Source organism: Paenibacillus sp. NPDC058174 (assembly GCF_042883865.1).
Taxonomy (GTDB): Bacteria; Bacillota; Bacilli; order Paenibacillales; family Paenibacillaceae; genus Pristimantibacillus.
Genome location: NZ_JBHVUY010000001.1, coordinates 457,423 through 515,093, shown reverse-complemented (window position 1 = coordinate 515,093; position 57,671 = coordinate 457,423). Strand labels below are relative to the sequence as shown.

Annotated in this window: 55 protein-coding genes (1 of these 55 running past the window's edge); 7 read left to right on the top strand and 48 right to left on the bottom strand. The window is 47.4% G+C overall.

The window, feature by feature from the left end; translation table 11 throughout:
- The 10 genes from ACFVVF_RS02350 to ACFVVF_RS02305 form a co-directional block, all read right to left on the bottom strand.
- A protein-coding gene (locus tag ACFVVF_RS02350; protein WP_387805024.1) for a phytoene desaturase family protein crosses the window boundary here: on the bottom strand, window positions 1-603 show its 5' portion. The gene continues 882 nt to the left of window position 1, outside the view; 603 of the gene's 1,485 nt are visible here — the first part of the coding sequence; the start codon lies at window positions 601-603; its stop codon lies off the left edge, out of view.
- A complete protein-coding gene (locus ACFVVF_RS02345; RefSeq protein ID WP_387805022.1) occupies window positions 604-1,800 on the bottom strand; it encodes a glycosyltransferase in 1,197 nt (398 codons plus the stop codon).
- A complete protein-coding gene (locus tag ACFVVF_RS02340; protein WP_387805021.1) occupies window positions 1,776-2,531 on the bottom strand; it encodes a lysophospholipid acyltransferase family protein in 756 nt (251 codons plus the stop codon). The genes ACFVVF_RS02345 and ACFVVF_RS02340 overlap by 25 nt, the downstream gene beginning before the upstream one ends.
- Window positions 2,500-3,222 carry a carotenoid biosynthesis protein gene (locus tag ACFVVF_RS02335; RefSeq protein ID WP_387805019.1) on the bottom strand — a complete coding sequence of 241 codons (723 nt, stop codon included), beginning with the start codon at window positions 3,220-3,222 and terminating at the stop codon, window positions 2,500-2,502. The genes ACFVVF_RS02340 and ACFVVF_RS02335 overlap by 32 nt, the downstream gene beginning before the upstream one ends.
- Complete coding sequence (locus ACFVVF_RS02330) at window positions 3,219-4,097, bottom strand: phytoene/squalene synthase family protein (protein WP_387805017.1); 879 nt, start codon at window positions 4,095-4,097, stop codon at window positions 3,219-3,221. Before ACFVVF_RS02330 ends, ACFVVF_RS02335 begins: the two co-directional genes overlap by 4 nt.
- Window positions 4,076-5,548: a phytoene desaturase family protein gene (locus tag ACFVVF_RS02325; protein ID WP_387805015.1), complete on the bottom strand. Its 1,473-nt coding sequence runs from the start codon at window positions 5,546-5,548 to the stop codon at window positions 4,076-4,078. The genes ACFVVF_RS02330 and ACFVVF_RS02325 overlap by 22 nt, the downstream gene beginning before the upstream one ends.
- On the bottom strand, window positions 5,536-7,122 hold the full coding sequence (locus tag ACFVVF_RS02320; RefSeq protein WP_387805013.1) for a phytoene desaturase family protein: 1,587 nt from the start codon (window positions 7,120-7,122) through the stop codon (window positions 5,536-5,538). Before ACFVVF_RS02320 ends, ACFVVF_RS02325 begins: the two co-directional genes overlap by 13 nt.
- A gap of 18 nt (window positions 7,123-7,140) precedes the next feature.
- Window positions 7,141-8,106: a MerR family transcriptional regulator gene (locus tag ACFVVF_RS02315; protein ID WP_483875022.1), complete on the bottom strand. Its 966-nt coding sequence runs from the start codon at window positions 8,104-8,106 to the stop codon at window positions 7,141-7,143.
- Between the two features lie 34 nt (window positions 8,107-8,140).
- On the bottom strand, window positions 8,141-8,512 hold the full coding sequence (locus ACFVVF_RS02310) for a glycosyl-4,4'-diaponeurosporenoate acyltransferase CrtO family protein (RefSeq protein ID WP_387808753.1): 372 nt from the start codon (window positions 8,510-8,512) through the stop codon (window positions 8,141-8,143).
- A gap of 116 nt (window positions 8,513-8,628) precedes the next feature.
- On the bottom strand, window positions 8,629-9,708 hold the full coding sequence (locus tag ACFVVF_RS02305) for a glycosyltransferase family 2 protein (protein ID WP_387805009.1): 1,080 nt from the start codon (window positions 9,706-9,708) through the stop codon (window positions 8,629-8,631).
- A gap of 337 nt (window positions 9,709-10,045) precedes the next feature.
- Here ACFVVF_RS02305 and ACFVVF_RS02300 point away from each other — a divergent pair, with 337 nt between their 5' ends.
- On the top strand, window positions 10,046-11,548 hold the full coding sequence (locus tag ACFVVF_RS02300; RefSeq protein ID WP_387805008.1) for a phytoene desaturase family protein: 1,503 nt from the start codon (window positions 10,046-10,048) through the stop codon (window positions 11,546-11,548).
- Between the two features lie 176 nt (window positions 11,549-11,724).
- On the opposite strand, the gene ACFVVF_RS02295 is transcribed toward ACFVVF_RS02300, so the two are convergent.
- Together ACFVVF_RS02295 and ACFVVF_RS02290 are read right to left on the bottom strand one after the other, a co-directional pair.
- Complete coding sequence (locus ACFVVF_RS02295; protein WP_387805006.1) at window positions 11,725-12,828, bottom strand: NADH:flavin oxidoreductase; 1,104 nt, start codon at window positions 12,826-12,828, stop codon at window positions 11,725-11,727.
- A gap of 45 nt (window positions 12,829-12,873) precedes the next feature.
- Complete coding sequence (locus ACFVVF_RS02290) at window positions 12,874-13,911, bottom strand: aldo/keto reductase (protein WP_387805004.1); 1,038 nt, start codon at window positions 13,909-13,911, stop codon at window positions 12,874-12,876.
- A gap of 343 nt (window positions 13,912-14,254) precedes the next feature.
- On the opposite strand from ACFVVF_RS02290, the gene ACFVVF_RS02285 reads away from it, so the two are divergent.
- Entirely contained in the window at window positions 14,255-14,842 is a 588-nt protein-coding gene (locus tag ACFVVF_RS02285; protein ID WP_387805002.1) for a TetR/AcrR family transcriptional regulator, read from the top strand.
- A 98-nt stretch (window positions 14,843-14,940) separates the two neighbouring features.
- On the opposite strand, the gene ACFVVF_RS02280 is transcribed toward ACFVVF_RS02285, so the two are convergent.
- The 6 genes from ACFVVF_RS02280 to ACFVVF_RS02255 form a co-directional block, all read right to left on the bottom strand.
- Window positions 14,941-16,023: a hypothetical protein gene (locus tag ACFVVF_RS02280; RefSeq protein WP_387805000.1), complete on the bottom strand. Its 1,083-nt coding sequence runs from the start codon at window positions 16,021-16,023 to the stop codon at window positions 14,941-14,943.
- Window positions 16,024-16,336: 313 nt separating this feature from the next.
- Window positions 16,337-16,669 carry a hypothetical protein gene (locus ACFVVF_RS02275; protein WP_387804999.1) on the bottom strand — a complete coding sequence of 111 codons (333 nt, stop codon included), beginning with the start codon at window positions 16,667-16,669 and terminating at the stop codon, window positions 16,337-16,339.
- 316 nt (window positions 16,670-16,985) lie between these two features.
- Window positions 16,986-18,209 carry an MFS transporter gene (locus tag ACFVVF_RS02270; RefSeq protein WP_387804997.1) on the bottom strand — a complete coding sequence of 408 codons (1,224 nt, stop codon included), beginning with the start codon at window positions 18,207-18,209 and terminating at the stop codon, window positions 16,986-16,988.
- Between the two features lie 22 nt (window positions 18,210-18,231).
- Window positions 18,232-19,263 (bottom strand): ROK family protein, encoded by a 1,032-nt coding sequence (locus tag ACFVVF_RS02265; protein ID WP_387804995.1) that lies wholly within the window; start codon window positions 19,261-19,263, stop codon window positions 18,232-18,234.
- Between the two features lie 14 nt (window positions 19,264-19,277).
- Window positions 19,278-19,844 (bottom strand): flavin reductase family protein, encoded by a 567-nt coding sequence (locus ACFVVF_RS02260; RefSeq protein ID WP_387804993.1) that lies wholly within the window; start codon window positions 19,842-19,844, stop codon window positions 19,278-19,280.
- Between the two features lie 2 nt (window positions 19,845-19,846).
- Window positions 19,847-20,458, bottom strand: a complete 612-nt coding sequence (locus ACFVVF_RS02255) for a DUF1349 domain-containing protein (RefSeq protein WP_387804992.1) — start codon at window positions 20,456-20,458, stop codon at window positions 19,847-19,849.
- A gap of 185 nt (window positions 20,459-20,643) precedes the next feature.
- On the opposite strand from ACFVVF_RS02255, the gene ACFVVF_RS02250 reads away from it, so the two are divergent.
- Window positions 20,644-21,231 (top strand): sugar O-acetyltransferase, encoded by a 588-nt coding sequence (locus ACFVVF_RS02250; RefSeq protein WP_387804990.1) that lies wholly within the window; start codon window positions 20,644-20,646, stop codon window positions 21,229-21,231.
- Window positions 21,232-21,365: 134 nt separating this feature from the next.
- Here ACFVVF_RS02250 and ACFVVF_RS02245 read toward each other — a convergent pair whose 3' ends face one another.
- The 10 genes from ACFVVF_RS02245 to ACFVVF_RS02200 form a co-directional block, all read right to left on the bottom strand.
- Window positions 21,366-22,094 carry a Stf0 family sulfotransferase gene (locus tag ACFVVF_RS02245; RefSeq protein ID WP_387804988.1) on the bottom strand — a complete coding sequence of 243 codons (729 nt, stop codon included), beginning with the start codon at window positions 22,092-22,094 and terminating at the stop codon, window positions 21,366-21,368.
- Window positions 22,095-22,116: 22 nt separating this feature from the next.
- On the bottom strand, window positions 22,117-22,674 hold the full coding sequence (gene cysC / locus ACFVVF_RS02240; RefSeq protein ID WP_387804986.1) for an adenylyl-sulfate kinase: 558 nt from the start codon (window positions 22,672-22,674) through the stop codon (window positions 22,117-22,119).
- Window positions 22,675-22,829: 155 nt separating this feature from the next.
- Entirely contained in the window at window positions 22,830-23,099 is a 270-nt protein-coding gene (locus tag ACFVVF_RS02235) for a CD3324 family protein (RefSeq protein ID WP_387804984.1), read from the bottom strand.
- Between the two features lie 262 nt (window positions 23,100-23,361).
- The gene (locus tag ACFVVF_RS02230) at window positions 23,362-24,708 is read right to left on the bottom strand and encodes an FAD-dependent oxidoreductase (protein WP_387804982.1); all 1,347 of its coding nucleotides are present in this window, start codon (window positions 24,706-24,708) and stop codon (window positions 23,362-23,364) included.
- A gap of 89 nt (window positions 24,709-24,797) precedes the next feature.
- Entirely contained in the window at window positions 24,798-25,250 is a 453-nt protein-coding gene (locus tag ACFVVF_RS02225) for a MarR family winged helix-turn-helix transcriptional regulator (RefSeq protein WP_387804980.1), read from the bottom strand.
- A 74-nt stretch (window positions 25,251-25,324) separates the two neighbouring features.
- The gene (locus tag ACFVVF_RS02220; protein ID WP_387804979.1) at window positions 25,325-25,888 is read right to left on the bottom strand and encodes a TetR/AcrR family transcriptional regulator; all 564 of its coding nucleotides are present in this window, start codon (window positions 25,886-25,888) and stop codon (window positions 25,325-25,327) included.
- Window positions 25,889-26,046: 158 nt separating this feature from the next.
- Window positions 26,047-27,162, bottom strand: coding sequence for a CynX/NimT family MFS transporter (locus ACFVVF_RS02215; protein ID WP_387808750.1), 1,116 nt, complete (start codon window positions 27,160-27,162; stop codon window positions 26,047-26,049).
- Between the two features lie 154 nt (window positions 27,163-27,316).
- The gene (locus ACFVVF_RS02210; protein WP_387808747.1) at window positions 27,317-28,003 is read right to left on the bottom strand and encodes a FadR/GntR family transcriptional regulator; all 687 of its coding nucleotides are present in this window, start codon (window positions 28,001-28,003) and stop codon (window positions 27,317-27,319) included.
- Between the two features lie 163 nt (window positions 28,004-28,166).
- Window positions 28,167-29,378 (bottom strand): GNAT family N-acetyltransferase, encoded by a 1,212-nt coding sequence (locus ACFVVF_RS02205; protein ID WP_387804978.1) that lies wholly within the window; start codon window positions 29,376-29,378, stop codon window positions 28,167-28,169.
- A 192-nt stretch (window positions 29,379-29,570) separates the two neighbouring features.
- On the bottom strand, window positions 29,571-30,440 hold the full coding sequence (locus ACFVVF_RS02200; protein WP_387804977.1) for an AraC family transcriptional regulator: 870 nt from the start codon (window positions 30,438-30,440) through the stop codon (window positions 29,571-29,573).
- A 198-nt stretch (window positions 30,441-30,638) separates the two neighbouring features.
- Between ACFVVF_RS02200 and ACFVVF_RS02195 the strand changes: the two genes are divergently transcribed.
- Window positions 30,639-33,032 carry a glycosyl hydrolase family 95 catalytic domain-containing protein gene (locus tag ACFVVF_RS02195; protein ID WP_387804975.1) on the top strand — a complete coding sequence of 798 codons (2,394 nt, stop codon included), beginning with the start codon at window positions 30,639-30,641 and terminating at the stop codon, window positions 33,030-33,032.
- A 123-nt stretch (window positions 33,033-33,155) separates the two neighbouring features.
- On the opposite strand, the gene ACFVVF_RS02190 is transcribed toward ACFVVF_RS02195, so the two are convergent.
- The 11 genes from ACFVVF_RS02190 to ACFVVF_RS02140 form a co-directional block, all read right to left on the bottom strand.
- A complete protein-coding gene (locus tag ACFVVF_RS02190) occupies window positions 33,156-33,410 on the bottom strand; it encodes a DUF3977 family protein (RefSeq protein WP_387804973.1) in 255 nt (84 codons plus the stop codon).
- 216 nt (window positions 33,411-33,626) lie between these two features.
- Window positions 33,627-34,421 carry a CPBP family intramembrane glutamic endopeptidase gene (locus ACFVVF_RS02185; RefSeq protein WP_387804972.1) on the bottom strand — a complete coding sequence of 265 codons (795 nt, stop codon included), beginning with the start codon at window positions 34,419-34,421 and terminating at the stop codon, window positions 33,627-33,629.
- A 154-nt stretch (window positions 34,422-34,575) separates the two neighbouring features.
- The gene (locus ACFVVF_RS02180) at window positions 34,576-35,316 is read right to left on the bottom strand and encodes a MerR family transcriptional regulator (protein WP_387808745.1); all 741 of its coding nucleotides are present in this window, start codon (window positions 35,314-35,316) and stop codon (window positions 34,576-34,578) included.
- 307 nt (window positions 35,317-35,623) lie between these two features.
- A complete protein-coding gene (locus ACFVVF_RS02175; protein WP_387804970.1) occupies window positions 35,624-36,514 on the bottom strand; it encodes a carbohydrate ABC transporter permease in 891 nt (296 codons plus the stop codon).
- A gap of 19 nt (window positions 36,515-36,533) precedes the next feature.
- A complete protein-coding gene (locus ACFVVF_RS02170) occupies window positions 36,534-37,388 on the bottom strand; it encodes an ABC transporter permease (protein WP_387808742.1) in 855 nt (284 codons plus the stop codon).
- A gap of 157 nt (window positions 37,389-37,545) precedes the next feature.
- Window positions 37,546-39,258, bottom strand: a complete 1,713-nt coding sequence (locus tag ACFVVF_RS02165; RefSeq protein ID WP_387804968.1) for a type 2 periplasmic-binding domain-containing protein — start codon at window positions 39,256-39,258, stop codon at window positions 37,546-37,548.
- A gap of 134 nt (window positions 39,259-39,392) precedes the next feature.
- Window positions 39,393-41,081, bottom strand: coding sequence for a response regulator transcription factor (locus ACFVVF_RS02160; protein ID WP_387804966.1), 1,689 nt, complete (start codon window positions 41,079-41,081; stop codon window positions 39,393-39,395).
- Between the two features lie 2 nt (window positions 41,082-41,083).
- Window positions 41,084-42,850, bottom strand: a complete 1,767-nt coding sequence (locus tag ACFVVF_RS02155) for a sensor histidine kinase (RefSeq protein WP_387804964.1) — start codon at window positions 42,848-42,850, stop codon at window positions 41,084-41,086.
- Window positions 42,851-43,135: 285 nt separating this feature from the next.
- Window positions 43,136-43,903, bottom strand: a complete 768-nt coding sequence (locus ACFVVF_RS02150; protein ID WP_387804962.1) for a (S)-benzoin forming benzil reductase — start codon at window positions 43,901-43,903, stop codon at window positions 43,136-43,138.
- 135 nt (window positions 43,904-44,038) lie between these two features.
- On the bottom strand, window positions 44,039-44,179 hold the full coding sequence (locus ACFVVF_RS02145) for a TetR/AcrR family transcriptional regulator (RefSeq protein WP_387804960.1): 141 nt from the start codon (window positions 44,177-44,179) through the stop codon (window positions 44,039-44,041).
- Between the two features lie 113 nt (window positions 44,180-44,292).
- On the bottom strand, window positions 44,293-45,258 hold the full coding sequence (locus tag ACFVVF_RS02140) for an SDR family NAD(P)-dependent oxidoreductase (protein ID WP_387804958.1): 966 nt from the start codon (window positions 45,256-45,258) through the stop codon (window positions 44,293-44,295).
- 286 nt (window positions 45,259-45,544) lie between these two features.
- Here ACFVVF_RS02140 and ACFVVF_RS02135 point away from each other — a divergent pair, with 286 nt between their 5' ends.
- A complete protein-coding gene (locus tag ACFVVF_RS02135; protein WP_387804956.1) occupies window positions 45,545-45,859 on the top strand; it encodes a hypothetical protein in 315 nt (104 codons plus the stop codon).
- 14 nt (window positions 45,860-45,873) lie between these two features.
- Here the strand turns inward: ACFVVF_RS02135 and ACFVVF_RS02130 are convergent, their stop codons facing one another.
- From ACFVVF_RS02130 to ACFVVF_RS02105, 6 genes are all read right to left on the bottom strand, one after another.
- Window positions 45,874-47,619, bottom strand: coding sequence for an ABC transporter ATP-binding protein (locus ACFVVF_RS02130; protein WP_387804954.1), 1,746 nt, complete (start codon window positions 47,617-47,619; stop codon window positions 45,874-45,876).
- A complete protein-coding gene (locus tag ACFVVF_RS02125; RefSeq protein ID WP_387804952.1) occupies window positions 47,616-49,376 on the bottom strand; it encodes an ABC transporter ATP-binding protein in 1,761 nt (586 codons plus the stop codon). Before ACFVVF_RS02125 ends, ACFVVF_RS02130 begins: the two co-directional genes overlap by 4 nt.
- Before the next feature lie 146 nt (window positions 49,377-49,522).
- Complete coding sequence (locus ACFVVF_RS02120; protein WP_387804950.1) at window positions 49,523-49,789, bottom strand: CD3324 family protein; 267 nt, start codon at window positions 49,787-49,789, stop codon at window positions 49,523-49,525.
- A 308-nt stretch (window positions 49,790-50,097) separates the two neighbouring features.
- Window positions 50,098-51,135: a Cfr family 23S rRNA (adenine(2503)-C(8))-methyltransferase gene (locus tag ACFVVF_RS02115; RefSeq protein WP_387804948.1), complete on the bottom strand. Its 1,038-nt coding sequence runs from the start codon at window positions 51,133-51,135 to the stop codon at window positions 50,098-50,100.
- Window positions 51,136-51,234: 99 nt separating this feature from the next.
- Window positions 51,235-51,378 carry a hypothetical protein gene (locus ACFVVF_RS02110; protein WP_387804946.1) on the bottom strand — a complete coding sequence of 48 codons (144 nt, stop codon included), beginning with the start codon at window positions 51,376-51,378 and terminating at the stop codon, window positions 51,235-51,237.
- A gap of 34 nt (window positions 51,379-51,412) precedes the next feature.
- Window positions 51,413-52,891 carry an Lsa family ABC-F type ribosomal protection protein gene (locus ACFVVF_RS02105; RefSeq protein WP_387804944.1) on the bottom strand — a complete coding sequence of 493 codons (1,479 nt, stop codon included), beginning with the start codon at window positions 52,889-52,891 and terminating at the stop codon, window positions 51,413-51,415.
- Between the two features lie 352 nt (window positions 52,892-53,243).
- Between ACFVVF_RS02105 and ACFVVF_RS02100 the strand changes: the two genes are divergently transcribed.
- Window positions 53,244-53,720, top strand: a complete 477-nt coding sequence (locus ACFVVF_RS02100) for a small multi-drug export protein (RefSeq protein ID WP_387804943.1) — start codon at window positions 53,244-53,246, stop codon at window positions 53,718-53,720.
- Window positions 53,721-53,788: 68 nt separating this feature from the next.
- On the opposite strand, the gene ACFVVF_RS02095 is transcribed toward ACFVVF_RS02100, so the two are convergent.
- The gene (locus ACFVVF_RS02095) at window positions 53,789-54,268 is read right to left on the bottom strand and encodes a GNAT family N-acetyltransferase (RefSeq protein ID WP_387804941.1); all 480 of its coding nucleotides are present in this window, start codon (window positions 54,266-54,268) and stop codon (window positions 53,789-53,791) included.
- A gap of 152 nt (window positions 54,269-54,420) precedes the next feature.
- Between ACFVVF_RS02095 and ACFVVF_RS02090 the strand changes: the two genes are divergently transcribed.
- On the top strand, window positions 54,421-55,344 hold the full coding sequence (locus ACFVVF_RS02090; protein WP_387804939.1) for a LysR family transcriptional regulator: 924 nt from the start codon (window positions 54,421-54,423) through the stop codon (window positions 55,342-55,344).
- 53 nt (window positions 55,345-55,397) lie between these two features.
- Here the strand turns inward: ACFVVF_RS02090 and ACFVVF_RS02085 are convergent, their stop codons facing one another.
- Together ACFVVF_RS02085 and ACFVVF_RS02080 are read right to left on the bottom strand one after the other, a co-directional pair.
- On the bottom strand, window positions 55,398-56,630 hold the full coding sequence (locus ACFVVF_RS02085; protein ID WP_387808739.1) for an MFS transporter: 1,233 nt from the start codon (window positions 56,628-56,630) through the stop codon (window positions 55,398-55,400).
- Between the two features lies 1 nt (window position 56,631).
- Entirely contained in the window at window positions 56,632-57,384 is a 753-nt protein-coding gene (locus ACFVVF_RS02080) for an MBL fold metallo-hydrolase (RefSeq protein ID WP_387804937.1), read from the bottom strand.
- Window positions 57,385-57,671: the final 287 nt, after the last annotated feature.

The following is a 57,671-nucleotide window of genomic DNA, read 5'->3' as shown; positions in this document are numbered from 1 at the left end:
CGGCTCCGAGCCTACATAGGTAGCATAGCGCCCAAATAGCGCAAGCGTGTTGGGATGCTTGAAATAACGCAGGAGCAAGCTGTTCAATGTGGTGAAAGGCCGGACACGCAGCAGCGCCTTCAGCAGTCTAGGGTCTGCTTTTACATTCCAGCCTAGCAGCAGCCGATTCATAAAATGTTTTTCCGCACATTCGTATAAAAGTGCCGACTCTTTCATAAATAAGCGGTATTGCCGCGCATCGGACGGGCTGTATGCCGCAATCTGACTCTCTACCTCTTCCCTATTGCTCGTAAGATCTACCGTATTTCCGTCAGCGAAAATATTACGAGTCCCTTCGTCCAACCGATAGAAGGTAACATAATCTTCCATCTGTTTACCTGCAGCGTTGAATACCCGCTCAAACGCATTCCGCATCGTAATCGTACTCGGTCCGCGATCAAAGCTATAATCCCCAAGCTTGATCCGCTGCAGCTTGCCGCCAACGCTATCCTGCTGCTCGATTACCGTAACCGAATAGCCTGCAGCTGCTAACCGGATGGCAGCCGATAAGCCTCCAAAGCCGGCACCGATGACAATAATTTGCTTTTTCGTCCTGGATCCCATTTAGGAGTATCGCCGTCCTTTCCACCAATAGCCCTTTCCGCTGAACGAGGCATGCCAAGAAGCTGTCGCGATCGCAATCAGCGCCATGATGCCCGCGGGCAGCAGCATAGCCATCCCAAGCGGCTGTCCGCTGCTGCGGTCAACCGCAAGCTTGATAGCCGTACCAATCAGTGTGCCTGCCAGCGACGGAAGCAGCAGTCCGGATACGGAAGCCGGGACAAAGCCAATCAAGAGCAAGACGAGAAGCAGCATCATCGGGGGCAAAATATACATCAAGCTATAAAACACCAAAACCGCCGCAAGCAGCAGGCTGTTTCTGCCCATGCCTGCAAAAATATTCTTTTTATAACCGTTCCATACTCCGGGTGCATCCTGATACATTCTCATCGATACATACGGATGAATATTAGCAAGCGTAACCGGCAATCCCGATTGTTTCACCGCCCGGGCCAGCTGCATGTCATCGACCATATGCGATTTGAACGACTCATGGCCGCCGGTTGCCAGATAACTATCGGCATGGATGAGCATAAACGCCCCATGAGCGGCGACAAACATCGGATTAGCCGAACGGCGAACCAGCCGGATCGGCAGATGGCATGCAATGGTGAACGTCATTAGCGGTACGATTAGACGCTCCAGCCAAGTTCCCGTTTCTTGATGCGGAAAGCCGGTAATTAAGCCTCGCTTCTGGGCTAAAGCCGTATCCATCGCAGCTTCCAGCGCGCCTGGTCCAAGTCTGGTATCTGCATCGAGAAACAGCCACCACTCACCCCTTGCTTCCTTGGCAAGCTGATGACAGGCATGAGACTTTCCCATCCACCCATTTGGAACCGATTCACTGCCTATGATTCGAAAGCGGGGATCACCAGCTGCCGCAGCCTGTGCAGCTTCCGTGGTACCATCCGTCGAATGATCGTCACATACGAGAATTTCGATATAGGGAGACGACTCTGCCAGCGCCGACCGCAGGCAAGGCCCAATATTGCCGGCTTCATCGCGAGCCGGAATGAGTATGGACAATCGTGGAGTGCTGCCCGGTTGATTCTCCGCATTGCCAGAGTCCTCGCCGTTCAGCCAGCGCCGGCCGCTTCCGCTTCTATCTCCGCCCAAACCGGGAAGCTGGGACAGGTTCCACAGCACGAACATGAACTGAAATGCAAGCGCGACAACTATTGCCCAGAGAAATTGAACCATCGTGCCGCCCTCCTCTTAAAGGTGTCAAACGCTTCGCTCGTCGAACGAGTACCGTTAATAAGTGTTCTAAAGCTCTCCAGCGGACGGTCAATCGCATCGATGGCTTGCAAGCGATGGTTATCGAGCTGCTGCTCCAGCAGTCCCTGCAGCTCACTCGCAATTTCTTTGCGTCCAATCGCCTGCCAATCGCGCTGCACCGGCTCCCCGAACCAGAGTGTAACGTCCGGCTTCTGGTTCGAGCCCATCGTATAATAAGCGGTTACCGGCTGCACAACGGCATTCGGGCAGCGTTCTAGTATGTAGCCGATCCCGCTCTGAAAAACAATTGGCCGCGTCTCCAGATGATAAATATCCCCTTGGGGATACACCCACACGCTATTTCCGCTCTTCAGCAATTCAATAGCATATCGTAATGATTGCAATATGCCTTGCAAGCTCTCCTTGTCTATTGAGAATGCGCCAGCTCTGCTGAAAAACCGGTATCGTGAGAGCTGCTTCTCATCCATCATGAAAAAATGCCCCTGCTGCCCGGCCATCCGCACAGCTTGATAAACGAGCAGTCCATCCCACCACGAGCTATGGTTCATTATAAAAATTACCGACCGTTCTAGATCGGGCGCTTCAATAGTTCCCCGTATCGCAAGCCGATGAAAGTGTCGCCGCAGCAAGTAATGCTCGTTATACCGGCTGAGCAGTTTTTCAAACCATTTGCTTTTTCGAGCTGGAATCATATCGGAGCACTCCTTCTGCCACAAGCGCCCCCGCCAATGCTACCTGCATGGGCACATACAAGCCTTCTTTCAGTCCCAGCAGCCCGAACATCAACAGCATGAGCTGTGTCAATCGCACCGCCTCCCGATAGACAGGCACAGGGACATCCCGAACCGGGAAGAACAAAGATAAGCTAGCGGAGATGAGAAACCAGCTGATAAAATTGCTTGCAGGTACGCCATAGTAACCGCCTTCCCCTTGCCAAATCCAAAATTGGCGCGCATACGCCACCGGGTCTAGCACCAAATCAAAGAAAACAGTCCACATTCCGGCCTGAAGCGCCCTGCCCCATTTCGAACGTCCACGCGCAAGCAATATCGCGGTCAGCAGCACGCCGACCCAAGCACAAGCAATCGTGAAGGGTACGCCTCCCACTTTAAAACCCAATACCGATGTATACGCATACTCGCCAAACGGCCATCCCGTCTGAACGCCTGCCCACTCTATGCCGAATGTCAGCAAGCCGACGAGCGCTATGCGCCTCCATCTTACAGTTGCCCGCTCACCAAGCTTCCCTTCAATACTAGCCGCATAGACAGCGAATAGGACGAGAAACATTCCGTTAGAGAAGGACAACGCCTTCGGCACCCCGATCGTCAGCATCAGGATCAGCCCCACTCCATACCAGAATAAAAAGAGAACCCGGATCATTGGGAGACCGCTGCGATTGCACCTGGATTGTTTAACCAAGAATGCTTACGCTTTACTTCCGCATAAATACGCATTTTCGCAATAGGTCCGACGAAGGTGCGCTGCGCATATACCTGATAGCGCTCCTTCTTAACCACATTCAAAATTTCCATGTAAAAGCGCGCGGCGAGCTCAACCGAGAATGCGCTCTCTTTAGCATACGAATTCAAATCTCTTAGCCCATAATTGAACCAGCGATTCGCCAGCTCATCCAATTCCTGAATCATGCCTTGAAAAGCGGCATCCACCTTCCCTTCCATAAATGCAGATTCGTTGTAGCCATGGCGTAACATCAGCTGTTCGGGCAAATATCGCCGGCCGCGGGCTTTATCCTCGCCGATGTCGCGGACAATATTGACAATTTGCATCGCTTTGCCCAAATAAATGCCCGATTCAATGACAGATGGCGCAGACGGATGGTCGTGCAGCACAGGCAGCAGCATTTCGCCAACCGTACCGGCAACCAAATAACAATATTCCTCCAACTGCTCCATGCTCGTGTAGTGGGTAACGACCAAATCGCGGCGCTGCCCTTCCATTTGCTTAAAGAACGGATCTTTGCTGAGCGGAAAATGGTCAAACAGCCACCGCAAGGAAGGCCAGATAAAGTGTCCAGCGGCTTCATCCAGCCCGATCAAATGCCGTTCCAGCTCATCGATTGTATAGTGGCTGCGCTCAGGCTCATCGACGGAATCGTCAATCATCCGGCAAAAGGCATAGATCACGAATACAGCTTCTTTACGCGGGCTCGGCAGTAAAGAGAATGCACTATGAAAGCTGGATGATCCTTTGCGAATCATCGCTTCACAGCTTGCTAGACAGGTTGAGAGGTCCACAGCGATTCCTCCTTGATTAGATGGTCAGCCAATAGCTTGGCTCCTTGCATGACGATCGGGATGCCGGCGCCGGGGTGAACCGATGCGCCTACGGCATACAAACGATTAATAGCATAAGGAACGATCTGGGGACGGAATACGGCCGATTGTCCCAATGTGGGTGCAATACCAAAGCTTCCGCCAAGATAAAGGCCGTCCGCTTGCGCATCCTGCGGAGTACGAATGCGCATCCACGCAATGGAATCCCGCAAACCTGGAAAACCTCGGCGCTCGGCTTCCGCCAGCACATGGTTCACTAAATCCTGCTGCTCTTCCTGCCAGTTTATCCTCCCGACTGGCGGGACAGGAATGAGAATATACATGACACTTTCCCCCTCCGGCGCCGCTGTTTCATCGATGGCAACGGGATTAAATAGATAGAACGAGGGATCGGAAGGAATGCGATCCTCGAGAAAAATTTGTTGCAGCCCTTTCTGCAACGATTCCGGCAGAAAAAACTGGTGAGCGGCCGTGTCAGGCCATCTCTGCTTCAAGCCGAGATAAACGAGCAGGCAGCCGGAGGATGGCTTGAATCGCTTGGAAGTCGGCCGTTTGTCCTCCGGCAGCAAGGGAGCCAAGCCTGGAAAGTCGCCATTATACACGACCGCATCATGATAGGTAATTCCATTGTCTGTTATTACGCCGCGGCAGCTCTTCCCTTCAAGGACGAGTTCATGAACCCGAGTATTCCGATGAATCGCAACGCCCCGCAACTTCAGCTCCTCCTCCATAATAGACACAAGCGAAGCATAGCCTCCCTTTACATACCACACGCCAAATGCATGCTCGGCATAGGGCAGCAAAGAATAAAGAGCCGGAGATTCGAAGGGTGCTCCTCCGATGTACAGCGTCTGCAGCGAGAAAGCATCGACCAGACGTTCATTTCGGAAATATTGGCGCGCAAGCTGGCGGACGCTTGTATATGCCTTCAATTTAGCGAGCAGGCTTAGGTTGCGGAAAGTATAAAACTCTTTTCTACGTAAAAAGGGACGGTCGAGAAAAGCTTTTTTTCCTTGCTTGAAGTTTCCCTCCATATTGCGAAGATAACGGCGGTATCCTTCCCCTTCCCCGGGAAACAGCCTCTCGATCTCTTCAACCTGCTTCTCTGTATCCCGCCACTTATGTAGAACGGTGCCATCTGCATAATGGATACGATACAAAGGATGGCATTCCACCAGCGGTATACGCGACCTCTCGATGCCCGCTTCCTCCATAATGTCCAAGATCATTTCCGGCAGAAGCACGATTGTAGGTCCTTGATCGATCTGATAACGGCCGTTCGTTTCAAAGGCCAACCGCCCGCCTAGCTTATCGCTTTTCTCGTAAATCGTGACCTTGCCGCCACGATGGCTCAGCTGCAGTGCTGTCGTCAGGGCACCCACGCCGCCGCCGACGAACGCTATTTCCTCCATAAGGCAGCGCCCCTTCCCTTTTGCTTATGAAAACCGACTGCAGCTCTTGAGCGCTTCCGATCAACTACGGAGCCCGCTACGCGAATCTTGTTACGATAGTCCTGCTCCATTAAGAGGCGGACGCTGATTCGCGCCGACTCAATGATCGTCGGCAATCCGCTGCCGGGATGCGTGCCTCCCCCAACGAGCCAGCAATTGTCAAATTCCTCGAAGCGGTTATGCGGCCGAAGAATCATCATTTGATCCAGCGTATGGGCAAGATTAAATGTTGCCCCTTGATAGATATCGTATTGATTTTGCCAGTCGAGCGGCGTGATCGACATCTCGGTTTCGATATGAGAGCTGATTCCGCGCATTTCCGGCTCTTGTTCCATACGGCGCAGCATCGTATCGCGAACCAGCTTCTCTTGCTCCTGCCAATCGACAGATCCGGTCAAGTTGGGAACGGGCATCAGTGCATACAGCGCACTGCTCCCTTTCGGAGCAAGAGTGGGGTCGACTGCGCTTGGATTATGAATATAGATAGAAGCATCCTTGGACAACACTTTATCTGTCATAATCTCTTTTACATTTTGACTATAGTCCCCTGAAAACATCACCGTATGATGCGGCATCTTTACTTCTTTATTAATACCTAAGTACAGCATGTAGGTGGAGCAGGAATATTTCTTTTTGGCCAGCCTATCCGGTGTGTACTTCTTCAATTCGCCGGGGGCAAATAGCCGGTTCATCGCAGCTGCGAAATCTGCGTTAATTATGACATGATCCGCGTCAAGCTCGTCTCCGCTCTCCAATTGAACGCCAACTGCTTTGCCTCCGCGGGTTAACACCCGCGAAACACCAGTGGACAACGCGATGGAGCCACCATATTCTTCAATTACCCTGCCCATAGCCTCACATATACGGTTCACGCCCCCAACTGGATGGAATAAACCGAATTTATGCTCCAGATAGGACAAAATCGTAAATGTCCCCGGGCATTCCCAAGGCGACATACCCAAATACTTGGCTTGAAAGGAAAAGGCAAACTTCAATCGTTCATCGTTGAAATATTTCGATAGCCGCCCATACACGCTATCTGTCAAATGCAGACGAGGCAGCGCAGCGAACAGATCACGCGCCATAAAATCTGCGGCTTTGCCGAATGGGCGTTTTAAGAGCGGTGAAACGACATTGAACTTCTTTTCTTCTTCTTTCATAAAGCGCAGGTAGCCGCTGCCGTTCCCGGGAAACCGTTCTTCAATCCGGTTTACCATCTCCTCTGTTTGCGTTGTCGGGGTAAAGCGGACATCTCCGAATTGCAACCGATACAAAGGATCGAGCTCAATAAGCTCCAAATAATCATCCATCGATCGTCCTGCTGCTCTAAACAACTCTTCCAACAAAGCCGGCATCATTAGAAAAGTCGGCCCGCGGTCAAACTTGTAATCGCCCATCTGCAATCGTGAAGTACGCCCTCCAAGGTAAGGCTGCTTCTCATAGATAGTTACTTTGTATCCTTGACTGCTTAGCAGCATCCCTGCCGCCAATCCCCCGGGTCCGGCGCCTATGATCGCTACGTTTCCTTCGTTCATCTCTCATCCTCCTCTTCTCTAGTTTCCGGCTGCCAAGCTTAACTTTGCATACGATTTCATCATGGAATCAAACCATGGCCCCCAGCCTTCGCTGACTCCCCCGGGCACAAGCCATTTGGTATAGTTGTCTCCTGCAGCCGAGAATCCTCTCCCCCCAAATGCATACATCAGGTGCGGAAACGACTGTCCCAGGCAATCGATAACTTTCAAAGCATCAGGCAATAGCTGCGGGTCTTGGATGGACATACAAACTAAATCGATTTCCCTTTCATCAATAATTTGGGCAATTCCGTCATCAGGCGTATTGGGACCCAGATAAATAACATCCAATCCCTTAGATCTTAAAAATAATGAAAACAATAACAGTCCTACATGATGCAACTCTCCTGAAGGGCAAAATGCCAACGCAATCGGCATCCGCTCATCGATCGGGAAGGATTGGAAAAAGCCGTAACAGCGTTGAGAAATAAATTCGGTAATAAAATGCTCCTGGGCAACTGTCAATATGCCAGTCTCCCAATCATGACCCACTTGCATCATCATCGGTACCAAAATCCGGCATATGGTCGTCTCATAACCGAACATTGAAAAACTCAAATCTAATTCGGCCTTTGAAGCTGCGGTCTGGTATGAACGAAGATTTGTATAAAGCCTCTCCATTGTGCTGTTGTGTATGTCCGTCGGATAGCTGTCAACTGAACGAAGGCCAGGCGAAATGTTATTCTGCACTCCAGAAGGAGCTTCGAGCTCTGATGGGGATATTGCAGCAGCTTCTACCCTCGAGCAATTATCACGGATTTGTTTTAATTGAAGCGCTGCCTGGCTGATGGTCATACCTTCTTCATATACTTTCGCTTTTAACCATCTTAAATCTTCAATGTTCTCATCGGAGAAAAGGCGGTAGCCGGCTTCCGTTCGCGTAGGAATTACGGCATGATAACGAGTTTCCCACGAACGAATCGTCACCGCCGGTATATCAAGCAATTGGGATATATAACTGATCGTATACACTGCTGCATCACTCTCTACTTTTATAATGAAATAAAATTCGCTCCAACCTTAAACGGTTATAGCGTTGAACCATTATAAACGGAAGGTTCGCAATCACTCCATAACCCACCATTAACCACCCGAATATCTGCTCGTTCCATAGGAAAAATAGCGGGGCGGGAACCATGGACAACCAATGCGTCCATTCTCCCCTACGGGCTTCCAGAGCAAATTTATCGTAATAGCTTGGATCACGGGAGCTTAGTCTCTTTTTGGAAAATCCTTTTTTGAAAAGTCCGCTGCCCTCCGGCAGTCTATCCTTCCACAATTGAATGCAAATTTTGCTATAAATCGTCAGTTCGAATGAAATACGAGGTTGTAAAGCTGAGTAAGGAAGCATTCTAGCGAAACATCGGTCTGGCAGCTTCAGACAGAAGTAGGATACGCCCAGATGAATGACCAGCCATGCGCTGGTGTTGATTATAATGGTCCATGCGGGTGTTGGCGTCCACAATCTCACAGTCGGCTGCGCTCCTTCTTCGTCGATAGCGTACGCCCTTTCCATTGCACCTGTCCGCCTAGAAATGTCTGTACCCATGACCAGACAAAAATATACAGGAAAATCAGCAGCGGAAGCGGAAAGAAAAACGCCGTTGTTAGTCCAAACGAGCCCGCCCTTCGAAGAAGGGGATATAGCTGAATTACATAGGCCAGGTATACGACTTCCCCGAGTATGGCATCGGAATAAACCGACACCTTGCACCAAAGCAGAATAGCAGAGACGTAGCCGCCAATCCAAAGCGCAATAACGATCAGGCGAAGCGGTGGTGTCGCTGCTGCACCTGAGGAGAAGCTTTTGCACCAGCCTGAAATGAGACTGCGAATGCCATCCGGATACATCCGGAAAGAAATCAACCCTTTGCCTCGATAATTATGTACAGGTTTGCCCATAGCTTGGAATAATTGTGCCAATGCATGGTTTTCGAGCACTTTGCCGCTCACTGCTTGATGGCCGCCCGATTGAAAATAAGCTTCCTTGCTGCACACGATACAGGGTCCAAAACCGCCTGCTCGGCCGTCATTGGCATGAATCGAAGCGAGAACAACCAGATTGCAAAAGGCCGATAGCTTCTCATAAAGCTTAATCATGCGGTGATAAGGCTGTACAGTGAGCAATCCTTCATCTGTAGCAATCTTATAAGCAACAGTCAGGCGCTCTAGAGCCTTGCTATGCAATACGGCATCTGCATCTATAAACACTAATAAATCGCCGTTTGCATAGTTGGCTCCGCTCCAGCAAGCCCAGCTTTTTCCAAACCAGCCTGAAGGAAGCTGTCCTGGCGTTATGACGCGAGCACCAGCCTGCAAGGCAATATCCGCTGTGCTGTCCTCAGAGCCATCGTCCACAACGATCACTTCAAACTGACCATAACCTTGTGCAGCAAGCGAGTTCAGCAAATGACCAAGATTAGACGCTTCATTACGCGCAGGAATAATAACGGATACGTAAGGAAGCATATTGGGTTTGCTTATTACCTCATAAGTGTTGTTGCTTACAACTAACTCGGCCATATTCAACTTTCCGGTTTGTTTCATAAACAACCAGCCACTCAACCAACCAACAGCAATAACTAACAAGGTTGTGATCATCTTATCAACCACACATAGCCTTTATGCATTTGCATTCCTACTTTTTCCCAAATTATGGTTAGTTCACGTTTTCAATTATTCCCCAATGGTTATAATTTTAAAGTAAAGCTTTTCTTGTCTCTTCATTAAAAATCGAACCAGCCTTTGTTTCGAATATGCTTGCATATAGATTGTACAACGTTTACCCAACGTTGTGCAATCTATATGCAAAACGAACGGAATTGTTAACACCACTAGCACCCCAATTGTAAAAAAATTTTTAATTGTAGAAAGGAAGAGTAAAATGGGCCAACAAATCGTCGTAATTGGCGGAGGGCTGGGTGGACTGTCCGCAGCAATCCGACTGGCATCAGACGGCAACCATGTGACGGTACTCGAGAAGAACGAACGGGCCGGAGGCAAGTTAAATATTCGAACCGGCAAAGGATACAGCTTCGATACAGGACCTTCGATCCTGACGATGCCGTGGGTATTGGAGAAGTTATTCGCCGATGCCGGCCGCAAGCTTGAGGATTATCTAACTTTGGTTCGCGTAGAACCGCAGTGGCGCACTTTTTTCGAGGACGGCGTATCACTGGATATTTCAGGGGACTTACCGACGATGCTGGAGCATTTGAACCGTATTTCTCCCAAGGATGCCGCCGGCTTCTTCAACTATTTGCATTACTGTCAGCAGATGTATGAGCTGAGTACGAAGAGCTTCTTCGATAAAAGCCTTTCCGGCTTGAACGACCTGCGCAACCTTCATAGCCTGAAGGAGCTGTTGGCGATGGACCCGCTGCGATCCATGCACAATAGCACGAGCAAGTTTTTTACCGACAAGCATTTGCGTCAATTGTTTGATTTCTTCATTATGTATATCGGTTCTTCGCCATACGCTGCCCCTGCTGTCCTCTCTCAATTGGTTCATGTGCAGCTGGGGCTCGGCATCTATTATGTGGAAGGCGGCATGCATCATATCGCTTCGGGCATGCTGAAGCTGTTGGACGAGCTGAACGTGGAGGTGCGAACCCAATCAGAGGTTGTGCAAATTAATATCAAAGGGGCGAAAGCTACGGGCGTCACACTGCAGGACGGCACCGTTATCCCTGCCGATCTGGTCGTCTCCAACATGGAAGCGATCCCTGTCCATCGCAAGCTGTTGAACCAGCATCCCAAAGCGGATACGACGTTGAAGAAACTGGACAAGTATGCGCCTAGCGTCTCAGGGCTTGTCCTGCTATTAGGCGTGGACAAGCAATATGAGCAGCTGCTGCACCATAATTTCTTCTTCTCGGAAAATCCTGACAAAGAATTTGACGATATCTTCGTGAAGGGCATCGCTTCAGACGATCCGACCATTTACATCGGCGTCTCCAGCAAATCAGATCCTACACAAGCGCCAGCTGGCAAAGAAAACTTGTTCGTGCTGACGCATGTCCCTCCGCTTCGTCCGGGCGAAAGCTTCCAGCACATGCAGGAACAGTACCGTGAGATTGTACTGAACAAGCTGGAGCGGATGGGCTTGCAGGACATACGGGCGCATATCGAGTTCGAGTACCGCTTTATTCCCGATGATTTAGAGCGCTTGTACGGCTCTAATGGCGGCTCGATCTACGGTGTCGTCACCGACCGCAAGCTGAACGGCGGTTTTAAGGTGCCTAGCCAAAGCGAGTTTCTCGACAACTTGTACTTTGTAGGCGGCTCGACACATCCTGGCGGCGGTGTGCCGATGGTCGTATTATCCGGCCAATTGACGGCCGATCTGATAAAGGACAGAGCGTCAACCGTGAAGGAAGCTCTGTAAAGCCAATTCCGTTAAAGTGAAATACCACTGCTTGAACGTAAAAAAAGAGACCGTATGCTGCTTTGTACAAGCGGCCGGCCTCATGAGGACAAGAAAAGCGGCTGTTCCCAGACTTAAAGGGAGACAGCCGCTTAATATAATATTCAGACATATGTCTGGTTCTTTCCTGTCAATTATTAATAAAGCTTGGCTGCCGACTCTCTGGTATAAGGAATAATCTCCTCATCCCGGCCAGTACGAATTTTCTCCGCCCATTCCGGATCAGCGAGCAATGAGCGGCCTACAGCTATAAGGTCAATTTCCTGGCTGTCCAGCTTTTCGATCAACGTCTCGATCTTAGAGTCTTCTGAATGCTGCCCAGTCATATCTACGTTAAGTCCGACAGAGCCTACGGTAATAACCGGCTTGCCGCTTAATTTCTTCACCCAGCCGGCGAGGCTCAAAGGCGAGCCCTCGAATTCCGGTTCCCAGAACCGGCGTGCCGAGCAGTCGAATATATCTACACCGGCCTTGACCAGCGGCGTCAGAAACTGCTCCAGTTCCTCCGGCGTGCGGGTAAGCTTGGCCGTATATGCATCTATTTTAAATTGCGAAAAGCGGAGCACGATTGGAAAGTCCGGTCCGACAGCCTTGCGGACCGCCTCAACAACCTCAACTGCAAACTGAGTCCGTCCTGCAATATCGCCGCCATAACGGTCCGTCCGTTTGTTGGTAGCTTCCCAGAAGAACTGGTCGATCAGATATCCATGCGCGCCATGCAGCTCCACCCCGTCAAATCCGATCCGCTTTGCATCGGCTGCTGCCTGTGCATATGCTTGTACGATATTCGCAATTTCCTCTTCTGACAAAGCTTCGCCTGTCAGGTTTCCAGATACATCCAGTCCAGATGGACCTACTGGCAGCACTTCCGGATTAAATACAGGATCCCCCTGCTTTCTGGAGGTTCCCACATGCCACAGCTGAGGAATAATTTTGCCGCCAGCCTCGTGAACTTCCTTCACAACTTGAGCCCATCCGTTCAAGGCAGCTTCACCGTGAAAGGTCGGGATATTATCATGATTAGAGGCAGCAGGATGGTTAATGGTCGTTCCTTCCGTAATAATCAGTCCCGTACCATTCGCTGCACGGCGGCGGTAATAGGCTGCCACATCGGCACCTGGCACTCCGCCAGGGGAAAAGAATCTCGTCATCGGAGCCATCACAATCCGATTTTTAACATTAATTTGCTCCGTTGAAAATGGCTTAAATAAGGAATGATGTGCTGTAACGTTAGTTGTCATTAGAATGCCTCCTGAATTAAAAATGTATTTGTTGTATATATCCGTTTAAATACGGCGTCTTTTATCCGCAGCAAGCCAATTTGGAATCCAGCCGCGCTCCAGATCATCAATCGTTTTGCCCGGAGGCACAACGGCATCGATCGCATCAAGAGTATCGGCCGTCAATTTGATCGTTGAGGCGTGAAGCGAATCATGCAGCTGCTCCAATGTGCGCGGACCAATAATCGTAGAGGTAACCGCCGAATGCGCTTGGGTAAAAGCCATCGCCATATGGTTCAGCGCCAGACCCGCATCATTGGCAATCAGCTGAAGTTGTTTGATCAATTCAAATTTGATCTGATTCTCTTCACGTGTCGGGTCGACAACTTTACCCAGCATATTCCCCTTGAACTTCTCGGCCCGCGAGCCCTCTGGAGCCTTCTGGCCTTGTGTATATCTGCCGGACAGCAGTCCTCCGGACATCGGGCTCCATACGAGAATCCCCTGTTCATACTTGCGGGCCGCTTCCAGCACATCCAGCTCAATTCCCCGGTTAATAATTGAATATGGCGGTTGTTCGCTGGAAAAGCGGAGCAGATTGCGGCGGTCGCTAATCCACTGTGCCTCTGTTATTTGCCAAGCCTGAAACGTGGATGAACCAAAATAGCGGATTTTCCCTTCCCGCACCAGATCCGTAAGTACATCGAGCGTTTCCTCCAGATCCGTATCCGGGTCAGGGCGGTGAATCTGATACAGATCGATATAATCGGTTCCAAGCCTGCGCAGACTATTCTCTACCGCGCGTTTAATCCAGAGCCGGGAGTTGCCTCTTTCATGAAGTCCTTTCCCCATCGGATTGCCCACTTTAGTTGCCAGTACAATTTGATCCCGGCGGCCCTTCAAGGCTTTGCCGACGATCTCTTCAGAACGGCCAGCTGAGTAGACATCCGCCGTATCGATAATGTTTACCCCTTTTTCCAGAGCGGCATCAACGATACGAATACACTCCTCAACATTCGTATTTCCCCATTCTCCGAAGTTGCCTGTACCTAGCGTATAGCTGCTAATCTTCAAGCCAGTACGCCCCAATACCCGATATTCCATTTGCAACACTCCTCAATATGTTTGATTGTCATGCAAAATGATGTCTCAATGGCGGATTGTTACCCTTCAAACGATCAGCAATCCCCATTAATAAACTCCATTAAAGAATGATCATTCTTAAATTGGTATGCGAAACGGCTTTACGCTTGCTAGGTAGACTATACTCCATTTAAGAACGATCAGTCAAATACTTTTTTTCTAAGCAAGCTTCCTCAAATAACGGCTTTAATTCGCTTTATATGAGTAATAGCTGCTATTTCTTGCACATCCAGATTTTTATTGTTCCAGATTGTTTACTGATCGTTCTTAAACAGGTATGATAAAAGGAAAAAAGGTGACGCAAATGGCAAGACCAAGAGAATTTGATCAGAATGAGGCGCTGGAAAAAGCAATGGAGCTGTTTTGGGCTAAAGGCTATGAACGCACTTCTATTGCTGATCTGGTATCACATACAAATGTCCATCGGGGCAGTCTATACGATACGTTTGGCGATAAGTATCAATTATTTACGGCGTGCTTAGACCGGTTTCAGCGGAATAGCTATGACACGGTATTAGGAATGCTAAGTGGTCCCGGTGATCCGAAGGATTTGCTGAGGGCGTTTTTCGAGAAGATGATTGACCGGGCAATGAATGAAGATGATCGAGGTCTCAAGGGATGCTTTCTAACCAATAGTGCCTTGGATATGGCGTCATTCGATTCTAATATCGCCGGCCGGGTAGCAGCCTTTAATTTGGAGATGGAATCGATATTTCAACGATTGCTGCTGCAGGCACAGCAAAATGGTACTCTCTCTAACAAGCATACGGTACCTGAACTCGCTAAATTTCTCGTTAACACCCGGTATGGTCTCTATGCAATGGCCAAAACAACAAATGACCGCGAAATGCTTCAAGGGGTATGTAGAGTAGCTCTCTCCATTCTAGACTAGATAAATCGGATAGTGCCCTGCTGGCAATGACTGAAAAAGGTGTCCCAAAGCCTGCGACTTATGGGACACCTTCTTTGCTAGCTGAGCATTGAAAATATTTATTGAATATCCGTTATGATCCATCGGTCTTGATCCGTAAGTACAAGCGTAAAGGTCAGCTTATATGATGTACCGTTATCAAGCGAGTATGTTAGAGCAATAACCGATTCTTTTTTCAACTCGTCCAGTTTAATTTCTGTCAGATAATCCTCTGCTCGGGTCGTTATCAATTGAGAAATATTTTGCTGCCAGTCTGCATTTACGAAGCTGGTCTGCTCATCGGTGCAATCAGGGCATATCTCCTTGAGACGGCCGGCAATTTCATTCGACAGCCCGTCATCAATTGTCCGGAGAACCGCGTATTGCTTGACGACTTTCATTCGCTCATCCGGATAATCGCCTACGTCCACCGTCGTTTTAGTCGGCTCAAAGCCGCCATTTTGCCATTTGAATTCTCGCGTTACCGGGTAATACAGAACATCGTAGTCCCATCTTTCACTGGTATAACCGTCATATTGGCCGTCCTGGTCCGCATCAACCAGCTTGTCTTCTCCGGCTCCTGTAACTGCCGTGCTGCTCGTCAGCATAACAAGCTCATTCCCGTCAAACTCAACAAGAGCAAAGCCGTTCATCTCAATTTCATTCGTCAAACTCAGCTCAAGCACAGGCTCTTGACGGTCCTGCAAGGCAATCTCTCGAACCTGTACGGCTTCATAACTTCCGCTGCCGTAAGGCTCACCGACCGTCGTAACCTTGCCGTTTACCTCTTGTAGCACATAGATGCTGTCGAGCTCCCGGCTGTCCCCTTCAGAACGTCCAAACGCCGCTACCGCTTCCTTCGTGCCGTCTCCATTCCAATCTTCATTGGAGAAAAACCATAATTGATCTTCCGCAAGCCATCCCTGCTGCTCCATAAAGCCTGCATACAATGCCGGCACTTCAAGGCCGTCTATCGTTTTTGAAGAAGCTGTAACTTCTGTTGGATTAGGCGTATCCGTATTTTTTATTTCGGTATGGGCAGGAGTCGAGTCAGGTGAAGGAATTGCCGTCGATACATCCTCTGGGCCCACCTCCGATTTGCCGCATCCCGCAACCATGATGCTTAGAACAATTAAAGCCGCAATAATGAAAACTCGTTTCATTTGACACCTCTTAGTAAGGATAGTAATAACATCAATTCCGGAAAGCATAAGAAATCGTAAGTACTCACATTTCCTGTTTTCAGACTGGAAATAATCTTGCCTCAAATTATTTCTATAAATATACGATTCTAATAGGAAATTCTACCATAATTCTTTATTGTAAAATAGCTCCATTACAACAAAATTGCTCCGCGTTCCCACTGGTGGCTCGCGCTAGCATATGAAATTGTGCGGATTCTCAGCACAAAAAGGGACAAGCACCCGGCATGTCCCTTTTCTCTGATGTTGTATGAGAGCTAACTAGTCAACGTCATTATTTAAGCTGGCCACAGCCAGCACATAACTTAGCATTCGGTGTTCTCAAGGGCTTCCCACAATGTCGGCAAGCTTCGCCATATAAAGAAATTCTGTGATGCATGATTGCATTGTGATGAACTCCAGATAGCCCAGTTATTTTTTCATATTCCTTTACGACAGGGATGAACTTTTCCTCCACAGATATAATTTGAAGATGTAACCCATGTTCTTGTCTAAACTCTTGAGATGCTGTCATGCAATCACCAAACAATTTATGAATTCGAAGATATTCCTCTTCATCTAACATTGGCATTTCACATTTACAACGCCAGCACCACATCATTTTCATAGTTTCATAACTCCGTTTTTTCAATATGAATTAAAGAAAACACTTAGGAGCACTATGCAATCCATTTAATATAAAATGTTTCAAATATAGATTAACACCATGATACATATTTTCGCAATAATCTACTCCGCGCCTGACGATATGAATCAGTGCATCACTTTATCCCCTGACGCAAGCGAATTGTTTCTACATCCATTTGGTTAATGTAGTATAAAAATCATAAATATCCATTAATTTATATGTACTTACAAACTAAACTACAAAAAGAAGGGGATTGAATGTCCCCTCTTTAATTATTCCCCCTTGAATTATAAAATCAACGCTCGCTCGCTTCCCCGCCCTGTTCTTCCCCAAGCGGTCTGGCCGCATGCGACAATAAGCCGGCAATCGCCACCCCTACAAGTACGACGAGCAAAGCGCGAAGCAGCCCCACCGATTCCCCGATAATGCCTAAAACAGGCGGTCCAACTAAGAATGCAAAATAAGCGAGCGTGGTCACTGCCCCTACTCGGGCGGCAATGCCGCGAGGATTATCTCCTGCCGCTGACAGTCCTACAGGGAATCCGAAGGCAGAGCCGAAGCCCCAGAGAAGAACGCCAACAGCGGCGAATCCGAAGCTTTTGCCGAAAATAACGATAAGCAGTCCTGCTACAGCAAGCAGCGCGGACGTCCGCAGGACGGCAACCCGGCCGAACCGGTCGAGCAGCTTGCCTCCAAGAGCACGGCCAATCGTCATTGCTGCGACGAACAAGCCGAACGCGAATGAACCAGTAGCCGGTGTAACGTTATACCCGTCAACAATGACAAGCGGGAGCCAATCATTTGCCGAGCCTTCCGCAAACGCCATGCCTAGTACGACGATACCGATTAGTATCGTACGCGGCTCCTTCCATACTGCCATGCGCTCTCTAGTCGTCATAGGCGGTTCGCCGGAACCGGTCTTGTTGTCCTGTGCCGTGCCGGCTGGAACCATACGATACAAATAAATAATAGAAAGCACAACGATAACTGCTGCGATTGCAAGATGCGTATGGACGGGAATACCAGCTTTGATCGCAGCGGCTCCCGCAATAGCGCCAATCAACGTACCCGCGCTAAAAGCAGCATGAAAGCCGGTCAGCAGCGATTTTTTGGCTGCATGCTCGACTTCCGTCCCCTCGACGTTCATCGCCACATCACATATGCCATTGCCGAAGCCGAATATGGCCAAGCCCAAGAAAACCATTACGCCTTGTGCCAGCCATGAGCCGCCTAAGCCTACTGTAATAAGACCAATTGAGCCGATAGCCAAACCGCTTACCATAACGAATCTCCCGCCAAAACGGGCTATAAAATGGCTGGCGCCTAGCAGTCCGATTATAGAGCCTGTAGCTAAACCAAATATAATCCATCCCATCTCATTCGTAGAAGCACCAAGCGCATCCCGAATCGTAGGCGTTCTAGATATCCATGTCGCCGTCGAGAATCCCGGAAGCGCAAAAAAGAAATAAATGGCGATACGCCATAAATGTATTTGTCTCGTGTTGAGCGAATGTGCCATTACGTTACGTTCTCCTTACGTCTTAACGCCGTTTCTCTACGAGCTGAAGGTTATAGCTCAAGCTTTCAAGAGTGACGGCAATTAATCCATTCATATAGTCATCATGCGGATGCTCCAATACGATCAATTGCGGCATATGCTCATCAGGAATTACTCCCTTACATAACTTGAGAATTCCTTCGATATACGTCTCGTTCACCAGTTCTCCCGTCATTCCGATGGTCTCCGGGTTGATAACGGCTATGATCGACATAATCGTCTTGGCTGCTAACGGAACGAAAGCCTCTGCATCGTGGAACTGCCTCCACTGTTCGTCTCGTGAAATGCCGAAGGGCAAGAAAGAAATCTCTCCCGCAAATTGAGTCGTTCCTTTATGAATATGACCGTTAATCATCATGCCTGCCCCCGGGAAGTTGTTTCTAGGGAACGTGACCACGGCAATCGTCTTGTCTTCATCATAGTTCTGCTGCTTGAAAAAACCGTATACGGTTAAATTCATATCGTTGTCGACAGTAACTTCAACCTCGAACAGCTCTCGCAGCCTCGCCTCAAGCGGAACATCAATAAGCTCGGCGATATCGCAAACGTTAATAACCCCTTGGTGAACGAGACCCGGAATGCCGATTCCGACTGCCTTTATTTCAGCATGCTTGGCGATTAGTTCTTCGACTTGCTGCTCAACCGCGTTCGCATCTGCGAGCTCCACCTCAATATATCCTGCATCTACTGCTTCGCCGTACAGATTAGCTACCGTGTAGGTCAAAGAATGCTGGCCGCCCTCGGAGCTGATGTAAATACAAGCGATATAGGCAAAATTGGCATTGTAAATAAAACGTTTGGCCGGCCGGCCTCCGTTCGGCTGCTCCATCTCCGTCTCGATGACTTCTCCGGTTTCGAGAAATTCATTAAGGATCGTGCCGCAAGTCGCTACACTTAAGCCGGTGGCGCTTGCAATCATCGATTTCGTGCCTTCCTTCATCAGCTTCAACGCCTGCTTGATCAATTCCTGATTAATTTTTTTGACACGGATCGAATTATTCGTAATTTGACTCATGACATTCCCTTCCCCTATTTATTGACATAGAGCGGGTGTGTCTTCACCTCGCTGCGCTGATCCAGCGTCCGATACGTAGAGCGCCCCAAGTAAAGCGGAATCTCCAGCTTCGCAAAGTCAGGCAGCCCGTCCTCCAGAAAACAATCCTTGTCCTGATAGCGCTGCAGAACTTCGCCCGCAATCCACTCATGATCGCCATAAGTCGTAATGTTCATCACCTTGCACTCATAGGCAAAATAAGCATCAGACAGCACAGGAACATCGACTTTGAGTCCTTCTTCATAGCGGATATTGAACTTGTCGAATTTATCGATATCCCTGCCGCTGAACGTTCCAACCGCTTGAATGACCTCTGAGCAGCTGGCCGGCAAAAAATGAACGCCAAATACACCGCTTTGTTCAATTAATGAATAGCTGTATGTTTCTTTGCGAAGCGATATTCCGTATATTGCAGGCGACGACCCGATGTACGTATGCCAACCAGAAGCCATAACGTTCTGCTTCCCGTTGAAGCGCGACGTAACGACCGCGACCATCCCCGGATACGTATGCATAATCTCATCATTTATCGGTTCTCTCATGCTTAAGCTCCCTTCACTGGAGGATCGGTATGCAGATCTTGATCGGGTTCTGTAAAGCTCCAACGGGTAAAAGCAACCTCGAATCCGTCCCGCTTTGGCGAACAGGTGTAAGGGCCGGCTTTATTCCCGCTATCATATGGAAAACGGGCGACACGAAGCGTACGCCAGCCGTGTTTCTCCGTACGGGCTCTAATAATAACGGCATCCTTCATAATAGAGGCTCGGAGCGTGACTTCTTCTCCCGCCCAATCCGGTACAGCACACAGCGACCAGTCTGAATAGCCGTCCGTCACGACTGCGGCAAGCTGGGGAATGCCGTCATTAAGCTCAATTCCTGTTTTGATCCATTGCTCAGGACCTTGATACATCAGAATGCCTGCCTGATCGTAGAGCTCACTAAAGCTATCCAGGCGGAAGGATACTTCTACTGCGAAGTTGGAGTCCCAATCTGCCAATAACGCGGGACCGTCCTCAAATTCGAAGCCGTACAGCGTTTTTTTCCAAAAGTCTTTGCCTTTCTCAGGTATGACCTTCAAATGACCGTCCTCGATTCGAGCCGACAAAGGCGGATTCATCCATGTCCCTTTATCCCAGTCTGTTCTTGTAATCGTCATCGCTATATCCTCCAAGCGTCATATTTTTCACTTGCGGTTTACGTTCGAATGCCGTTATGATAGTTATCGCAAACACTTATTAAAACCTTTTTAAAAACCATTAGGATAAGAGGAATATACGGATTGGCGAATAAATTGTCAAGCAATATTTTAAAGAGGAAGTACATACAACAGGAGGTCTCTTCATGAATGAGAAAGAGAAGGCAAGCAAAGGCATGCTCTATGACGCCAACTATGATGCTTCGCTGATTGCCGATCGAAACGAAGCAAAGGATATCTGTTACGATTACAATCAGCTGCGCCCCACCAATATGCCCGAACGCAAAGCACTTATTAAGAAGCTCATCGGAAAAACAAGCGACAGCTTCCTTATTGAACAGCCGTTCTGGTGTGATTATGGATACAACATTGAGATTGGCGACAATTTTTACGCCAACCATCACTGTACGATTTTGGATGGAGCTAAAGTGACATTCGGGAACAACGTCTTTATTGCCCCGAACTGCGGTTTTTACACGGCCGGACATCCCTTGGATGTCGAACAGCGAAATCAAGGGCTAGAGTACGCCTACCCGATTACTGTCGGAGACAATGTATGGATTGGCGGCAATGTCGTCGTATTGCCCGGCGTAACGATTGGTGAAAACACCGTCATCGGAGCAGGCAGCGTCGTGAACCGGGATATTCCTGCGGGCGTTATCGCAGCGGGCAATCCATGCCGCGTCATTCGGGCGATTACAGAGGAAGATAAGAAGAAATATTGGCGAGATTAATACAGCTACGTCTCCTATAATGAGAAAAAAGGCTTCCGATTACGATCGGCAGCCTCTTCCCAATAGCTATGCAGAATCATAAAATGCAACGCGAACATTCCAGCGGGCAGCAATATCCACACAGCGGCGATCCGTTACCATTTCACAAATTCCCAATCCTTCTGCCGCTCTTCTCGGAACCGCTGCACCCACTGCTCGGATACTTCGTCAGCCAGACGGTCGAAGGATGGCGGATCGACCTTTACGCCTTCCGTTGGAAGCCCCAAATACTCCAGAACACGCAGAACCGTTCCTTCGTAATCAAGAATAAAATCTTCATAGACAATCGTTAGGGGCACAATGCCCGACTCCGAGAAGAAATCTTCAATAGCAGCCTCGCACATCGAACCGTCAACGAGCAGATGATTGATGGCATCAAAATTATATTCATCGTCAAAGTTATATTCCATCGGCTTCTCTCCGAAGCCTCGGTGCCATTCCCCAGACACGATAGCGCGCCACCAGGATACGGCCATTCTCACCTTATTGCGGCGAGTCATATAAATGTGCTTCGTACAATTCGGAAAAGCAGTACTCCAAACTTCGGCGTTATGCGTTTCTGCCGGGAGCTCGAACATTGTGCGAAATGCGTCCACCCATCTCTGCTCATAATTGATTTTGATACCGAACACGCCGTTTGGCGTCGTTCCTTGCTGCCAGATGAGTTCCAGATCCTCGCGCTTCAATGTGGCCGAGTCCCGGTGCTGGAAATGCAGCCATTCACACGGATCGCCTGCAACTCCCGTTGACGCCAGCGCTTTATTCAGCAGCGTGCTTCCTGTTCGTTGCGAGAACCAGATCGTATAGCTTAACTCAGGTTTCATAGAGCATCCTCCTCTTTCACTTTCATTGCAGTCTACATTGAACAAATTGAACAAGCGTGTCGACGCATTGCTGTAATTCAACGCCTTCCGTATCGATCACAAAATCTGCATCAACCGGCGGTTCGTAAGGGGCGGATATCCCCGTAAAATCAGGCAATTTTCCCGCTAAGGCCTGACTATACATTCCCTTCGGATCTCGCCTTACACAAGAGTCCAATGCGCATTTCACATACAGCTCCGAGTAATCCTTTGGCTTAAAAAATGATCTCACCACTTCTCGGAAGGAGTCCATTGGCGTAATGAATGGAGCCAATACGAACATTCCTGCTTGTACGAACAACTGAGCGACCTGTGCTGCCCGGCGAAGATTTTCCAGCCGGTCCGCTTCAGAAAAACCAAGGTCGCGATTAAGTCCCTTCCTCAGCTCATCTCCATCCAATACAACGCACCGGACACCTGATTGCAGCAATCTTTCTTGAACCCCATTTGCAATCGTCGATTTACCGGAACCCGGCAAGCCGGTGAACCAGACAACCCCGCCCTTATGTCCATTCATAACCTCTAATCTCTCTCTAGACACCTTGCATACACCCCTCCTCCCTTTGGAACGTATGGATAATTGTAACAAGACGTACGAAGCAATCCTATGCCATAAACAAGTATGATAAGTTCTTTACCTAAAAAAAACCGCAATGGATTTGCATCCAATGCGGTTCTTTAGTTCCTGCTTCTCATTCAATTAGATTTACGGTACACAATTTTCTTAATGCTGTCACAGGACAGAAAAAACTGGTCTGCCAGTTGATCAATCGTAGCGCCTTCCGTAAAAATCCGGCGAATGGATTGATTTCTTTGCTGGATATATTGTCGACTGCCTGATTTCACGCCCCATCCCGTCTTCTTCCCCTCAGGTCTAGGCACGTAAATCGCGGCACCATGAATATACTTTTGGATTTCCTTCAGCAATGGTTCAGGCAAGATCATATCTGCATTTACATATTTCATGATTACTCTACTCCTTAAAAATAAAATGAATTTTAAGGCAGCAAAGTCTCCATATAAACCGGTTCCATCCTTCAGGATGTAATGGCGGTCTTTATTTCCTCAGCTCTATACAAACAACCGCCGTTGTTTATCGTGTAGACTTTGCATAGAGCTTGCTCTCTTTATCCTCAGACATTGAAATTTTCCTCCTCACCCATTTAGGATTAAAATGTATATTCGATTTACAGTCCCTCAATACCTTTCCAAAGTGAGGAAATTATTGTTAAGAAATACTGCATACACCCGTTTCCGGCAAGTCCAGCTCTACTTTCAAAGCCGCTTCCAGGTCACCTGCCAGATAGGCAACGACAGACCTGACCTGCTCATAGCCCGTTGCCATCAAAAATGTCGGGGCACGCCCGTAGCTTTTCATTCCTACTATATAAAAGCCTTTCTCAACATGCCGCAGCTCTTGCTCCCCGTGAGGCCTTACCGTACCGCAGCTATGAACATTCGGATCAATAAGCGGCGCAAGAGCAGCTATACTTTCCGTCGCCGGATCGATGCTTAGCCTCAGTTCACTTAAGAATGAAAAGTCCGGCCGGCTGCCCGCATTCACAATCACTTGATCCAGATCGGAGATGACAAGAGCCCCCTCCTTATGCACACCCGTTAGACTCATTTTTCCGTTTAACATCTTTGCTTTCTGAATTCGAAAAGGGGTAACGACCTCTACACGCTTGGCGTCCACCAGTTGATGAATACGGCTGCCTAGTTCGCCCCGTGCTGAAAGCTGGTCATTCGCTTCGCCGCCGTAAGCCTCTGCAACGCTGCTTTTCCGCATTATCCAGATGATTTCGGTCGCTGAATTCAACGTCTGCAAATCGGCGAGGTCCAGCAGCGTATTTAGAGCGGAATGCCCGCCTCCGACAACTGCAATCCGCTTGCCGATAAATTGATCACGTTCCGCTCCTTTCACATCCGGAATGCCGTAATAGACCTTATTAGATAATGACCGTTCTTCATTCGTCCATACACCGCTTGCATACAACGGGTTGGCATGCCCCCAAGTCCCCGTCGCATCTATGACTGCTTTCGCTTCATAACGGATCAGCTCGCCCCCCGCTTCCTCCGCATACACCTCAAAAGGCAGTTTCTCGCGATGAGCTGATTTCATCAGATCCGTATCTTTTTTGCTGACGGCAACGACTTTACTGTTCAGACGGAGCCGGGATTGAATGACAGGCAGCTGCGACAGCGGGTTTAAGTAGAGGTCCAGCAATTGCTGACCCGTTGGCAGCTCCTCTTCCGGCGGAGCCGTCCAGCCCTGCGCGGCCAGTAACTTGGCGGCTGCTTTATCAACGTTATACTGCCATGGGGAAAATAACCGGACATGTCCCCATTCGGTTACATGCTGGCCAATTTGAGCGCCTGCTTCCAGCAAAACAAAGTCCTCTCCGCGTTCGGCCAAATGGGCAGCTGCAGCCAATCCGATAGGCCCTGCGCCAATGACGATCACAGGCAGTGATTTAGAATCAGAATGACTTGCGGCCTCGTGCCTGGCCTGGTTCACCGGAGCAGTCGTGCAGCAAGAATTGGATTGCGTTTGAGTAATGTGAATGGATCTCATGGCAATAACCTCCAACTAGTAGATTTCACTTGCAGTTGCATTTAACTTGCAATTTGCAACTATTAATTCAAAATCATGAGGTGAATTTCTCACCCCATCGGTGTACAGCACATTTTGGATTTGAGCATACTTTCATTCAGCAGCTTTAGCGACCGGATAACCGTCTCTTTCTCGAAGTCATTCATGAAGGAGAATACTTCATCGAGATACTCATCCATCATATGATCAATTGATCCGGCGACAAATTTGCCTTCTGCCGTTAAATGAAGAATGTAAACTCTCCGGTCTTCCGGCAGCGCCGTTTTTTTGACTAAATTTTTTTTGATCAAAGTCTGAACCTGACGGCTGAAAGTTGTAATATCCATTCCAAGCGATTCCGCAACTTGCTGCATCGAGGGCTCATGCTGCCGGTCGATTTCATATAAAATATGGCTTTGTATTAACGAAACCTCGTTGCTGCCAATTGTACAGCAGTTTTTGTTCAGTAAGCCGAAGCGTCTGGCAGTAAGCTGAAGCAGTTCTCTGGGATTACTATTTTCCACCGCCTTCACCTCCTGTTATGGTTATACAATTTTTATTTGCAAATTACAAGTTATTTTCAAAAGAAACAGTAAAACTATTTCTTCAACAGCACCGGGATGAAAGCAGCCGCATTACGTAAAGCATCCCCATTTTTATAAGTAAGTGAATGTGTAATCGAGCCTTCAATCAGCGAATTAATGAGAACCGATAATTGAACAGCTCTCTCTTTCCCATAGCCAGCTTCGATCAATTTTTGCTCATAAATGGAGATCCATAGATCAAAAGCATTCTTGGATGCCTGCCTTAACGGTTCACTCTTCAATGCCGTCTCTGCCGCAATTAGACCAATATGAATGCCTTCAAGATGCTCAATATCGTCAAAGCCTTCTCCGATCTTTCGAATATGAATCTGAATGGCTTCCACGACGTTGCCATATTCAGCAAAATCGCTTGTAATTTGGCCAGCGACAAAATCAGCCATTTTGTTAACCGATTCGATAGCCAGCTGCTCTTTCCCGCCAGGAAAATGATAATACAAGGAGCCTTTCGGAGCATTGCTTTCCTTAATAATCTGATTAAGCCCTGTAGCGCTATAGCCCTGAAGTTGAAATAAACGGGTGGCTGTCGCTAGAATCGTATCCCTCGAATCTTTTTTCATCGTATCATATCACCTCGCTATTATATAGACTGGTCTATTTAATAGTATATGTTAATGTTGTAAACGTCAACATCAATCATTTTAACAAAGGCAGGGAGATGAATCAATGAAGCCAGTGATTCATCTCCCTGCCTGAAATAGCCAGTATGTGCGTTTCTTTATTGTTGAATCGTACGATTTTTAGCAGCTATAAGTCCAAAGCTTAATATAAGCACAATAACAACAATTAGAGTATACAGCGGGGTGATCCAAGAATGTGTAATATCATGCAGCACCCCAAACGCAATGGGTCCTAGTGCTGCCAGCATATAGCCGACAGACTGCGCCATTCCTGACAGCTCCGCTGCTTCCTGCACATGAGTGGAGCGAAGCGTGAAGAACATCATAGCCAGACTGAATGCGGCTCCGCTGCCTATGCCAAGTATAATCGTACTGAATGAGGCAATCGTATTACTGCCATAGATCAATCCGATAAGCCCTGCAAGCAGCAGGACAAAAATGATCCCGACAATCCATCTCTGATCCTTGAGCTTGCCTGCAATAATCGGCACAACAAAGGTGACTGGCATTATGGCAAATTGCATAAACGACAGCATCCACCCCGCCTGCTCTGCGCCGATTCCGCGTTCCTGCAAAATTTCAGGAAGCCAAGCAGCAATGACGTAAAAAACCATCGATTGCAGGCCCATATACAGCGTAATGCTCCAAGCAAGCTTATTGCGCCAAAGCGACTTTCCTTTTTTCATCGCTGAGATTGAGACTTGTGCACTTGCAGCTTCCTTCGATCTTATCAGCCATAGTATAGTTGCTGTACCGGCTAGTACGGCCCATATCATGAGGGAGCCGCGCCAGCCCAGGCCAATGGAATGAGCAAGAGGAACGCTGATCCCGGAAGCAAGTGCACCGCATAGGTTCATTGCGACTGTATAAAAACCAGTAACTAGGCCAAGCTGACTCGGAAATGCCGTCTTCACCAAGCTTGGCAGCAATACATTACATACGGCGATCGCCATACCGAACATTATCGTTCCCAGCATCAATAGGAAGACTCCGCCTAAAGAGCGGACAATAATACCAACCGTAATCGTTAAAGCAGACAGTGCCAGCACCCGCTCTAATCCAAACCGTTGAGACAGCTTAGGAGCAAAAGGCGACAGCAGCGCAAAAGCAATGAGCGGCATAGCGGTGATAACGCCCGCCAATCCGTTAGAAATGCTCAAATCACCCTTAATGTCGCCAATCAGCGAGCCGACACCTGTAATCGGCGCGCGCATATTAGCTGCTAATATAATTAAGCTGATAAGCAAAGGCCAATTCAGCCAGCTTGCTTTTTGCTCTTCAAGCTTTTGATGTGCGACGGCTTGTTGTGCAGTTGTACTCATAACTCCTCCAATACCGGCATTGGACGGCCGGGTTTATCTATATTTTTTATATTTCTTCATATCCCAGTGAAGACTTAGACACATCAATGTACTGTGTGACAGCCTCACCAGCAGCGCTGATGTTCCCTTCAATAATGGCTTGGACTGTCTTTTTATGCGAAAGCAGAAAATCCTCATTGTGATCCGGATAGCACCCTGATTTCTGTATCGTAAGGGTAACCGCATCAATGACATGCATGTATAATTCATTCAGCAGTTCATTATGTGCTGCTGCTACGATCGAGATATGCAGCTTAATATCAGCAGCAACAAAAGCTTCATGATCGCCGCCTGCTGCCTCACGCTCATAATCCTGAATACACTGCTTCAGGTTTTCAATATCCTCATCATCGCGGCGTAATGCAGCCAGCCTGGCGGCTTCCCGCTCCAATGCATACCTGACCTCTAACGTCTTGAGCAGCTCCGTCTGTTCTATCCGCTGCTGCAGGACGACGCCCAGCTTGCTGGAGGATACCACGTAGGTCCCATCTCCCTGCCTTGTTTTCAAGAGCCCGGCATGGACAAGCGCACGCACGGCCTCCCGCAACGTATTCCGGCTGATTTGCAGCTGCTCCATCAGCTCCTGCTCTGCAGCGATTTTTTGCCCCACAGGCCATGTGCCTGATTCAATTAGCTTCTCCATCTGCTCGGCGGCCTGCTCGACCAAGGTCATGCGATTGGTCTGTTTTAACAATAATCTCACCTTCTTAAACGTAGGATGTTTGGTTTATTGGTACAATATCATAGAATTCAGCATTTGTAAACTAACATCTGCAATTGGGCAGTATTACATAAGTGTGGAACAAAAAAAGAACCTCCTCTACGATAACAGCCCGTAAAGGAGGTTCTTCATTTTATTAAAAATAATCCGAGAAATAGGGAGTCTGCTGCTCGATAGCATCCTCCAGCATATCTACCGTCTCAGGAGAGCAGGAAATACGCCCGATTTTGTGAAGATAGTCTGGTCTTTTGTAACCCATAAGCATCGTAGTCAAAGTTTGAATATCAATTCGGTCACTGCATTTCTCTGATGTTCGAACGACTTCCCCTTTCCCCTCTGCAGTAATGCTGAGCTTGAAAACCCCTTGATTCCATGACAGCATAGGATCATCAAGCATAAACGTCCATTCACGGTCCGTCGTATCGGTCTTGAATGGATATTGCACAATGAACTGCTCCAAATCAACGATGCGGGCCATGTAATAAGGCGAGATCGTTTCCTTAATGTCAGCATCCTCTAATAGAAATGCTAATGGTTCATCCGTATAGGTATTACCGATGACTTTAGAGATCATGGAAAAGTGAGCACTAATGAAATTCCATAAACCGCTGCGCGCTTCTTCACTGACGAAAATCATATCCTTTATATGAAATACCTCATCCGCTATCCGATAAAGCACATAGCCGTCCGGCTCATCTTCTTCATTGTAATAAATGGCAGCCATAATATCATCCGACTCCCATAGCCAATACTCATTCCACAGTACGTCGTTTCGGAGCAAGGCGCCATGTGTACGAGTCGCAAAGCGCTCATACGCCTTTTTCACCTGGTCACTCTCTACCGTAACACGCACGATTTCCCCGGCAACCTGCTTGTTTTTAGGAAGCTGATAGTCATTGATCTCATACGTAATTTTATCGGAAATGATCTCCCAGCCCTTACGGCGATAATAAGGAATGGAGTATGGGAAAAGGAAGGATATTGACTGTCCCCGGTTTTTCATATTTTCCAAAGCCTGATACAGCAATTTATGCATCAATCCTTGGTTTGCATATTCCGGATATGTACCAACGCCTGTTAGTCCGCCCATTTCGTAGGTTTGATTAAAAATACGCACCTGCAGCGGATAAACGGCCGCTTGAGAAATCAGCTTGTCTTCGTCAAACCAGCCGAGCACATCGGCTTGCTCCAATGCCGGCGATTTCGCCCGGATAATTTCATCCTCTTCCCAGCCGATTTGATGCAAGTCACGATAAGTCACTTGAAATACATAACGCAGCAACTGATTATATTGCTTGAGATGCTCAATGCCGACTTTCTTGATCTTTAATTGTTTTTTCCTGCTCATATTGTATCCCTTTCTATAGTATCGCTATTTGGCTTAAGTTCAAAAATTATTGCCATATCTCAAACAAGACCTTAGTTCCAATTTATTCCTAGCTCCTATTATAGGCGGCATTTATTAAGACAAAATTAATTCCGTCACCTAAATCAATTGTAACCGATTATAATGCGGCAAATCCAATTGGGCGGCTGACACCTAGTTCTCTGTATGTTGCGATCGGTAACGAGCCGGAGATTGGCCTGTTACCTTATGGAAAAGTCGCGAAAAATAATGGACGGAGCTAAAATGATATTTCTCTGCAATTTCCGTAACGGTTAGCGTGGTATGCAACAAATCCTCCTTTGCCCTCCCGATTCGAAAACGTTGCATATATTGAACAGGGGAGCAGCCTGTCGATTGACGGAACAGTTCAAAGAAATGTGCGCGGCTCATCCTCAAACTCTTGTAATATACTTCAATTTTTTTAGGGATGTCGTGCAAAAGATCATGCTCCAAAATTTCTACTATATGAGTAATTCTTCGGTCTGGAATCTGTTGTTCTTTCAACTGGCTGTTCAGAAAATAATCAATAAAGGTTTGAAAGTTCCGCTGAATCGTCAGGCTGCGCATGAAGGTCTGCTCATTGGTAAAGTTCGCATTTTTATAAAAGTCCTGGAACAGGTCTTCCCAGACTCGCAATGATTCCACCATAGTGACTTCGGGGATCGGGTACGGGAACGACGGTCCAATCAGCTTCTCTACTAGCGGCTGGGGCGGATAGCATACGGGACAAGCAGTATCAAATTGATGCTCCCGATTCATATAGTGCCAGTCAAAGTAACAACATATATGCACCATCGGCTCCTGCGAATCAGCCAGCCATTCATGCAATTGACCGGCCGGCATATATACGAGCGCTCCTGGGCCTAATCTCTTGCTTTCTCCGCGGCTGACCAATGTCCCATACCCTTCGCTGATTAAATAAATGGAGCTGGTGTAGCATATCCGCGGTGAGCTGGACTGTCCCTTGTAAAACGGATATCGAGTCGCTAGATATACATAGGGATGTAAAGAAGTAAAGTTCATGCGGGAGCTCCCCTTCTGGCTGTTACAGTTTCTTTTATATTAAACCTTTGTCTTGAAAATTTGCAAAGCAGTGCTGAGACGGAAGCAAATTTGTCCGACAATCGTGCAACTTATAGACGACCTGCTAAATACTAATGCTATCTCTCTCTGATACATTTGGAACAAGAATTTAGTCTAAATGAAGGAGAAGAAAGGATAATGCTGAAGACAAATGTGCAACACATCGATTTATATAACAACAACGTTGGATATGAACGAGCAGGACAACATTTCATTTATTTTAACGGTCCGGCAACGGATTTTTTTGAAGGCGCTCTATTAGGCAATGGAGGCTTAGGAGTTGTCGTTACGACACGCCCCGATGCGGTATTGCTGCATTTTGGCCATAATAATGTCTGGGATATTCGCATCGCCGAGGAGCACCGGGACGAAATCATGACTTTTCAAGAAGTGTATGAACGGTTGTCTGCTTTGCCTGCTGACCTGCCTCACTTGACAGACAATCCATGGTATAAGGAATATTGCGAGATGGCTGGGAAGAATTATAGCAAAGCCTATCCAAAGCCAATGCCTTGCGGCACTTTGCTTCTCCGATATGACCGCCGGACAGCTGAAGTGCTGGGACATACCGTGCATATTGTGAATGGAAGATGTACAATTGATTTTCTGATCAATAATAAGCGCGCTGTCTTAGAATTATTTGTTGAGGGGAGCTATGACCGGGTTTGGATGAAGGTTACCGATACAATTAGCGGCGCTGCGGTTCCATTATTTACAGAAATCAAATTGCTTCCCGATCCAGAAACACCATTGGAATTCCCTCAAGCAGAAATTACTAAAGATGCAGCAGGAGTTATATCATTCACACAAATACTCCCTTCTGTGGAACTGCATGCTGCTCCATATACACCCCATGAGAAAGACAAAGCCTTTCGACTGGCAGTAAGAACATCTGATCTTGCTGCGGTAAGTCAGACTGCAACAGAGGCTGGCGTTTTCGCTTGTGCTGAATTATGGGAAGGACTTTATACGGATGTTCGAGCTGTACCGGAGACAGTACCACCTAGTCTTGATGGCTACAAAGCGGCTCAGATTGAGACGGCTGAATGGTGGTGCGACTACTGGAATAAATCAGCAGTTATTCTAAGCGACAATTTTTTGGAAGAAATTTGGTACCGGAATTCATACTTCTTCAATTGCTCTGTAAAAGAAGGCGTAACCTGCCCAGGCCTCTTTGCCAACTGGAGCTATCGTACTATCGGTGCGGATTGGCATGGCGACTACCACATGAACTATAACACGCAGCAGCCGTTCTGGCTGGCATTTTCCAGTAATCATCTGGATAAGCACCTTCCCTATGTCGATATGGTCGATCATGTGCTGCCCGTTAGCCGCAGCTGGGCTCAGCAGTACTATGGGCTGCGCGGTGCTTATTTCCCTCACTCCGCCTATCCGGTGGAAATGACGATGATGCCTTATCCTGTGCCTCATTGGGGCTGGGAAATTTGTGAAACCCCTTGGACGGTGCAAAGCCTCTGGTGGCACTATCTCTACTCCATGGATAAAGACTTCCTTCGGGATCGGGCTTTTCAACCCATCAAAGAGGCTGTTCTGTTCATGGCGGATTACATGAAACGCTTGGAAGCCCGTGGAGAACGATGGAGTGACGATAACTATCACATCTTCCCTACTGTTGTCCCGGAGCTCTACGAGATTACACCAGGATTCGCTAAGAACAGCGATTGTCTGATCGATCTAGCACTCACCCGTTTTCTTTTCCGTGCTTTTTCGGAAGCATGTGTGGTGCTGAATGTGGAAAATTCTGAACAGCAATTGCTGATTACAATCAGAGAAATCTTGGACCACTTCCCGGAGTATCCTACAGCAGAATCTAAGCGCGGGCGGGTGTTCGTATCGGTTGAAGGTGAAGATCCAGAAGTTGTCTATAATGTGCCTATTCCCGTGACAACCGTTTTTTCGGGAGAGCACCATGGCCTGCACTCACCTGAAGAAGAATACCAGACTGCAGTGAATTCCTATTTGAATCACCGGAACGAAGGCGGTAATGAATTGGTATTCTACAATCTTGCAGGCGCGCGGCTCGGAGTTCTAGATCTGGAACGCTTTAAGAGGCAGGTTCAATACTGCCTGCTCCCCAACGGTACTTGTACGGATCGTGTTTTGATGAGTGGAGGACGTTACTCGGATACCGAAAATTTCGACTTTATGTCAAGGATGGGAATCTGGTTTGAAAACTTCGCACTGCCTGCAGTTATTAACGAGTGCCTGCTGCAAAGCTATAACGGACATCTTCGTTTCTTTCCCAATTGGAATGGACAACAAGCAGTGTTTCACACGCTTCGGGCGGTGGGCGGTTTCCTTGTAAGTGCGGAATTCAAGGAAGGCGAGACGACGTGGATTGAAATCGTCAGCGAGGCGGGATCCGCTTTATCCTTCTATATTCCTTGGGTTGATGGTGCATTATGCACCTCATCTTCCGGTGAACAGCACATCGCTACCGGCGCAATGGGGACAATTCCAACAACACCCGGCGAAAGAATTACAATTGTTAGGAATCATACTACAGAATAGATATTTACTAGAAAATGGACATAGACCAAGAAGAATCTAAACCCGCGAAAAGCTTTGTAAAATCAAGGTTTTTCGCGGGTTTTAATGGTTTATCTTTATCTCTATATTAAAGGGGTGATAGATTCAGTCATGATGACGGGAATGATGGCTAGTAATTCTAAAAATAAATTTAAACGCACTCCGCTTTTTTTTCATTCTTTTTAAACCCTCTTTGGAATCCCAGATAAATACTTTCTTTCCTAACCAAATTCTAAAATAAACAGAATGAAAAACAATTGGCTTAACTATTCCCTTTTGCTCAAATTCTGTCCCGTCAGCAAGTTCTATTTCTGTTCGAACTAACCAAGTGTTTCCTATGCCAACCTCGATATATTTCAAGCCGGACGACCTCTTTCATCACAAGGTATCAATTGGTTTTATAATACCATATATTGCAACTATACTAGGCGTTAGCTCAACAGCTGTTCTCTTTTTCTGTCCAAAAGATAGGAATGTCCACGTAAAAAAGCAATGAGCCTAATGTGGGCTCATTGCTTCATCGTATTCACTATTCACCGGCTCTGGTTTCAATCTACCGGATTCAATATTTGTTAGTTACACGCTCTGATCGCCAGTGCGTCGCTTTTCACGGCGAAGAATGATCGGAACCGTAATTGCTGCAGCGATCGCCAATAATGGAGCTGATATACCAGCAATGGGAAACGACGACACACCATGCGAGATGACGCTAAAGTCCCAGAGTCCGTGCAAGAACATGGCGAACACGATCGATCCGGTAGACCGCCGGGCAAGGTAGAAGATCGAACCGAGACCGAAAGACATCATTACCTGAAAAGGGGCATGCGACGCTCCGACACCTAGGAACATGTCCGGCAGGTGGAATAATCCGAACATCGCTGATGAAAGCAACCAGACCCCTGTTTCACCGAATCGACTGCGCAGTGCGACTATCAATTGACCTCGGTGGATAATCTCCTCATTGAAGCCGACTAGGATGCTGCCGACGATTAGATACAGCCACATGAGGGATGTTACATGGGAGAAATCCCCAATCAGCATGTTCACGATCGCGATGACCATCATGATAATCGGGAGAGTCATCGTCCATCTTGAAAGACTCCGCCTTTCAACTAGGCTGGGACGCCACCATCTGTAGATCGTGACTACTGCGAAGGCCAGTACGGCTCCGCCGGACATTGGTGCTACGTACCAGAGAAGAAGGGTCTGTTCACTCTCGCCTAATCGCCTGTAGTCAACACCGTTGAGCACGAAGATCGCGTAGAAGACTGCGATGTAGAGGAAATATCCGAGAACACCCCAACTTACACGGGGACGAACTCGAAGGGCGGGATTCAAAGATTTTTGCAGCATATCCTTATTGTTTGACATTATAAACACTCCCACTATAAATTAATCTTTTCTTTCGTCTTGTTTTCTATAGATGTGATGACTTGTTTTGAAGAAAAAGCGCAGGGGAAAACAAAGTTTGGAAGTTGAATCCAATCTTTCTGTATGTTGCTATGACTACACCTTGGAAATCCCTTTACCTCCCTTCGCCCTCTATTAGAATCAGATGACGCAACGCTTCAAACAAATAGTTGATAAGCTCCGCCTGAATGTGACTTGGAGACTCCATTGCTATCAAAGTTTTTCCCGTTTCGCTCATCCCCAGCTCCTCCAGCGGTTGTCCGAGCAATTGATCGATTAACCGCTTCAGACTTCGTGCACATTCCTGCACAAGAGGGTCTTCCGGGTGCAACCCTTGTTTAGACATCAGGAGCAGATCATTAAACTTAATCATGATCTCAGGTTCCATGCTTGCTCCCCTCTTAAACATCGATTGTACAAGTGCATCCGGCAGCCGCTCGGAGAATCGTTGCTTGACCTCTCCTTCATGTTGGATGGAATGAATCGTCATCATGATGAGTTCGGGATCCAGTGTATGATTTTCCTTAACGATTGCGCTTACCCGTTCTATCGTTGCCACAACGTGTTGGATGTGCTGCTGCTTCTGCAGGAGCAGCTCATGCTGCCTCTCCAGAGAAGCTTTAAAATCGCTGCCCTCCCCCTCCAAATATTCTTTAATTTCATCCAGGGAGTAATCTAAATATTTCAAGGCCAATATTTGCTGAAGACGCAGCAAATCCTCATCGGTATATGTCCGGTATCCCTGTTCATTGTAGCTTGGCTTAAGCAGTCCCTTGTGATCATAAAAGTGCAGCGTACGTTTCGTCGTTGAGGTTAATTTAGCGAAAGCTCCTGCCGTATAATACCTTTTGCTGATCCTTCTCAGCTCCTTTCTAGCGTCAGTATACGGGGTAACGTTACGTTATAGGCAAGCTTTTTTAAAAATTTGCTGTTAGCTTCGTCATCAGAGCAGCAATTTTTTTTCAATTTATTTAAGCGAATACCGCTCTGCTTATTGTGCTTTTTTTCAACGGTTGTTCCAAAAAGCAAACGGCACAGGGATTTCCCCTATGCCGTTTCAGATTCTATTTTATTCTTGCTCTTTTTGAGCTGAACTTAAACTTAATGATATTGGCCAAGTGACACGCCTTTTATAGTAACATATCATCGTGACCTGCACAGGGTCAGCCCTTGACACTTCCTAGCACGAGCCCTGAAGTGAAGTACTTTTGCAGGAAAGGATATACGAGGAGTATCGGCAGTGTGCCCACGAACAGCTGGGCTGCGCGGGACGTTCTGGCATTTACGAAGTTGAGCAAATCGGAGTATTCTCCTCTAGCCATACTGATAAAATTCTCAGGATTGATAATGATCGTCTGCAAATAGCTTTGCAGCGGATAATTTTCCGTACGGTTCATTAAGATAAGACCTTCAAACCAGGAATTCCAATGATTGACGATACAGAACAGCGCTAATGTGGCTAATGCCGGCTTCGATAGAGGTGTAAAAATTCGCCAAAGCACCGTCCAATGGGTTGCGCCATCCATAAAAGCCGCTTCCTCCAGCTCTTTAGGCAAACCCCGGAAAAAGTTGAGCAGCACGATGACGTTAAACACAGGCAGGGCGCCAGGCAAAATCAATGCCCAGATGGAGTCGATCAAGCCGGTTTTGCTGATGACCACATACCACGGGATCAAGCCCCCGCTGAACAAGATCGTCACGAAAAAGAACCAAGCGTACATGCCGCGCCACTTGAAGTTTCTTCTCTCCTTGGACAAGGAATAGGCGGCAAGAATCGTAAGGAACATATTGACGCTAACACCGAGTACGACCCTTTCCACAGAAACCCAAAGCGCACGAGAAAACTGTTCGGACTTCATGACAAACTCATAAGATTTCAAATTAAAATCAATAGGCAAAAATTTCACATCCCCGGCTGCAACAGCGGTGCTTCCGCTTAATGAGGTTGCCAGAAGATTAATGAACGGCAGCAGGCAGAGTAACGCTGTAAGCGCCAGAAAAATGTAATTGCCTGCAACAAACAGTCTTCTTCCGAAAGTGTCGTAGCGATTCATGGGGAATTCATTCCTTCTATTAGAATATGCGATAATCCGCAAACCTTGAAGCCAAATAGTAAGAGATCGAGATTAAGGTGAATGAGACAACAGATTTAAACAATCCGATCGCCGTAGCCGGCGAATACTGCGTCTGTTCGATGCCTAGCCGGTACACGAACGTGTCGATGATGTCGCCCGTCTCATACACGGAAGCACTGTATAAATTGAAGATTTGATCAAAACCCGCATTCAGTACGTTTCCGAGACTCAATACGGACATTAGGATGATGATGGGCATCATTCCTGGTAATGTGATGTAGATCATCTGCTTCCATCGGTTAGCCCCATCGACGCGGGCTGATTCATACAGCGACGGATCAATGCTGGTCAGTGCAGCCAGGTAGATGACCGTTCCGAATCCGAACCCTTTCCATATATCAGATACAATCATCGTGATCGGAAACCAGAAAGGATCTCCTAGAAAGTAAATGGGCTCGATACCGATCAAACCGAGTCCTTGGTTAACGATTCCGTCCGAAGGAGACAGAATATCGATCAGTACGCCTCCCATAATGATCCAAGACAGAAAATTAGGGAGATAGATGAGCGTCTGGAATGACTTCTTGAACAGTGATTTCCCTACTTCGTTCAATAGTAAGGCGAAAGTGACCGGCACGACGATCATGCCTACGATTTTGAACAATGCGATCGTCAGCGTATTCCATAAGATTTGCATCGAGCCGGGCATATAATAGACGTATTTGAAGTTGTCAAAACCGACCCACGGCGAGCTGAATAAATGTGCCGGATTAAACTTCTGAAAGGCTATGACGAGTCCAACCATGGGAAGATAACTATAAATGAGTACAACAATGACCGAGGGAAGCAGCATCAAGTGCAGCGGTGTGGTCCGGCTTCTTCCGATTCTTAGCAACGCCTTGTCTCCTTCCTAGATAAGCACAGGCGGACGAGCATAAACGGCTGACGCCGTCCGTTCACGGCGTTCAGCGTTTATGTCGAGGGAGTTCAGAACTTTCCGCCCTATTTTCTTATTTGTTGTATTTATCGTTCATTTCTTGCGTAATGGCTTCGCCGCCGAGCTTATACCAATTGCTGACCATCTTGTCGAATTCGTCCAATGACGCGCCCATAATGATCTTCGTGATTGCTTCTTTTTCGAGCTTCTCCAAAGTCGCTTTCTTCTCGGCCATCGTAGGCGTATCCACACCGCGATATTCCGTCGGCAGCACGTTGCCGTTGTCGAACAGCTTCTGCAAAATCGAGAATGAGCCTACCGAAGAGTTTTGCAGCCAAGCGCCGGCGGAATCGGGATCTTGCGATTCCACCCATTTAAGTGCTGCGCTATATTTGCCGACAGACGAACCAGACAGCTTGGAAATGTCTTTCGTTTCTAAAGCCTCCGAGATTTGCGTATATTCCCGCGTGCTCTGATCCGGATCGCTGACACCGATCGGAGCATTCCACATTCTGCCGCCCGCCGTGTAGTTGATGTACTCGTCAGCGTCGTTTGTTAAGTTAATTTTTACATACAGGTTGATGAGCTTGATCGCGGCTTCCGGATTCGCGAACTTCTTGTTGACAACAATATAGCTGCCTACCGGCCAATTGCCCGGCTGCTTCACGGGTTGACCGTCCCCGGTAGGGATCGCGTAAGGCATCAGAATCGCGCCGCTGCCGTTTTTCTTAATAATATCCGGCCCTGGATAATAGCCGTTCCAGTTCGAGCCGATCTCGATGCCGACTTTGCCGTTCGTCAGATCTTCGGCGATTTTAGCCGTATCCTTCAGGCCGAACTCCTTGCTGATCAAGCCTTTTTTGAACATATCCTGAAGAACCGCCAAGCCCGCTTTCATTTCCGGCTGTACCGAGCCGTAAACGATTTTGCCAGATGCATCCTTGATCCATGCAGCCGGGTAAGCATGATAAGCATTGAAAATGCCATCGGCGAGCGCGACTCCAGTTGCCGAAATGGAGGTGTCATAAAGATTTTTATTGATCGCAATGCCGTAAGTGTCGTTCTTTTTGTTGCCGTCCGGATTTTCCGTCATAAACACTTCCGCGATGTGAAGAAGCTCATCCATCGTCTTTGGAGGAGAGAGATTGAATTTCTTCATCCAATCATCGCGAATCCAAACGACGCTTGGAATGCTGATCATTCCGAAATGCTGGGTGGAAATTCCCATCAGCTTCCCGTCGACGATACCGGATTCAAAACCGGCTTTGTCAGCCTCCATAATCTTTCTCAGCTCCGGGGAAGCGAACTTCTCGTAAGCTTCCGTCAAATCCAAGTTGAGACCGGATGCGGTGACCTGAGCAAATTGAACATTGTCCACTGTATACACGTCAGGCAGATTGCCGGATGCAATGCTGACGTTCAGTTTCGTTGTATACTGCGTCGCATCCGCTGTCCACAGGTTTTTCATCTTAATGTTAAACGTGCTCTCAATCGCCCTCGTCCAGAGGTTGTCGTCGTACGTATCATTGCCGAGTTGGGTAATGCCCGTATTGGTCTTAAGCGCCGTCGTTACGGTAAGCGGCTTCTCATATTTCGACCATGGTCCATCTTCGGTTGCCGAGCTTGACGCAGGCGAAGCAGTGGATGTTTCATTAGCAGGAATACCGTTGTTCTCACTTGGCTGGCCTGCATTTTCTTTTTGGCTGCAAGCCGTTGTAACCAGAGCGAGAACCAGCATAAAAATTACAATTGCAGTTGCGCGAGTTTTCTTCGTTTGACTCAACATAAACCCTCCTTGAATACGGTTCGTCATCATCTTTCCGGGAGGGGCCCCTATGAATAATTGTAAGCGCCACCATCAACGATTTATAGTTCAATCTGTTTACTTTCGTTTGATCCGTTGACCAGCTGAGACGATATTCAGATAACCTGGTTACGGTATTCGTTCGGCGTCTTGCCCGTCATTTTTTTGAACGCCGTCGCGAAATACTGCGGGGATTCAAACCCGACAGCTCTGGCAATGTCTTGTACTGGACGCGTGCCGTCTTCAAGCAGCTCTTTGGCTTTGGCGATTCTTGCTTTATTGATAAAGTCGAATAAATTCGTTCCCGTTGCCTGCTTGAATAATCTCGAAACGTAGGAAGGATTGTAGTTCACCTTCTCCGAGATGCGGACAAGCGTCAATTCACCGTGCAGGTTGCTTCTGACGAAAGTAATAATCCGCTCGATCAATTCGTCCTCCCTGCTGGTCCGCTCATCTTCCTTCAGAGCAAAAACAGCGTGCCCCAGCTCGCGCAAATAGTCGAACGACTTCCGCCAGGAATCGAAGCCGTGCGCAGGGATGAGCCTGCTTAAAGCGATGCGGTCGCTGAGCTTGTCTGCAAGACGGTTTTTGTTGATGTAGGTCAGAAACAGCAGCGATATCGTGCCGTATACTTGGGCTGCAGAAAGATCACGCATGCGGGAAACGGCGCTCAGGCCCTTATCCACCTCGTCCAGCTTTTCGAAAAATTCCTTGCGCAGTCCTTGCTCCAAGCAATCCTGTAAAGCCTCTGTTTTTCTAGCGTAGGTGCTTCCGTCCAGTGAAGCCTTGTTGGCTGCATTGAACGTAGACACCTCTTCAGCGTCTATCGAACAAACGACGGGCATACCCCTCGGAGAATCAAATCGAATGTCAGCCATTGCTTTCAATAAGTCCCAGCTTTCTTGTACCGATGACCAAGAAACAGGCTGATCATACATCAGGAATGATATCTTCATCTGCAACGCCTCTTCGCTTGCGGCTTGCAGCGTTTCCAGATTGCCTTTGACGAATAGCACGGTTTTTCTCCAGCGCTGTTCATCGTTTTCGGATATGGAATCAGCATCGGTATCGGCTTCAATTCGTTTTACGGGCTGTATAAGCCATAAAAGATCATATTTTTCACTGTCAATCAGCGCATGGGATGCGAATGGAGATACATATTGCCCTGTCAGAGAGGAAAGCACCCTCAAGCTCAGGAATCTCTCCGAGTAATCCTGGCTGGCGATTCCGCTATGCACCCGACCGTACAGCAGCAGTACCGGCCGGTTCTCGTCAAAAGGGATAGCCAGCTTGTTCAGCCAGCCCCGATCCGCGTCCGCCAAACGCACCTTGCCGCCTATGACGTCCAGCAGCAATTCCTTGCGCAGCAGATGGGTGACAAGCTCTTCTCTTTCCAGCACGCGGCTCCGCAATTGCCGGTTGCCTAACTCCTGCTCCAGTGCGGAGATTGCTTGCTTGACCGCATCGACGATCGCATCGTCGTCTTCCGTTTTCAACAGATAGCTTACTCCGTTTTGCTTCACCGCGCTGTAGATATATTCGAAATCGTTGAAGCCCGTCAGGAAAACAATTTTGCAACCCGGCCAGCTGTCTTTTATTTTCCCCATTAACTCAAGCCCGCTCATCCCAGGCATACGAATGTCCGAGAGCACAATATCGATTTTGGCCTCTTCCAGCCTTTGTAAAGCTTCTTTACCCGAATAAGCCTTGACGATGTCTAATTCCATATCTGATGTATCCATAAACAGTTCGTAAAGCCAATCTACAATGTGCCTTTCATCATCCACAATCATCAATCTATGCATGGCTATGCTCCCCCCGCTTCTTCCGTCATAATCGTAAGACGGACTTGCAGCCCGCCGAAATCCGACCGTGCAACCGTCAATCCGCTTCCCTCTTTACAGAACAGCTTGACGCGCCGATGAATATTCGCAAGACCGGTTACTTCCGTATAATCATTGTCCTGATGCCAGCTCAGCGCCAGCTTCTCCAAATCCGCATCCGTCAGCTCTTCCCCGTTGTCTTCGACGGTGATGACGAGCCCGCCCGGAACCCGAGCGAAACAGACAACGAGCTGGCCCTGATCCTGCTTATTCTCGAGTCCATGCTCAAAAGCATTCTCAATAATGGGCTGCAGGATCAGCCGCGGCACCATCAGCTGTCCGAAATCCGTAGGAAAATCAGCGAAATCGACGGAGATTCTCCCCGCGAAGCGCATTGCCTGAATTTCCGTATAAATTCGGGCATGCTCAACTTCCTTATCGAGCGTGACCGTCTCTGCGCCGTTTCTCGTAATAAATTGAAAATACCGGCCAATCTCCTTCGAGAATCGCAGCGCATTCTCGTAATCTTCTTTTTTGATAATACGGTGCAGCAGGAAGTAACTGTTATATAAAAAATGCGGATTGATTTGCGTTTGAAGCTGCTTCAACTCGGCTTTCTGGCTTAATATTTTTTGTTGGTACACTTGCTCAATCAGATTTTGCAAATTTTCCACCATGGCGTTATAACGCCTGTACAAATAACCGAATTCGTCGCGGCTGGCATAATCGATTCGGATCTGAAGATTGCCGCTCTCCACCATTCTGAACGATCGGATCAGCTTAACGAGCGGCTTCTTGATTAACATGTACAAGGAGTAGGAATATGCCGCTGTAATCAAGATAGCAATCAGGAAGAAACTCCAGTTCCACGTAACCAGCTTTTTCAACGACGTCAGAATGCCTTCCTTCGGTAACGCGTAAGAGAGCATAATACCGGTAAAGTCTGACATCTTGTAAACAAGCAAATACGGCTTGCCATTCAGATCAACGGGGATCGAACCGCTGCTGCTGTTTTGCAATGCGGCATCCAGACGTTCGGTGAGCCTAGTTAACGAGTCTGCATCGTTTACGTTTTCTATCATGAACTGCTGCGAAGGCTTTCTTATAATGAATCTGCTGTCCTTGTAGCCTTCCAATTGCAGTTGTGCCGATTCCAGGGCCGTCTTGGACAGCTCGATCTCAATGATGAATAGCGGCGGCTTTCCGCCTTGCGCATAATTCGGGAAGCCAGCCAGCATCAGCAGACGATTCTGCCAATGAACGATTTGCGAGGCGGAATCGCTTTCAAGTGCCTTCAAACCATCGAATTCCTCCTGCTTTAACTCGTTGTATAAGCCGCTGGGATAGCCATCCGCGTTAATCGACCATTTTAAAGAAGGAATAAGCACTCTTACTCCCTGAATATAACCGCTGCTGCTTTTAATGGAAGACAGCCGTTGATGGATTCTAAGAATCGCTTTCGTTTTCTCGAAATTATCCAAATACTGCGAGGAGTTGGCGATTTGGTTCAAGTCCTCGTCTTGCGTCATATCGAGCTGCAGCTTCTGAATACGTTGGATGTCGTGGTCAAGGTTGTCCATATAGTAAGAGACCTGCAGCTTCATCGAATTGAAGATTTCTTCGGACAGCTGCTGACTGCTCCACTTGTAGCTCCATATCCCAAGCACGAAAATAGGTATCATGCTGACCAGAAACGTTACAATCAGCCTCGTGAAAATAGATTGCTTCCAAAATACCCCTGTATCATTCATACCATGTCTCCTCATCTTGAAACCGTTTACTTTTGTTTCTGAGTGTAACATGAATGACGAGTGTGTGAATATCCTGGTTTAGCAAAATAGCCTGCACAAACTGGCATCTTAGTTGTCACAATAACTAGTTTGGCTAGGCGCGCCATGCAAGAAGACCGTCAGGGAACCTGACGGTCTTCTTGCATGGTCGAGAACGTCTCGACAGTCTTCTTTATGTCCAATTAAGTTATACTGAGCACCCGTACGAAACGGATTTATCCGCAGCGTACGGGTAATGACTCGTTGCTATTCAGATTGCTCAAGCGTCTCTACAACAGCTGTGTGCCCGAAGTTTTCGCTAAATAATAAATCAAGCAGCTTTCTTGCCGTGTATTGAGGCGTCTGCAGCTTCCCCTCTTCGGCAATTTGAGCAAATTGATCGACAAAGGGAAAATTCTCCTTACTGACAGAACGAATTTGCGCCTGCATTTCCGTATCGATCATACCTGGATACACGGACACTACCCTGACCGGATATTCTTTTCCCTGCTGTTCAATACTGACGCTTTTCGAAAAAGTATCTAAGCCTGATTTCGCTGCACTATAACAGCTTTGTGAGGGCATTAAGTATTTGGCGGAGGCGGAGGATATGTTCAAAATCCGTTTATCCAATTTCATCTTATCTGTTCGTTTAATAAAATTTGAAGTCATAATCATCGGAGCTAATAAATTTATATGGACATTCTCTATCATTTGTTCGGCAGGACTCCGTTCAATTGGAGCGACTGGTGCAAGCATACCTGCATTGTTAATTAAATAGATCCCCTCGCCCTGTGACTGCTCCTTAAAATTAATGACTTCAAAGACAGCCTCAATAAGTGCTTCAATGTCATTTACATGGTTTAAATCATATGCGAAGTAATTTAACCGGCAGTTTTTTGCAGAAGCATGATCTATTAAATCCTGATTTGCTGTTCTGGAGATGCAAAGTAGATGATGCTGTTCATCGACCAGTTGTTCTGCTATAGCCTCCCCAATTCCTCTAGAAGCACCTGTTATAATAAAATATTTCATCTACTAATCCTCCTTTCTAAGAACACTATCAACGGTTTCTCTCCATATGCCTGAGTAATCCATCGTAAAATTCATCATCTTGCATCGGGATAGAAGTCATGCTGAATCCGGAGTAACGGCGCTCTGAATTGATCCTCACGTTCGGCTTATTAATTGTTCTTTCGAATCAAAATGATAGTAGATGGAAGGTTTGGTCATTCCCGCTTTTTTAGCAATCATCCCTAAGCTCGTTTTTTCAATTCCGTATTCTGCAAACAGCTCAAATGAAGCCTGCATTAACTGTGTTGATGTTAATTCTTTTTTTGTAATAAAAACCCACTCCTTTGCTGTCCATTATAAAGGTCGGGTTTCCTTTCAGCCAATAATTTAACGACCGTCAGTTAAAAATATCACCCATTCCGCTTTCTCCGCTGCAATTCATGAACCGTGGACCGAATACCTTCCTCGAATGGTGTTGCCTGCAGCTCGCCAATTTGCCGCTTCAGCTTTTCTCCGCTAAGTACAACAGGTTCTGTGGTCAAATAAAGCATTTCAACGATTTCCTTCATAACTGGAACCCCCATGCCGATCAGGGACAAGCCTATCTTTCCGAGAGAAATAACGGGTTTGGCGCTGCCGCTTACTTTCTGAGCCAGCCGTACAATTTCTTTGCCGGAGATTAGCCCAGTGCCGGGAATGTTCCAGTTCTGTCCATAAGCCTCTTCGCAATCAGCCAGGCTCACGATCATCTTTGCGGCGTCTGGCAAGTAAATGTACTCCCGTGGGACACGCATATTGCCAACGAAAAAGGCCATACTTCCAGCCGCAATTGCTTCTAAAGTAGAACCCAAATATGAAGCATCGTTGGCTGTCGGGCCGTAATAATCGGGGAGCCGGACGATGCTCACTTTCGCATCCTTCCATCTGTCAGCAAACAGCATTTGTTCAAAAGCGAGTCTCGTCTTTCCCTTTCTTGTATGCGGCTGCTTCGGATGATCTTCGCTAACCCGCTCCGTCTGTGCTCTGCCGTACGGATAGATACCGTCAATCGCAACCACTTTGATGCGGAGCCGGCTTGCTGCCCCCATAATCGACTCGCCCAATGGAATCAACTTGCTTTCCATTTCATGGTACAGAACATTCGCTGCATGAAATAGTACTTCTGTATCTTTCGCTGCCTCTGCTATGTCATCCGGCCGAAAGGCATCCCCTACAGCGATTGACAAATGTCTAGGGTTTCCCAGCTTTGCCGCTAGCTTCTCCAGCTTCTGATGTGAGCGTCCAAAAGCTATTACAGGAATGCCTCTCTTTACTAGTTCTTCCGTAATTGCCGCCCCTGTTCCTCCTGTTGCTCCAACAACGATTGCGTTTTTCATAGCCATCAGCCTCCGATTAGTGATTGATCAATAACTAAACTATAACCGCATGTTATTGATTGGTCAATAACTAATTTAGTGATTAATCAATTACACTTATTCTTATTAAGTTAACTAGCAATTAAAGTTTGCAACATTCATACGGGTCCTCTCGTCTAATATCGAAATGTAAAAATTTGAGAGATGGAGGTGTGTTGAGATTAAACCGATTATTGTTGGTTTAACATTATGTTGTTTTATTTTGCTGGCTGGTTGCAGCAAAGGGCCAAGTGATAGCGGTCAGAACTTGGTTAATCATGTTGAATACCTTCAATCATTAGGCTGGCATATTGAGGAGAAATTCAACGAAAGAAAGCAAGAAACAAAAAATTTTCTGCCTGCAGTAAACGCAGGGATTGATCTAAAACCGTATAAAGAAATTGATATTACAACCTACTTGCTGAAAGAAAAACAAAAAAAAGGGAAGAAAATATACGCCTCCATTTATGAATATAATGGCCGTATAATTGGAGGAAACGGACAATTAGAGGAATGGGAGCCTGGCGTTTTTCCTTTGAATGATAAAGAGAGGCTAATCGACGAGGGAACAATAGCTAAATAACGTGTTTTCCTGTATTACGCGATCCCTTCTTCCATTCTGCTGCCCGCCATGTTCATCCTCCAGTACAGACCGTTTAGCAGCAATAATTCTTCATGTGTACCCTCTTCTACGATTCTGCCTTGATCCATGACAACAATACGATGGGCCAGCAGACTGGCAAGCTCCAATCGATGCGTAATAATTATCGCGGTTTTATGACTGAGCCATTGCATCATTTCTAGTATGACACTCCCTTCAGTGCTTTCATCAAGTGCTGAGGTTGGTTCATCCATGACGATAAAATCAGGTTCGGCTGCATATAGGCGCGACAAGCTTATACGCTGCTTTTGGCCGCCTGATAATAATCCTCCACGCTCGCCGATTTCGGTCTCATACTGATGCTCCAACTGCACAATTTCATCGTGAATCCATGCTCTTTGCGCTGCTGATACAATGCTGTCATCCGTTGCTTCCTTACAGGAAAGGCGGATATTCTCTTTCACGCTGCCGGTAAACAGATAGGGATTCTGTGTCAGATACAGGATATCTTGTCGATCCAGCCCCGCTACACTGCGATTAATCCCCATGCTCCCTTCTGACGGCCCAAGCAGACCGCAGCAAAGCTCTGCAAACGTTGATTTGCCGGAGCCGCTGGCTCCAACGACCGCTACAACTTCTCCATGCTGCAAGGTGAAATTCAAATTACGGATAATAGGCTCTGAGTCCGGGGATGGCTGATAGGAAACTCCCTTCATTTCAATTGCCGGCGCTTCCTTGATTCCCCTGCTTTCTGCCACTGTTTTCTCTTGCTTAAAAGTCATCAGCTCATGAATCCGCTGGAACGCCCCTCCCCCTTCATACAGCCGGTTCCACTGCTCCGACAACCCGATTATTGGCCAGATCACGAGCTCAAAGAGCAAGCTGAACGTCGCGATCGTCCCCGGAGTCATCGTCCCTTTAATAGCAGCAAGACTGATGAGCAGCAATGCGCCGATGTGAAGCAGTTCAAATACGCCCTCCGTTAGATGATGACTTAAGCTTCGGGTTGTATCCAACCGTTTACGGCTGTGAATAAGCTGCTCTCGCTTGGCCGATATGCCATTCATCAATTGATCGCCGATTCCATAGATCCGAACGATGGACATTCCTTGCAGCATTTCTTGCGTCATTCCGCGAATATCGCTCTCGAGCACTTGAATGTCTGACGACAGGCGCTGAATGCGGCGGTCAAACCACCTTCCGACGACCAGCAGTAATGGAGCGCCTAACAACGCGAAGAGTGCCAGTGACAGATCAATCGTGAGCAGATAGACAAAGGATGCCGCAATAATGACGACAACTGTAACGAATTCGATGGAGGCATCTACGATATCGGCGCCATATTCCGTATCCTCTTTAATGCGGGTCACTAAATCGCCGCTATGGTACTGACGTACTTGTTCATACGGCATTTCATTGACTGTCCGGAACAAATCAGCCGCAATATCGCGCTGAACAAGCCCTCGCAGCTTACGAATCAAATAGCGGTGAATGACGATAAGTCCAATAGCCACAGCCATGAGTAACGCGACCCATTGAACAGCTGTGAGCAGCTTAGCGGTTGTGCCTGTATGTGCCATATCGATAAAGAAACCCTGCATCTTGGCAATTCCGATGTCGAACAATATATCGACGGCGATAAGTAACGGAAAAGCAGACAATAGCAACCTGTATCTCTTGGCATACCGGAAAATAAAAGACAGCTGCTCCCTCATCCCTGTCTTTGCATACGTGTAATTCATGTCCGTTCACCCTCTTCCTCTTCTCGCTCGTTTACCCATGTGAAATAGGTGCCGCGACGGTTCATTAGTTGCGTATAGGAACCTGATTCTGCGATTTTGCCGTCCTCCAGCACTATGATTTGATCGGCTTGCTGGGCCAGCGATAGTCTGTGCGTAATACACACGACCGTCTTGCCTTGACGATACTTTTGTAAGGATTCCATAAAAAGCGCCTCGTTTATGGGATCTAAGGAAGCCGTTGGCTCATCCAGCAATAAGAGAGACGGATTTCTTACGAATGCTCGCGCTAACGCCAGCCTCTGCATTTCACCGCCAGACAGCTTGGCCTCGTTTTCGCCAATTCGTGTATCGTACGACAATGGACGGCTTATAATGCTGTCATGGATGTGTGCTAATTGGGCAGCTTGCTCGATCTCGGCCTGAGAGGCGTCTTCGCGGCCAAACCGGATGTTGTCTCGTATCGTTCCCGTAAATAGGATCGGCTCTTGGGAAACAAGCGCAAGCTGCGAATGCCACACAGATGTAATTTCAGAATTATTGCCGTACATTTTCCCGGCTGTCGGCTCTATTAATTTGGATAATAGCTTCAATAGAGTAGATTTACCGGAACCGCTTTTGCCAACGATGACCGTCAACGCTCCTTGTGGAATAGTAACATTAATATCGTTTAACACGGGCCGTGAACCTTTGTAAGCATAAGAAACCTGTGACAATTGAATAGTAACCTCTGGTCCTTTGCCGGTTCTTTTATAACTGTGTTCTTCGACTGGCTCTGGCTCCCCCGCATCCAGAAAACGCTCAAAACGGCTCGTATGCGCAATCGAAGCGATCAGCTCATTCCAAATACCGGAAATGGACTGAATCGGTCTCGTCAGCTTCCCGCTGGCAACCAGAAAAGCAGTAAGCCCGCCGATGGTGAGATTCCCTTGAAGAGCCTGATAACCGCCAAATGCTAAAATAAACAACATGCCCCCAAACATAAAAGCGCGATTCGCATAGTCGAACATGCCGTCATAGGCAGCAATCATCAGATCACGTACGCGAATTTGATTCAACTTTTGTATGTACTTATGAAGAAACAAAGTGCGAACCGAAAGTGCACGTACGCTCTGTCCGCCTTGAATTGCATCCTGCAGAAAGGAATCTCCGCGCGCCGCTTCTGTGTTTCGCTGATCATGCTGCCGCTTTAGCAGTCCAGTCAGCGGATACGTGACAACCGGGAAGGCCAACGCAAAGCCAATCATGCCCAGCGTCAGGGTCATATTCAGCCAGCTGAAATAGGCAAATGCAACAGCTAACTGAACGATGTTCGTGAAGAGGAGCAGAAACTTATCGTTCAGCCCTTTTTGCGCTTCAGCCGCAGAGTCATTGATTCTGCTGTATAAATCCGAGCTATGATATTCTGCCAGCTCGGACATTTTTCTCATAGAGACTGCTTGAATCAGTTTCATTTGCAGCCGGGAGGTCGACTGATTGTAGAAGACAGACTTCAGCCATGCGATAACTACATTGATGGTCAATTGGACGGCAATTGCGGCCAACCCGATGTATATCCCGCTATATACGAGTGCCGACGAATGCTCTGCCGCACCTGTTATCATTCTGCGAGTGGCCTCAATGATGCCCAGTCCAATAACGGTTGACAGCAAGGAGCCCAGAATGACGAGCAAATACCAGCCCAAATATGGCTTAGACAGCGATAATAAACGAATGAAGGAACGATAGGTCGATTGATCGGAACGGTTAGCTGCATCCATTTGTGATTACCCCTCGAAGCATAACTGCTTTTAGACCTATACTATTAAAAGCCGTCTTCTAATCCTAGGGAACAAACAGGTATTAAAAATTGTAGATACAAAAAGAGCCGCATCGGCTGAATACCGGTACGGCTCTTTGAAGAGCGCTATTTTTTGGAATATACAATTTTTTTAATACTGCATGAAGAGAGAAAAAAACGGTCCGACAACTGGTCAATCGTTTCCCCAGAGGAAAACAGGTGACGAATCTCCTCATTCCGCTGAATGAGATTTTTCCGGCTTCCTGACGCTTCTCCCCATTTTTTGCGTATACCTTTAGGCTTCGGAATATACACCATCTCACCGTGTACATACTTCTGCATTTCTTTCAGCAGCGCTTCTGGAAAAACAAGATCGGCTTTGACATATTTCATACTTGCTCCGCTCCTTAAAATAATAGTTCTTTTTAAGGGAGCAAAGCCTCGCTATAAACAAACTTATATGATCTTGTCATGTTAGGGCGGTAAATAAACTCCAATTAAGCTCTATGCAAACAACCGCCGTTGTTTATAGTAAGACTTTGCATAGAGCGGCTTTCCAAATTATTCTCAATCATTTTCATGGGAACTTCCCCCTTCTCTAGATGCTAAACCCAGTTATTAGGTGATGTTATTCGTATATTCGCTGTTTTATGCCAAATTCCTTCCCTGTCTTTAAAATTCCTTCCATTTCAACAAATCTATCACATCTGCCCTTCCGCATACAACTGACCGCAAGCGGCCCCGATATCCGATCCAAACTGCGTCCTGACTGTGACGTTGATTCCTTTAGACTTTAGCACTTGAACGAAAGCATTGACCCGGTTCCGGTCCGTCTGCCCATAGCGTTCCGGAGTCTCATCCGTTGAATTATATGGAATCAAGTTCACATGATACAGATGCTCCCATTGTCCTCTGTCCCTTAGCAAAGCGGCAACCGCCTCGGCATGTTCGATCGAATCGTTAGTGTCTCTAAGCAAAATATAAGCGATGTACACTTTCCTGCCCGTACACTGGATATGACGATCGAGCGCATCCATCACTTCATGCAGCGGGAATCGGTCATTAATCGGCATCAGCTGGCTTCTCTGCTCATCGAATGGAGAATGCAGCGAAAAGGTCAGATTGACTTGCGGATACTCTTCCATCAGCCTAAACATTCCCGGCAATATGCCGATTGTAGAAACCGTTATTCTGCGATGGCCCAAGCCGAATAGCTGAGGGTCCGCCAGTATCTTCAACGCGTCAAATAAATGAGGATTGGCGAGCGCTTCACCCATCCCCATGAAAGAGACGCTGTCCAAGGCATGACCGTTCATGTGAAAATGCAGCAGCTGATCCGTTATTTCGTCTGCGGTTAAATTTCGCTTCAAGCCCATTGTGCCTGTTGCACAAAACCGGCAGCGGAAGCCGCAGCCGCATTGGGATGAAATACAATACGACTCCCACCCGCGCTTGTAGCTTAATCGAACGGCCTCCACTCGTTCACCGCCCGCTACGGCAAACAGAAGCTTGCTTACTTGCGCAGATTGCTTCTCTAATACAGGTGTAACGCTGCTAACTGAATGTCCAAGCTCTCGGATGAGCTCATCGCGCAACGGTTTGGGCAGCAGCTTCATTTGTTCATACTCACCGATTCTATGCTGGAAAATCGCGGTTGTGATCTGCTGGTAGCGATAGCTTGGCTGCTTCATTCCCAATATGATTTGTTGAATCCTCTCATATTTCGATGTTGGTCTCATAACTTTCTCCTTTTGCACACGGAGAAAAAACGCAAAAAAAGCACCAGGCCGCCGGTGCTTTTTTTGCGCTTTACGTTAACCAAGCTATACGAAACTGCACTACACGATAAGGATCCGCATACCGCAAAGTGTGTTCGATTTATAGGAGGTTAACGTTCCGGTAGCTTCTTCGTTATTTTTGTGAACCATGCCGTACTTCAAGCGCAATGACAGGTCCACCTCAACATCTACAACCTCAAGCATCCCGTACACCCTCCTTTAGCTTCCATTCTGCGATTTAAAGTTCAACAATCTTTGTTGCGACGTTCTGGCAAAATTCCCGGTCATGCTCGACAAATAGAATCGTCGGCGAGTACTGGAGCAGCAGCTCTTCAATCTGCATCCGTGAGATGACGTCAATGAAATTAAGCGGCTCATCCCATATTTGCAAATGAGCTTGTTCGCATAGACTTTTTGCAATCAGCACTTTCTTTTTTTGCCCGCCGCTAAAGGCGGAAATATCCTTTTCAAACTGCACCCTGGAAAAATCAAGTTTTCTCAAGATCGATTTAAACAGACTTTCCTCGATGCCGTTATCTCTTGCATAGTCCGTCAGATTGCCCTGCAAGTGTGACGTATCCTGCGAGACATAGGAGATTTTCAACTGGCTGCCCAGCCTGAATGTACCCGTATAGTCGATATCCTCGCCGCATATCAATTTGATTAGGCTGGATTTCCCGGAGCCATTTTTACCCGAGAGAGCAATTCGGTCTCCCTGCTCAATCGTGAAGCTGACATTATGGCAGGCTTGCTTCTCGCCATAATAAACCGACACATTCTCGAGTTCTGCGAGCTGATGCTTGTGATAAACAAGCTGCGAGATTTTCAAGCTTTCCGAGCTTTCCACATTTTTGAGAAGCGTTGACTTCTCCTCCATCGCAGCATGCTGCCGCTGTTCAATCGATTTGGAGCGCTTCATCATCTTAGCAGCCTTGTGCCCGATGTACCCTTTATCGACCTTGGAGCCGGAGTTTCTCGTACCGTTTTTCGTTTTTTCCACTTCATGTGACCAGCTGCTCGTTCGTTTCGAAGCTTCCAACAACCGTTTAACATCCCTCCGGAGCTTCTCGTTTTCTGCCAGCTCGAAGTCGTCCTGCCGCTTCTTGTTTTCCCACCATTCAGAAAAATTGCCGCTTTGGATTTCTACATTCGTTTTGTTAATGGACAAAATATGATCGACGCAGTTGTCCAGGAAGGAGCGGTCATGGGACACGAGAATGAACCCGCTTTTACCATTAAGGTACTCACTGACCAACTGTCTCGCTTCCATATCCAGATGGTTGGTCGGCTCGTCGATTAACAGAAAGCTATTTTCCTTAAGGAACAAGGCCGCCAGCAGCACCTTCGTCTGCTCACCGCTCGACAATGAACCGAAAGGCCGATACAGCACATCCTCCGAGATCCTCAGAAGCGAAAGTTCGCGCATCAATTCCCAGTGCACATAATCGGGATAGATCGTCTCGACGACGTCAATCGTATTATCTTCCTTGTTCTGCACAGGGAAAGGAAAATACTCGAAGCTGACCTTCGCTGAAATCGTGCCGCTGTATTCATATTTGCCTTGGAGCAGATTCAGAAATGTCGTTTTGCCTCTGCCGTTCCTGCCTGTAAATCCAAGCTTCCAATCGGTATCGATCTGAAAACTGACTTTATCAAAAATGTTATCGTAGCTGCCGTCATAGGCAAACGTCAAATTTGTTACATTGATTAATGACATGGAATTGTCCCCCTGTACAAAAAAATAAGAGCCACAAGAAAGTTACCTTCCCGTGGCTCAAATAAATACAGCAAACTATACCCTGCCCAGGCAGAGTAAAGTAAGGCTATTCCGTTTGAGTGAAAAGAATAAGTAACTTTCTTGCTTATGTCAATAAAGAATAAAACAAGCCTAAAACAAGCGCGAAGAACACTTCGGCTTTAACTGTTTTATTGTTTTATATCGATAGCAAGAAATCCTACATTATTCCATTCAACTCCTCGAATTAAATTAGGGGTATCATATCACAAGTTTTTTATGAATTCAACCTAATGTGTGTTACGAAATTGTCAAGCATGAATGGGGGCTCATTATGCTCGAATGGATTCAACAAGCGGATGGCATATGGAAATATATCTTATTATTTTTGTTGGCGGCGGCGCCTTGGCTTGATATTTTTGCCGTTATTCCGTTAGGTATTGTTGCCAATATGCAGCCGGTTGCAGTCGCGGTTACCGGGTTTTCCGGCAATTTTCTAATGACTTTATTAATTGGAATTTTCTACGATCAATTTCAAAGCTGGAGGGAAAAACGAAGGCTGAAGAAAGGTATTATCGTCCCCTCGAAAAAGGAAAATAGTGCCCGCCAAGTATGGGATCGTTACGGCCTTCCCGGCCTGGCGCTGCTGGCTCCGCTTATATTCGGCACCGATATCGCAACGTTGCTTGCGTTGTCGCTGGGCTCGTCTCGGGTTCGTGTGATTCAATGGATGGCGGTCAGCCTTGCTCTATGGACCGTCGTAATGACTCTCGGCTCGGTATATGGCTTTAGTTTCATGAAATGGATTTAATCCTTAAAGGGCAGCATAAGAGAACGAATCATCCGCAGCGGATGGTTCATTCTCTCTCTTTTTTTCCCTTAGTCTAGATCCAGCTGAAACAGCAATGAGTCTCTGTCCGGATATGCGTAACTAACGGGCAGCTCCTCTTTCGTGATTTCCTTAAACCCGTTTTTCGTGTAGAACCGGTGCGATCTTGCGGCAACCGATGGCGAGTCCAGCAAAATCGTTCGTGCTCCTTGCTCCGCAGCGAATTGAACCAGTGTATCATACAGCGCCTTGCCAATCCCTATTTCCTTGCCGCGGTAGTCCTCATGCACGAAAAACTTCTTCAGCACGTACACTTCTTCGGTTTTCTTCATTAGTCCAATCGAGCCGACAAGTGTATGGTCCTCTATCGCGATCCAGAATCCGCCTCCTGCCTGCAAATAATGCCCTGTAATATCTGCAATGTCGATCTGTTCCTCAATCGCTATACCTAGTCCTTGCTCGCCATTCTGAATTCCAAGAATAAATTGAATCACTTCAGACTTATACTTTTCATCATAAATCTGTATCATCCAGCTCGTCCTCCCGCTTCATTTCTTACTCCAATTGATCTCCTCTCCAACGATACAGAACAATTATCTATTCGTAAAATTGAAATACTTGAAACTATGTATTGATTTTTATGATAGGATGGAGATGATGCTGAAGAAAGCGGTGGAACACATTGGAAATACGGCACTTTATAACGTTGAAAAAAATTGCAGAATACGGCAGCTTCACCCTTGCCGCAGAACAGATGGGCTATACCCAATCAACCGTAACCTCGCATATTCAGGCGCTGGAATCGCATTTGAATACGCCGGTGTTCGACCGGATCGGACGCAAGGTTCAATTAACAGAAGCGGGGAAAAAGCTCCTTCAATATGCGGATGAAATACTGAAAACGTATGAAAAAATCGAACATATCTCAAAGGATAATGGCGATATTACGGGCGAAATAAAGATTGCAGCACCGGAGTCATTAACCGTCTATCGGCTGGAACCCATCCTGAAGGAATACCGGACAGCCTTCCCTCAAGTCAGCATTAAATTAAGCAATGCAACCTGCGGTGATAACAAAAAGGCGCTGTTAAGCGGTGAGGCGGACATTGCCTTCATGATGTGGCCGGAGCTGGCCGAGGAGGACCTCATCGTCACCCCGTTATTAGAGGAACCGATCGTATTAGTGGGAAGCAGCGACAATCGGTTAATCGCACTCGAAGGGGATAGCCCTGTTAACCGTTTGGAAGAATGCTTGATTACGAATGAGAAGGATTGCAGCTATCGCACTTTGTTCGAGGCTTACCTAAGAGAGAAGAACCTGCACCCTACACATATTATGGAGCTTTGGAGCATTGAAGCGATAAAACGTTGTGTAAGCAGCGGACTAGGTATTGCTTATTTACCGCTAGTATGCGTAGAGGAAGAATTAAAGAACAGCCAATTAAAACGGATCGCTTTCGAAGGCACACCCCGTAAAATATACTCGCAAATGGTGCATCATAAAAACAAGTGGCTTTCGCCAGCCCTCTCCGGTTTTATCGATTTGACTAAAAAGCATGCTCAAACGTGGACGACAGCAACGAAGCTGGGTCAGCCGCGAACGTAAAAAAAGCCGCGTTCCATAACGCGGCCTTTCATTGCCCTGCTATACAATTACGCCTATCGAAGCAATGTTTCTTTCATCCGGACTGACGCGCTAATACCAGCTAACAAAGGCAGCAAAGCGACCAGACCCATAGCCCAATAAATATTGATGAAATCGGTAAGAAGTCCGGCCAGTATCGCGCCAAGCGCATAGCCGATATCCCGCCAAAACCGGTATACCCCCATAATCGATGCGCGCATATGCGGCTGTGCCACATCACTTATAGCCGCCTGAAGTGTCGGATAGACCAAAGCAGTACCCAGCCCAAGCAAGATCGATCCGGTAAACCATAACGGGAAAGTTTGTGACAGAAGAATCCACCAGATGGCTGCCGCCTGCAAAATCATACCGGCAACGATTAATTGTTTACGTCCGACCCGATCGCTCAAATAGCCTGTCAACAGCTGAAAGCAGCCCCATGCAACCGGATAAGCTGCAATAATTAGACCGCTCTTTTCTACGCTCAAGCCTTGCATCAGCAAAAATAACGGCAGCAGTCCCCAGACCATTCCATCCTTCAAATTCGTCGCAATGCCAGCTAGTGTACTGCTTGATAAGTTGCGGTCCCTCCACGACGCCAGCCAAAAAATTTCGCTAGCTTTCAGCGATATCTTCTCTTGCTGTACCGATTGCAGCCGAAGATGCTCCTCCGTGCTGCGAACCGTCAACGATAAGATGAGTCCAATTGCTATAAATACAAATCCGAGCAGGAAGGGCTCGGGACGCAAGGAGTAAGAAGCGGCTACATACCCGGATAACATCGCAGCAAGTGAGAGCCCGACATACCCTGCTGCCTCATTCAATCCGATCGCCAGGCCGCGCTGATTGGCTTTAACCAGATCGACTTTCATATTGACGGTCATCGACCAGGTTAACGCCTGGTTGATTCCAAGAAATACGTTAGCTGCTACGATAACCCACCATTCATGCGCGGCAATGACGAGAAGCGGAACGAAGAAGCCGATGATCCAGCCTAAGATAAGCACTTTTTTCCGGCCTAACCGGTCGGCGATTTGTCCGGCAAAGTAATTGACGAAGCCTTTGGATAACCCGAATGAAACGATAAAAGAAAGCGCAGCGCTAGTCGAGGCTAGTGCAAATTGCTGTTCGCCAACGAGAGGCAAAACAGTTCTCTCCAGCCCGACCATAGAACCAACGAATAAATTGATAATAAGAAGCAGCGAAAATGTGCCGAAGTTTTCTTTAATTCCATGTTTAACGGCAGCCGTCTTGGATTCGCTTACCATACTATTTGCCAGGCCTTTGTTCGCTGTGACCCATATTGTAAGCACGAATCAGCTGGAATTCAGCAGGCTGTTCAGGAATTTCTACCGTCATATGATGGACAAAGTCAGCCTCTTCCTGGAATTGAAGTGCCTGATTGTAACGTCTCTCAAAGCCGATCGTTGAGACCGGCTTCCCGCTCAGTCGCCGGCCGCATAGCGAGCCCGAATACGCGCCAGGGAAAATCTCCACATAGTCGGGCAATACGAGCAGTTTATCGCGCAAGCTCCTATAAAGCTGTTCGGCCCCGCGTCTGACATCATTGGCCAGCTCTGTCCGGCCAACGTCGCCAATCATTAGCGTATGGCCTGTCGCCACAAACCATGGAGCCTCTCCCCTTGTCAGATCGGACACTACAATTGAAATATGCTCCGGTGTGTGGCCCGGAGTATGGAGAATAGTAAGTACTGTGTTGCCTAGCTTAATCTGCTCCCCGTCATCAACAGGAGTAAAAGCATAGTTCACTTTGGCTGAGCGATGCAGCAAATAGACGACGCCTGTCTTTTCCGCCAGCGTTCTTGCCCCGGAAATATGATCGGCATGCAGATGAGTATCGATGACATACCGGATATCCATTTGCAGCCGCTTAGACTCTTCAATATAGAAGTCTACTTGATCCTCTATCGGATCAACCACTACACCTTGGGATTGACTCCCACAGCCAAAAAAGTATGATATCGCGATTGGATCGCGATGCAAATATTGCCGGAATAACATAACGGACCCTCCTAAAAGTTTTGCGAAGCAAAAATTACTTCGTAAGCATCTGCTTAGTTTTGCGAAGCAAAACTTACTTCGTAAGCTTCTGCTTAGTTTTGCGAAGCAAAACTTACTTCGTAAGCTTCTGCTTAGTTTTGCGAAGCAAAACTTACTTCGTAAGCATTGGCTTAGTTTTGCGAAGCAAAATTAACTTCGTAAGCATCTGCTTAGTTTTGCGAAGCAAAACTTACTTCGTAAGCTTCTGCTTAGTTTTGCGAAGCAAAACTTACTTCGTAAGCTTCTGC

Bases quoted from the DNA above. Each gene is read 5' to 3' on its own strand.
- ACFVVF_RS02345 (WP_387805022.1), bottom strand. From the start codon at position 1,800: ATGGTTCAATTTCTCTGGGCAATAGTTGTCGCGCTTGCATTTCAGTTC.
- ACFVVF_RS02340 (WP_387805021.1), bottom strand. From the start codon at position 2,531: ATGATTCCAGCTCGAAAAAGCAAATGGTTTGAAAAACTGCTCAGCCGG.
- ACFVVF_RS02335 (WP_387805019.1), bottom strand. From the start codon at position 3,222: ATGATCCGGGTTCTCTTTTTATTCTGGTATGGAGTGGGGCTGATCCTG.
- ACFVVF_RS02325 (WP_387805015.1), bottom strand. From the start codon at position 5,548: ATGGAGGAAATAGCGTTCGTCGGCGGCGGCGTGGGTGCCCTGACGACA.
- ACFVVF_RS02320 (WP_387805013.1), bottom strand. From the start codon at position 7,122: ATGAACGAAGGAAACGTAGCGATCATAGGCGCCGGACCCGGGGGATTG.
- ACFVVF_RS02310 (WP_387808753.1), bottom strand. From the start codon at position 8,512: ATGCTTCCTTACTCAGCTTTACAACCTCGTATTTCATTCGAACTGACG.
- ACFVVF_RS02305 (WP_387805009.1), bottom strand. From the start codon at position 9,708: ATGAAACAAACCGGAAAGTTGAATATGGCCGAGTTAGTTGTAAGCAAC.
- ACFVVF_RS02300 (WP_387805008.1), top strand. From the start codon at position 10,046: ATGGGCCAACAAATCGTCGTAATTGGCGGAGGGCTGGGTGGACTGTCC.
- ACFVVF_RS02295 (WP_387805006.1), bottom strand. From the start codon at position 12,828: ATGACAACTAACGTTACAGCACATCATTCCTTATTTAAGCCATTTTCA.
- ACFVVF_RS02290 (WP_387805004.1), bottom strand. From the start codon at position 13,911: ATGGAATATCGGGTATTGGGGCGTACTGGCTTGAAGATTAGCAGCTAT.
- ACFVVF_RS02285 (WP_387805002.1), top strand. From the start codon at position 14,255: ATGGCAAGACCAAGAGAATTTGATCAGAATGAGGCGCTGGAAAAAGCA.
- ACFVVF_RS02280 (WP_387805000.1), bottom strand. From the start codon at position 16,023: ATGAAACGAGTTTTCATTATTGCGGCTTTAATTGTTCTAAGCATCATG.
- ACFVVF_RS02275 (WP_387804999.1), bottom strand. From the start codon at position 16,669: ATGAAAATGATGTGGTGCTGGCGTTGTAAATGTGAAATGCCAATGTTA.
- ACFVVF_RS02270 (WP_387804997.1), bottom strand. From the start codon at position 18,209: ATGGCACATTCGCTCAACACGAGACAAATACATTTATGGCGTATCGCC.
- ACFVVF_RS02265 (WP_387804995.1), bottom strand. From the start codon at position 19,263: ATGAGTCAAATTACGAATAATTCGATCCGTGTCAAAAAAATTAATCAG.
- ACFVVF_RS02260 (WP_387804993.1), bottom strand. From the start codon at position 19,844: ATGAGAGAACCGATAAATGATGAGATTATGCATACGTATCCGGGGATG.
- ACFVVF_RS02255 (WP_387804992.1), bottom strand. From the start codon at position 20,458: ATGACGATTACAAGAACAGACTGGGATAAAGGGACATGGATGAATCCG.
- ACFVVF_RS02250 (WP_387804990.1), top strand. From the start codon at position 20,644: ATGAATGAGAAAGAGAAGGCAAGCAAAGGCATGCTCTATGACGCCAAC.
- ACFVVF_RS02245 (WP_387804988.1), bottom strand. From the start codon at position 22,094: ATGAAACCTGAGTTAAGCTATACGATCTGGTTCTCGCAACGAACAGGA.
- ACFVVF_RS02235 (WP_387804984.1), bottom strand. From the start codon at position 23,099: ATGAAATATGTAAATGCAGATATGATCTTGCCTGAACCATTGCTGAAG.
- ACFVVF_RS02230 (WP_387804982.1), bottom strand. From the start codon at position 24,708: ATGAGATCCATTCACATTACTCAAACGCAATCCAATTCTTGCTGCACG.
- ACFVVF_RS02220 (WP_387804979.1), bottom strand. From the start codon at position 25,888: ATGAAAAAAGATTCGAGGGATACGATTCTAGCGACAGCCACCCGTTTA.
- ACFVVF_RS02215 (WP_387808750.1), bottom strand. From the start codon at position 27,162: ATGCGCGCGCCGATTACAGGTGTCGGCTCGCTGATTGGCGACATTAAG.
- ACFVVF_RS02205 (WP_387804978.1), bottom strand. From the start codon at position 29,378: ATGAGCAGGAAAAAACAATTAAAGATCAAGAAAGTCGGCATTGAGCAT.
- ACFVVF_RS02200 (WP_387804977.1), bottom strand. From the start codon at position 30,440: ATGAACTTTACTTCTTTACATCCCTATGTATATCTAGCGACTCGATAT.
- ACFVVF_RS02195 (WP_387804975.1), top strand. From the start codon at position 30,639: ATGCTGAAGACAAATGTGCAACACATCGATTTATATAACAACAACGTT.
- ACFVVF_RS02185 (WP_387804972.1), bottom strand. From the start codon at position 34,421: ATGTCAAACAATAAGGATATGCTGCAAAAATCTTTGAATCCCGCCCTT.
- ACFVVF_RS02175 (WP_387804970.1), bottom strand. From the start codon at position 36,514: ATGAATCGCTACGACACTTTCGGAAGAAGACTGTTTGTTGCAGGCAAT.
- ACFVVF_RS02170 (WP_387808742.1), bottom strand. From the start codon at position 37,388: ATGCTGCTTCCCTCGGTCATTGTTGTACTCATTTATAGTTATCTTCCC.
- ACFVVF_RS02165 (WP_387804968.1), bottom strand. From the start codon at position 39,258: ATGTTGAGTCAAACGAAGAAAACTCGCGCAACTGCAATTGTAATTTTT.
- ACFVVF_RS02160 (WP_387804966.1), bottom strand. From the start codon at position 41,081: ATGCATAGATTGATGATTGTGGATGATGAAAGGCACATTGTAGATTGG.
- ACFVVF_RS02155 (WP_387804964.1), bottom strand. From the start codon at position 42,850: ATGAATGATACAGGGGTATTTTGGAAGCAATCTATTTTCACGAGGCTG.
- ACFVVF_RS02150 (WP_387804962.1), bottom strand. From the start codon at position 43,903: ATGAAATATTTTATTATAACAGGTGCTTCTAGAGGAATTGGGGAGGCT.
- ACFVVF_RS02145 (WP_387804960.1), bottom strand. From the start codon at position 44,179: ATGCAGGCTTCATTTGAGCTGTTTGCAGAATACGGAATTGAAAAAACG.
- ACFVVF_RS02140 (WP_387804958.1), bottom strand. From the start codon at position 45,258: ATGAAAAACGCAATCGTTGTTGGAGCAACAGGAGGAACAGGGGCGGCA.
- ACFVVF_RS02130 (WP_387804954.1), bottom strand. From the start codon at position 47,619: ATGAATTACACGTATGCAAAGACAGGGATGAGGGAGCAGCTGTCTTTT.
- ACFVVF_RS02125 (WP_387804952.1), bottom strand. From the start codon at position 49,376: ATGGATGCAGCTAACCGTTCCGATCAATCGACCTATCGTTCCTTCATT.
- ACFVVF_RS02120 (WP_387804950.1), bottom strand. From the start codon at position 49,789: ATGAAATATGTCAAAGCCGATCTTGTTTTTCCAGAAGCGCTGCTGAAA.
- ACFVVF_RS02115 (WP_387804948.1), bottom strand. From the start codon at position 51,135: ATGAGACCAACATCGAAATATGAGAGGATTCAACAAATCATATTGGGA.
- ACFVVF_RS02110 (WP_387804946.1), bottom strand. From the start codon at position 51,378: ATGCTTGAGGTTGTAGATGTTGAGGTGGACCTGTCATTGCGCTTGAAG.
- ACFVVF_RS02105 (WP_387804944.1), bottom strand. From the start codon at position 52,891: ATGTCATTAATCAATGTAACAAATTTGACGTTTGCCTATGACGGCAGC.
- ACFVVF_RS02100 (WP_387804943.1), top strand. From the start codon at position 53,244: ATGCTCGAATGGATTCAACAAGCGGATGGCATATGGAAATATATCTTA.
- ACFVVF_RS02095 (WP_387804941.1), bottom strand. From the start codon at position 54,268: ATGATACAGATTTATGATGAAAAGTATAAGTCTGAAGTGATTCAATTT.
- ACFVVF_RS02085 (WP_387808739.1), bottom strand. From the start codon at position 56,630: ATGGTAAGCGAATCCAAGACGGCTGCCGTTAAACATGGAATTAAAGAA.
- ACFVVF_RS02080 (WP_387804937.1), bottom strand. From the start codon at position 57,384: ATGTTATTCCGGCAATATTTGCATCGCGATCCAATCGCGATATCATAC.